This window comes from Leptotrichia hongkongensis, assembly GCF_041538065.1.
Taxonomy (GTDB): Bacteria; Fusobacteriota; Fusobacteriia; order Fusobacteriales; family Leptotrichiaceae; genus Leptotrichia; species Leptotrichia hongkongensis.
The window spans coordinates 1-41,381 of the sequence record NZ_JBGORW010000014.1; the positions used below are offsets into that span (position 1 = coordinate 1).

The 41,381-nt window shown below is 29.0% G+C and carries 45 protein-coding genes; 14 read left to right on the forward strand and 31 right to left on the reverse strand.

The genetic code is table 11. The features are described from left to right. Positions 1-216 precede the first annotated feature (216 nt). From ACEG17_RS09345 to nadR, 7 genes are all read left to right on the forward strand, one after another. Positions 217-621 carry an acetyl-CoA carboxylase biotin carboxyl carrier protein gene (locus tag ACEG17_RS09345; protein ID WP_372583503.1) on the forward strand — a complete coding sequence of 135 codons (405 nt, stop codon included), beginning with the start codon at positions 217-219 and terminating at the stop codon, positions 619-621. Between the two features lie 45 nt (positions 622-666). After that, positions 667-2,022, forward strand: a complete 1,356-nt coding sequence (gene accC / locus ACEG17_RS09350; RefSeq protein ID WP_299573137.1) for an acetyl-CoA carboxylase biotin carboxylase subunit — start codon at positions 667-669, stop codon at positions 2,020-2,022. Between the two features lie 106 nt (positions 2,023-2,128). Then, a complete protein-coding gene (locus tag ACEG17_RS09355; protein ID WP_299573140.1) occupies positions 2,129-2,524 on the forward strand; it encodes an Asp23/Gls24 family envelope stress response protein in 396 nt (131 codons plus the stop codon). Between the two features lie 154 nt (positions 2,525-2,678). After that, a complete protein-coding gene (gene amaP, locus ACEG17_RS09360; RefSeq protein WP_372583504.1) occupies positions 2,679-3,338 on the forward strand; it encodes an alkaline shock response membrane anchor protein AmaP in 660 nt (219 codons plus the stop codon). Next, positions 3,338-3,754 (forward strand): transcription antitermination factor NusB, encoded by a 417-nt coding sequence (gene nusB, locus ACEG17_RS09365; protein ID WP_299575738.1) that lies wholly within the window; start codon positions 3,338-3,340, stop codon positions 3,752-3,754. The genes amaP and nusB overlap by 1 nt, the downstream gene beginning before the upstream one ends. Before the next feature lie 157 nt (positions 3,755-3,911). Next, positions 3,912-5,069 (forward strand): MFS transporter, encoded by a 1,158-nt coding sequence (locus tag ACEG17_RS09370; RefSeq protein ID WP_372583505.1) that lies wholly within the window; start codon positions 3,912-3,914, stop codon positions 5,067-5,069. Between the two features lie 307 nt (positions 5,070-5,376). After that, complete coding sequence (gene nadR, locus ACEG17_RS09375) at positions 5,377-6,489, forward strand: multifunctional transcriptional regulator/nicotinamide-nucleotide adenylyltransferase/ribosylnicotinamide kinase NadR (RefSeq protein ID WP_372583506.1); 1,113 nt, start codon at positions 5,377-5,379, stop codon at positions 6,487-6,489. 189 nt (positions 6,490-6,678) lie between these two features. On the opposite strand, the gene ACEG17_RS09380 is transcribed toward nadR, so the two are convergent. The 13 genes from ACEG17_RS09380 to ACEG17_RS09440 all read right to left on the reverse strand — a co-directional run bounded on the left by ACEG17_RS09380 (position 6,679) and on the right by ACEG17_RS09440 (position 16,560). Continuing rightward, a complete protein-coding gene (locus tag ACEG17_RS09380; RefSeq protein ID WP_372583507.1) occupies positions 6,679-7,176 on the reverse strand; it encodes a ferritin in 498 nt (165 codons plus the stop codon). 27 nt (positions 7,177-7,203) lie between these two features. Next, complete coding sequence (locus tag ACEG17_RS09385; RefSeq protein ID WP_299574671.1) at positions 7,204-7,620, reverse strand: Fur family transcriptional regulator; 417 nt, start codon at positions 7,618-7,620, stop codon at positions 7,204-7,206. 190 nt (positions 7,621-7,810) lie between these two features. Then, positions 7,811-9,592, reverse strand: coding sequence for a sensor histidine kinase (locus ACEG17_RS09390; protein ID WP_372583508.1), 1,782 nt, complete (start codon positions 9,590-9,592; stop codon positions 7,811-7,813). A 1-nt stretch (position 9,593) separates the two neighbouring features. Then, positions 9,594-11,192, reverse strand: a complete 1,599-nt coding sequence (locus ACEG17_RS09395; protein WP_372583509.1) for a subtype B tannase — start codon at positions 11,190-11,192, stop codon at positions 9,594-9,596. 193 nt (positions 11,193-11,385) lie between these two features. Continuing rightward, on the reverse strand, positions 11,386-11,760 hold the full coding sequence (rplQ, locus tag ACEG17_RS09400; RefSeq protein WP_026747746.1) for a 50S ribosomal protein L17: 375 nt from the start codon (positions 11,758-11,760) through the stop codon (positions 11,386-11,388). A 52-nt stretch (positions 11,761-11,812) separates the two neighbouring features. Continuing rightward, on the reverse strand, positions 11,813-12,787 hold the full coding sequence (locus ACEG17_RS09405; RefSeq protein ID WP_299571777.1) for a DNA-directed RNA polymerase subunit alpha: 975 nt from the start codon (positions 12,785-12,787) through the stop codon (positions 11,813-11,815). A 30-nt stretch (positions 12,788-12,817) separates the two neighbouring features. Further along, positions 12,818-13,405, reverse strand: a complete 588-nt coding sequence (rpsD, locus tag ACEG17_RS09410; RefSeq protein WP_006805848.1) for a 30S ribosomal protein S4 — start codon at positions 13,403-13,405, stop codon at positions 12,818-12,820. 28 nt (positions 13,406-13,433) lie between these two features. Then, a complete protein-coding gene (gene rpsK / locus ACEG17_RS09415) occupies positions 13,434-13,823 on the reverse strand; it encodes a 30S ribosomal protein S11 (protein WP_026747748.1) in 390 nt (129 codons plus the stop codon). 30 nt (positions 13,824-13,853) lie between these two features. Next, on the reverse strand, positions 13,854-14,219 hold the full coding sequence (gene rpsM / locus ACEG17_RS09420) for a 30S ribosomal protein S13 (protein WP_021744138.1): 366 nt from the start codon (positions 14,217-14,219) through the stop codon (positions 13,854-13,856). Positions 14,220-14,429: 210 nt separating this feature from the next. Then, positions 14,430-14,543 carry a 50S ribosomal protein L36 gene (gene rpmJ / locus ACEG17_RS09425; RefSeq protein ID WP_015770204.1) on the reverse strand — a complete coding sequence of 38 codons (114 nt, stop codon included), beginning with the start codon at positions 14,541-14,543 and terminating at the stop codon, positions 14,430-14,432. 21 nt (positions 14,544-14,564) lie between these two features. Beyond that, positions 14,565-14,783, reverse strand: coding sequence for a translation initiation factor IF-1 (infA, locus tag ACEG17_RS09430; RefSeq protein ID WP_006805851.1), 219 nt, complete (start codon positions 14,781-14,783; stop codon positions 14,565-14,567). 184 nt (positions 14,784-14,967) lie between these two features. Then, positions 14,968-15,594 carry a class I SAM-dependent methyltransferase gene (locus ACEG17_RS09435; protein ID WP_372583510.1) on the reverse strand — a complete coding sequence of 209 codons (627 nt, stop codon included), beginning with the start codon at positions 15,592-15,594 and terminating at the stop codon, positions 14,968-14,970. 63 nt (positions 15,595-15,657) lie between these two features. Then, positions 15,658-16,560: a hypothetical protein gene (locus ACEG17_RS09440; protein WP_372583511.1), complete on the reverse strand. Its 903-nt coding sequence runs from the start codon at positions 16,558-16,560 to the stop codon at positions 15,658-15,660. A 214-nt stretch (positions 16,561-16,774) separates the two neighbouring features. Here ACEG17_RS09440 and ACEG17_RS09445 point away from each other — a divergent pair, with 214 nt between their 5' ends. Further along, positions 16,775-16,999, forward strand: a complete 225-nt coding sequence (locus tag ACEG17_RS09445; RefSeq protein ID WP_372583512.1) for a heavy-metal-associated domain-containing protein — start codon at positions 16,775-16,777, stop codon at positions 16,997-16,999. Positions 17,000-17,441: 442 nt separating this feature from the next. Here the strand turns inward: ACEG17_RS09445 and ACEG17_RS09450 are convergent, their stop codons facing one another. The 10 genes from ACEG17_RS09450 to ACEG17_RS09495 all read right to left on the reverse strand — a co-directional run bounded on the left by ACEG17_RS09450 (position 17,442) and on the right by ACEG17_RS09495 (position 27,512). Further along, positions 17,442-18,314, reverse strand: coding sequence for a tetratricopeptide repeat protein (locus ACEG17_RS09450; protein WP_372583513.1), 873 nt, complete (start codon positions 18,312-18,314; stop codon positions 17,442-17,444). 57 nt (positions 18,315-18,371) lie between these two features. Continuing rightward, the gene (locus ACEG17_RS09455; protein ID WP_372583514.1) at positions 18,372-19,628 is read right to left on the reverse strand and encodes a glutamate-5-semialdehyde dehydrogenase; all 1,257 of its coding nucleotides are present in this window, start codon (positions 19,626-19,628) and stop codon (positions 18,372-18,374) included. A 30-nt stretch (positions 19,629-19,658) separates the two neighbouring features. Next, entirely contained in the window at positions 19,659-20,246 is a 588-nt protein-coding gene (locus ACEG17_RS09460) for a hypothetical protein (protein ID WP_372583515.1), read from the reverse strand. Between the two features lie 391 nt (positions 20,247-20,637). After that, entirely contained in the window at positions 20,638-21,780 is a 1,143-nt protein-coding gene (gene proB / locus ACEG17_RS09465) for a glutamate 5-kinase (RefSeq protein ID WP_372583516.1), read from the reverse strand. An 89-nt stretch (positions 21,781-21,869) separates the two neighbouring features. Continuing rightward, positions 21,870-22,013 (reverse strand): hypothetical protein, encoded by a 144-nt coding sequence (locus ACEG17_RS09470; RefSeq protein WP_172618799.1) that lies wholly within the window; start codon positions 22,011-22,013, stop codon positions 21,870-21,872. Between the two features lie 104 nt (positions 22,014-22,117). After that, a complete protein-coding gene (locus ACEG17_RS09475) occupies positions 22,118-23,560 on the reverse strand; it encodes an alpha-amylase (RefSeq protein WP_372583517.1) in 1,443 nt (480 codons plus the stop codon). Positions 23,561-23,587: 27 nt separating this feature from the next. Then, positions 23,588-24,343: a 3-deoxy-manno-octulosonate cytidylyltransferase gene (gene kdsB / locus ACEG17_RS09480; RefSeq protein WP_372583518.1), complete on the reverse strand. Its 756-nt coding sequence runs from the start codon at positions 24,341-24,343 to the stop codon at positions 23,588-23,590. Positions 24,344-24,661: 318 nt separating this feature from the next. Continuing rightward, on the reverse strand, positions 24,662-26,119 hold the full coding sequence (locus tag ACEG17_RS09485) for a D-alanyl-D-alanine carboxypeptidase family protein (protein WP_372583519.1): 1,458 nt from the start codon (positions 26,117-26,119) through the stop codon (positions 24,662-24,664). A 30-nt stretch (positions 26,120-26,149) separates the two neighbouring features. Then, positions 26,150-26,803 (reverse strand): endonuclease III, encoded by a 654-nt coding sequence (gene nth, locus ACEG17_RS09490; RefSeq protein WP_372583520.1) that lies wholly within the window; start codon positions 26,801-26,803, stop codon positions 26,150-26,152. A gap of 46 nt (positions 26,804-26,849) precedes the next feature. Continuing rightward, positions 26,850-27,512, reverse strand: coding sequence for a TraX family protein (locus ACEG17_RS09495; RefSeq protein ID WP_372583521.1), 663 nt, complete (start codon positions 27,510-27,512; stop codon positions 26,850-26,852). 459 nt (positions 27,513-27,971) lie between these two features. Here ACEG17_RS09495 and ACEG17_RS09500 point away from each other — a divergent pair, with 459 nt between their 5' ends. Genes ACEG17_RS09500 through ACEG17_RS09510 form a run of 3 tightly spaced genes read left to right on the forward strand, consistent with a single transcriptional unit; the run spans position 27,972 to position 30,973 of the window. Beyond that, the gene (locus tag ACEG17_RS09500) at positions 27,972-29,198 is read left to right on the forward strand and encodes an ABC transporter substrate-binding protein (RefSeq protein WP_372583522.1); all 1,227 of its coding nucleotides are present in this window, start codon (positions 27,972-27,974) and stop codon (positions 29,196-29,198) included. Between the two features lie 30 nt (positions 29,199-29,228). Beyond that, positions 29,229-29,921 carry a GTP-binding protein gene (locus ACEG17_RS09505; RefSeq protein ID WP_006805894.1) on the forward strand — a complete coding sequence of 231 codons (693 nt, stop codon included), beginning with the start codon at positions 29,229-29,231 and terminating at the stop codon, positions 29,919-29,921. Positions 29,922-29,956: 35 nt separating this feature from the next. Continuing rightward, positions 29,957-30,973: an ATP-binding cassette domain-containing protein gene (locus ACEG17_RS09510; RefSeq protein ID WP_372583523.1), complete on the forward strand. Its 1,017-nt coding sequence runs from the start codon at positions 29,957-29,959 to the stop codon at positions 30,971-30,973. Between the two features lie 316 nt (positions 30,974-31,289). On the opposite strand, the gene ACEG17_RS09515 is transcribed toward ACEG17_RS09510, so the two are convergent. The 8 genes from ACEG17_RS09515 to ACEG17_RS09550 form a co-directional block, all read right to left on the reverse strand. Beyond that, on the reverse strand, positions 31,290-31,967 hold the full coding sequence (locus tag ACEG17_RS09515; RefSeq protein WP_372583524.1) for a hypothetical protein: 678 nt from the start codon (positions 31,965-31,967) through the stop codon (positions 31,290-31,292). A gap of 13 nt (positions 31,968-31,980) precedes the next feature. Then, a complete protein-coding gene (locus tag ACEG17_RS09520) occupies positions 31,981-32,265 on the reverse strand; it encodes a hypothetical protein (RefSeq protein ID WP_372583525.1) in 285 nt (94 codons plus the stop codon). Positions 32,266-32,545: 280 nt separating this feature from the next. After that, entirely contained in the window at positions 32,546-33,232 is a 687-nt protein-coding gene (locus ACEG17_RS09525; RefSeq protein ID WP_372583526.1) for a hypothetical protein, read from the reverse strand. Positions 33,233-33,245: 13 nt separating this feature from the next. After that, positions 33,246-33,431, reverse strand: coding sequence for a hypothetical protein (locus tag ACEG17_RS09530; RefSeq protein ID WP_372583527.1), 186 nt, complete (start codon positions 33,429-33,431; stop codon positions 33,246-33,248). A 418-nt stretch (positions 33,432-33,849) separates the two neighbouring features. Beyond that, the gene (locus ACEG17_RS09535) at positions 33,850-34,707 is read right to left on the reverse strand and encodes an MFS transporter (protein WP_372583528.1); all 858 of its coding nucleotides are present in this window, start codon (positions 34,705-34,707) and stop codon (positions 33,850-33,852) included. Between the two features lie 161 nt (positions 34,708-34,868). Continuing rightward, positions 34,869-35,903, reverse strand: coding sequence for a Fic family protein (locus ACEG17_RS09540; RefSeq protein ID WP_372583529.1), 1,035 nt, complete (start codon positions 35,901-35,903; stop codon positions 34,869-34,871). 20 nt (positions 35,904-35,923) lie between these two features. Next, entirely contained in the window at positions 35,924-36,613 is a 690-nt protein-coding gene (locus ACEG17_RS09545; protein WP_026746853.1) for a YoaK family protein, read from the reverse strand. A 68-nt stretch (positions 36,614-36,681) separates the two neighbouring features. Further along, positions 36,682-37,371 (reverse strand): response regulator transcription factor, encoded by a 690-nt coding sequence (locus ACEG17_RS09550; protein WP_372583530.1) that lies wholly within the window; start codon positions 37,369-37,371, stop codon positions 36,682-36,684. Positions 37,372-37,729: 358 nt separating this feature from the next. Here ACEG17_RS09550 and hisS point away from each other — a divergent pair, with 358 nt between their 5' ends. The 3 genes from hisS to ACEG17_RS09565 are packed head-to-tail and all read left to right on the forward strand — an operon-like array spanning position 37,730 to position 41,011. Beyond that, on the forward strand, positions 37,730-38,965 hold the full coding sequence (hisS, locus tag ACEG17_RS09555) for a histidine--tRNA ligase (RefSeq protein WP_372583531.1): 1,236 nt from the start codon (positions 37,730-37,732) through the stop codon (positions 38,963-38,965). Between the two features lie 27 nt (positions 38,966-38,992). Beyond that, on the forward strand, positions 38,993-40,774 hold the full coding sequence (gene aspS, locus ACEG17_RS09560) for an aspartate--tRNA ligase (RefSeq protein WP_372583532.1): 1,782 nt from the start codon (positions 38,993-38,995) through the stop codon (positions 40,772-40,774). 24 nt (positions 40,775-40,798) lie between these two features. Beyond that, a complete protein-coding gene (locus ACEG17_RS09565) occupies positions 40,799-41,011 on the forward strand; it encodes a zinc-ribbon domain-containing protein (protein ID WP_299571055.1) in 213 nt (70 codons plus the stop codon). The last annotated feature ends 370 nt before the right edge of the window (positions 41,012-41,381 follow it).

Consider the following 41,381-nt stretch of genomic DNA (forward strand, 5'->3'; position numbering starts at 1 on the left):
CAAGGAAAATCAGTAGGTTAAAGATACATTAGGGAAGAAATATTTTTTTTAATATATTTTTGTAACAAATGTTTGACATCTATACATAATAAAAACAGAACTAAGAAAAGAAAAAATTGAAAAAATACTTATAATATGATAAAATTATATGTATAATTTTGTGATAAATTTGGCGATTAAAAGTTTGATTTATAAAATAAGATACAAGGAGGGAATATGGAACTTAAAGATATTCAGGAATTGATGAAAGTTCTAAAGAAAGAAGATATAGCAGAACTAAAAGTAAGATATGGAAAAGTAAAACTTACATTAACAAATTCTGAAACTACAAATATCGCAAATAATGTAGCACCTGTAACAGAAAAGGTTGAAAAAGAAACTCTTACAGCTGTATTACCAGCAGAAGAAATTATCAAATCGAGTAATGTTGGAAGAATAAAGCTAGTAAGTTCAAAACCTGGAACTTTAGTAAAAAAAGGACAAGTTCTTGCAAAAATAAATACAATAGGAATTGATAATGATGTAAAATCTAATGTAGATGGTATTCTAAAGGAAGTGCTAGTGGCAGACGGCTCACCAGTTGACTTCGCAAAAGAACTATTTAAAATTGAAATTAATTAAAATTATTTTTATGAAACAGAAATCTTTTAGGAGGATAGAATATTAATGTTTAAAAAAATATTAATAGCAAACAGAGGAGAAATTGCTGTTAGGATAATTAGAGCAGCAAGAGAGTTAGGAATTGCCACAGTTGCAGTTTATTCAGAAGCCGATAAAGATTCACTTCACGTAAAACTTGCTGACGAAGCTGTCTGTATCGGAACTGCCAGTAGTGCAGACTCGTATTTAAAAATACCGAATATTATTTCAGCAGCACAAATTACAGGAAGTGAAGCTATTCACCCAGGATATGGGTTTTTAGCAGAAAATCAAAGATTTGCTGAAATATGTGATAAAAACAACATCGTATTCATTGGTCCAAAACCTGAGCTAATTAGTATGATGGGAGACAAGGCAACAGCAAGGGAAACTGCTATCAAGCACAAAGTTCCAATAACAAAAGGGTCAGATGGAATTGTTCCAAATGTTGAAGAAGCCAAAAAAGTTGCACAATGGATAACTTATCCTGTTATGATAAAAGCAACTGCAGGAGGTGGCGGAAAAGGAATGAGAATCGCCCATGATGAAAAAGAACTTGTAGAAAATTTTATTGCTGCACAAAATGAGGCAAAAGCGGCTTTTGGAAATCCAGATGTTTATATTGAAAAATACGTTGAAGAGCCAAGACACGTTGAAATACAAGTTATTGGAGATAAGTTTGGAAATGTTGTCCATCTTGGAGAAAGAGACTGCTCTATCCAAAGAAGACACCAAAAATTAATAGAAGAATCTCCATCAGCAGGAATTGATGCAAAAACACGTGAAAAAATGGGTAAATTTGCTGCCAAATTAACAAAAGGAATTGGTTACGACAGTGTTGGAACATTGGAATTTCTTGTTGATAAAAACATGAATTTCTATTTTATGGAAATGAATACAAGAATTCAGGTGGAACATACAGTAAGTGAAGAAATCACTGGTGTAGATCTGATAAAAGAACAGATAAGAGTAGCCGCAGGAGAAAAATTAAGTTTTTCTCAAAAAGATATAAATATTAATGGACACGTAATAGAATGCAGAATTAACGCAGAAGATTCTGAAAATGGTTTCCTTCCATCTTCAGGAGTTCTAGAAACATATATTCCATCAGGTGGAATTGGAGTAAGAATCGATTCTCATTCTTATCAGAATTATGAAATCCCGCCTTACTACGATTCAATGATAGCGAAACTTATCGTAAAAGGAAAAAATAGGGAAGAAGCTATTGCAAGAATGAAACGTGCCTTAAAGGAATTTATTATAGAAGGTATTGACACAACTATACCATTTCACTTAAAAGTGCTTGATAATGAAGACTTTAAAAAAGGAACAATCTATACAAACTTTATTGAGACACATTTTAAGGATGCACTTGGTAAATAATTAATAAAAAAACAAACAATAATTTTTGAAATCAATAAAAATCATATTATTAATTAAATAATCTGATTACTATTTGATAAAAAATAAAAAATAGGAGGAATTAGAAATGAACGAATTAGGAAATGTAAATATATCTCAGGAAGTAGTAGCGACTATTGCAGAATCAGTAGTAGCAGAAATTGAAGGAGTACACAGCCTTGTTGGTGGAACTTCTAAAAATGAAATTGTTAAATTTTTCCAAAATGTATCTTCAGGTGGAAAAGGAATTGAAGTAGAAGTTGGAGAAACTGAATGTACATTAGATTTATACATCGTTGCAAAAATGGGATTCAAGTTACCTGCATTAGCTGGAGAAATCCAAACTAAAGTAGTAAAAGCAATTACTGAAATGACAGGATTAAAAGTTCAGGAAGTAAACGTATATATTCAAAAAATTATAAAAGAAGACAAAAAAGAGAATATTCAAGCTCCTGTAACAGAAACTGCAGAAATTGAAGAATAAAAATCATAATAGACTCAAGTATTATTAAATTTAAATATAAATTTTTATTAATAATATTTGAGCATACTCACTCAATTAGGAAAGGAGAAACTGACAAATACACTTCATCTAACTCGCAAAGTTAAAATGCAGTGTATTTTGTCGGTATATATTAATGATTGCAATATTAGGATTTTTAGCAAGACTATCTGTAATACTTGGATTTGTTGGTATTGTATTTTCAAGTATATCAGATATTCTGTTTAGGACTGATTATTTAGGACAACTAGATAGTTTTATAGATTTAAGTAGTTTAAATTTTAAAATCTTAGTTGGACTATTATCAATAATTTATTTAGTAGTATTTTTACTTTCTTATATTAATAAACTTACAAAATATTCTCAAAATAGAAAAGTTAAAAATAAAAATGGAGAAATAGAAGTTTCCATAAAAACAATAAATGAAACATCAAAAGACTTCTTAAATGGACAGGAAATCATTAAAAATTCAAAAGTAAAATCATATCCAAAAGGAAAATCTGTTGTTATTGAAGCTACTGTAGATACTTATAATGTCGATAACTTAAATGAAAAACTTGCAGAAATTCAAAATAAATTATCTGAATATGTTTTTCATTCAACTGGAATTACTGTGAAAAAAAGTAAAGTAAAATTGAAAAAAGTTTTAGGAGAAACAATTGTTGAAAAAAAAATTATTGACTCTCCAACTAATCAAAAAGAAAATATAAAAAAAAATAACAATAACATTATCTCAAAATTAGAAAATCAAACTAATACAGAAAATAAAACTTCTCCATCTGGAAAGGAAAATTAATGACACGAAGAAAAATTAGAGAAGAGATATTTAAACTTCTTTTTGAATATGAACTAATTAACAATGATATCGAAAAGAGAATAAATGATGTAATTACTGAAGAAAACTTAAAAAAAGATGAGGAAATTGATTTTTTAAGAAGTTATGTTACTGACATAATTGCAAACGAAGATATTTTAATTGGAAGGATAAAAGATGTGTTAGAAGGTTGGACTTATGAACGTCTTGGAACAATCGAAAAGGTCTTGCTAAAAATATCTTTTTATGAAATCACTATAAAAAAAATTGGATATGAAATTGCAATTAACGAAGTTTTAGAAATTTCCAAAAAGTATTCCTACAACGATACAAAAGATTTTTTAAATGGAATTTTAGCAAAATTAGTAAGAGATCAAAAAGCACTTGAATCTGTTTAATAAAATAAAAGTATGTTACGATTTGAATAAATAATTTTGTAAAACGAGGTTGTAAAAATTGTTTTTCTATTTTTTGCAACCTTTTTTTATGATAATATGAGTTTTTTTTGTTGAATAACAGAATAAAATGAAAAAATAAAAAATTGAGAGGAGAAAAATGAAAAAATTTAATTTTAATTATGTGATATTAATTTTTTTAGTAGCATTTAATTTAAGGCTTGGAATATCAAGTGTTCCACCAATTCAGACGATAATTCAGGAATCATTGAGATTATCAAATTTTCAAGTGAGTCTTTTGGTGGGAATTCCTGTAGTTTGTATGGGAATATTTGCTTTTTTAGTAAGCAAAGTACAAGCAAAATTTGGTAGACAAAAAAGTATTTTATGGTTATTAATATTGTTGGGAATTAGTACGATTGGAAGATTATTTGTAACAGGATATGTATTTTTGCTAATTACAACATTTTGTATAGGATTTGCAATTGCAATAATTGGACCGTTGTTGTCAGGATTTATAAAAGAGGAATTTTCAGAGTATTCGAGCATTTTAGTTGGAGTTTATTCATTTGCGATGGGAGTTGGTTCTTTAATCGTTTCGAGTTTTACAAAAGCTATAACAATTTCGGTGAATTGGAAATTAGGATTGGGAATTTGGGGAATTTTGACAATAATTGCTGCTGCGATTTGGCAAATATTTTCTCCAAAAGAAGAACATTCAATTATCGAAGAGGAAAATCAGGAAAAAATTGTTTTAAATGATTTTAATATTTGGAAAATGATAATTTTCTTTTCTGTTCAATCAGGCATTTTTTATGGAATATCGACTTGGCTAGTTCCATTTTTAGAGAATAAAAATATTGATAAAAGTCAAGTAATTATGCTATTGACTATATTTGTTGCAGCTCAAATGTTTTTTGGATTTGCGATACCTTTAGTTATGCATAAGATTGGAAGTATTAGAAAATGGACGATTATAAGTTCACTTTGTTTAGTGATTGGGTGTATCATTCCACTTGTAATACCTGTAAATATTTTATCAACAATTGTTTTCATAATGTTAATGTCGATTGGATTGGGAGGATCTTTCCCAATTGCGATGATTTTACCACTAAAATATGCAAAAACTGCAAACGAAGCGAGTGTAGTAACCAGTGTTGTCCAAGCTTTTGGATATATAATTGGTGGAATTATACCAGTATTCTTTGGATATATTGTAGATAGCACAAAAAATTTCAACAATTTATTTGTTCAAATGGCAGTTGGAAGCATAATTTTGTTAATGATTGGAATGAGTAAATTTACTCACAAAAAATAAAAGTGAATTTATTTTAGGGAAGATTAATAATTAATTAATACGATAAATATAATTGAAAACTAGAAAAAAGTAATGTATACTAGAAATTAAATAATTTTGTTTAAATTTGAAAACTGAAATAAATGGAAGTGAAGAAATGATAAAAAAAATAATGATAATAGATGTTTTAGCTTTGGCTATCAATGGGGTGTAGTGAAAAGGAGAAAACAGTCTATAAACAGATTGAGCTAGATACGAAAGATGCTTTGGAAGAATATGCCAGTCTTAATGAAAAAATTAAATTATCAAATTAGGGAGGAAAAAATTAATGAAAAAAATAGGAATAATTATTGGGAAATTTTTCCCACTTCACATCGGACATGTAAACTTTATTCAAAGGGCCAGTGGAATTGTAGACAGATTATATGTTATTATCTCATATTCTGATGATGCAGATGATCTTCTTACTTCTAACTCCCGTTTTGTGAAGGAAATCACACCAAAGGACAGATTACGTTTTGTAAAACAGACATTTAAAAATCAGCCAAATATTTCATCATTTTTATTGGATGAAAATAACTTTTCTCAGCAAGGTGATAACTGGGAAGAATGGGCTATAACCTTAAAAAATGAAATTGAAAAAAGAGAAAAAATGGAAAATGAAAACGAAATAGACTGGAAAAATGATGTGATATTCATTAGCAATCGTGATGAAGACAAAGAATATAACTTAAAACATTTTGGCTCAGAGACCAGATCCATAGACAAAAATTATATTGAATACAATGTCAATTCCAAGCAAATACGTGAAAATCCTAGTAAATATTGGAACTACTTGCCACGTGAAGTAAGAGAGCATCTAATACCCATTATTACAATCTGTGGAGGAGAAAGTAGTGGAAAAAGTGTAATGATAGATAAACTTGCAAATGTTTTTAATACAACTTCCGCTTGGGAATATGGACGTGAATATGTTTTTGAAAAATTGGGTGGAGACGAAGAATCATTACAGTATTCTGACTACGAAAAAATCGTTTTTGGACATCAGTCAAATGTCTTATATGCTGCAAGAAATGCTAATAAATTTGCATTGATTGATACAGATTACATTGCAACACTGGCCTTTTGCCTAACTTATGAAAAACGGGACAATCCAATAGTTCGTGAATTTGTACAAAATTACAGATTTGACTTGACGATTTTACTTGAAAATAATGTTACTTGGGTAAATGATGGCCTTCGTTCAATTGGCGACAATGACAGACGTGAAAAATTCCAAAATTTATTAAAGAAATTATATAAAGAATACAATATTCAATATATTACAGTAAAATCAAATAGCTACGAAAAAAGATACTTGGCTTGTAAACATATTATAAAGGCATATTTAGATGGTGCTGATAATTCACAGCTTCAAGAAATAGCAGATTCTTTTATATAAAAAAATAACCTATTACTAAAATCTATTTTAATACTTAGTAAATAGGTTTTTTATTTCTCAAATTTTTATTTTAAGGTTTTTTAAAAAAAACAGCTAAATACTTTTATTGTGCCCTCCTTAGATCGTGCATACTTAGCCATTTTTGAAAAACCACTTTATATTATATAATTACAAAATTATATATTTTATTTAGTCTCTTTTTCCCATTTCCTTATCTAATAAATATAACGTAGCGTTATTATTATCAACATCAAGTGAAATAATCTTATCAAGGAATTTTTGAGCTTGTTCTTCTTCTTCTTCCTGCTCTTCAGCAAATTCATTCAAGAATACTTCAGCACCATAATCTCCTAGTTCTCTTGCAAGTTTGTGAATATTCTCAATAGAGGCTGTTACAGCTTCTTCATGTGCAAGAGCAGCTTCAAATACTTCTCTTACTGATGTAAAGTCCATTTTAGGTTTATCTAATCCCAAAAATTCAATTTTTCCGTTTCTTTTTAATACATACTCATAAAACTTTTTTGAATGTTCGATTTCCTCTTTTGCTTGATTTCCCATCCAGCTTGCAAAACCTTCTAATGATCTTTCATCAAAGTATGCAGCCATAGCTTGATATTGGTAAGCCGCTGCTAATTCCATGTTTATTTGATTATTTAGTAAAACTTCTAATTCTTTGTTTAATTTCATTTTCTCTCCAATCTATATTTTAAATTTTTAATTATGTTTTTCTAAACATTTTTCACAAGTACCTTTTATGTAAAAATGTATTTCATCAATTTCTACATTTCCCAATTTTGATAAATCAAATTTTGATAAATTTACATCAAAATCAACAATCTCTCCACAAGACTTACATTTGAAATGTCCATGATTATCCGTGACTACATCATATCTTACTTCATTTTCTTCAATAATAATTTCTTGAATGATATTATTACTGACAAATATATTTAATGTATTGTATACTGTAGTTTTTGATAAAGTAGGCATTTCAGGAGATAGATTTTGAAAAATATCGTCAACTGTTGGATGCGTATGATGATCCAATAGATATTGGAATATTTTCATTCTTTGTACTGAAGGTTTTATTCCATTTTTCTTTAAATAGTCACCAACGTTTTCTATATGCATACTTCCCTCCTAATATTGTTTGTTATTTATATTTTAAATTTCAATTGAATAATAAAAATAGATATATCGCTTGAGTAAGACAACTAACTTTTATATTTACTTACTTCTTTGTATCCATTACAATTTTATATCTTTTTCTAAATTTTGTCAATAGATTTATTTATTTTTAGTATCAAAGTTTATTTTTTCACTAGATTTCTGTTATTTTAAAATTTTCATTTATAGGAATTAAAAAAGTAAAGACTGTTTTTATATATGGCTCACTTTCTACCATAATTTCAATATTATGTCGTATTGCAATTTCTTTTGCAATTGCAAGTCCTAGCCCCATTCCATTTTTATTTTCCTCAGTATTTGATTTATGATAACGGTTAAAAATTTCTCCAATATTTTTAGAATCAATTCCTCTTCCACTGTCATATATTTTAAGCTCATATTTATTATTCTCTTTTTTTAGCAAAATATCAACTTCCTGATTTTCATTAGAAAATTTTATTGCATTATCCAATACAATTATTATCATTTGCCGAATCCGCTGATAATCCCCAACAAAAAGATACCTGTCTTCTTCAATTGTATTTTCTACAGAAAAATTTATTTTCACACCTTTTTTAGTTGAAATCTGCTTCATGCTTCTCACAGCATCATTTATAATTTCAAATAAATTTATTGTGCTTTTATCAATAGAAAAATCTGTGTTTTGAAGTTTCGTCAAGTCTATTAAGTCATTAACCAGTCTTTGTAAATGAATACTATCTGATAAAATTTGTTCATTATAATCTTTTAGCTGTTCAGAATCCTTTATAATTCCATCACAAATAGCTTCTATTGAACCACGAATCACTGTAATCGGAGTTCGCAGTTCGTGAGAAATATTTGCAATAAAATTTTGTCTCATTTTTTCAAAACGTTCACTTTCTTTGGAACTTTTATATAATTGAAGTGCTAGTTTATCAATACTTTTTGCAAGATCTCCAATTTCGTCATTCTGATTTACCTGTGTTGTTACTTCATAATTTCCCTTTGCCAATTCTGTTGTTGTATTACGAATCTTATTAAGTGGCTTCGTAAAGCTGATAGAAAGCCAAACAGCACTGATACCCGCAAGAATTAGTGCAGCTAAAATACTAAAAACAAGTGTATAGATACCACTTTTTAATGCTGAAGACATATACTTTACTGGAGAATGAAGCAACACGACTCCTTCAATTGTTTCACCATTTTTTATTGGAACTGCTACTGTAATTGAATTTTCGTTTAAGTAATCATTAAAATTTTCTGTTGTAGTTGCTTCTCCAGAAATAGCTTTTTTAATAGTTGCTTCTGCATTCGGCGGTAATTTCAGATATGAAAACGGTTGTCCCTTTTCGTTTCTTCCCTGTACAATGTTTCCAGTTTTTGCATCCACTATCCAGACTTCTCCCATCGCAATATCCTCAATCATCCGCATACTTCTAAATATTTTAACATTATTGTCCTTCTCATCCACGATTCTATGTCTATGAAAATGTTTTTCATCCGATAATTTTTCAGAGCTTTCTTTTTTATCTGTCTCATTTTTTTCTATTTTCTTTTCAATTTCATCTTTTCTTATATCTTCAATAATATTATTTTCAATTGTTTTTCCATTTATATTTCCTACAATTTTAGGAACTTCCCTATTTGGCTTTAAAAATTTATTTTTATTTCTTTCTGGAGTATCATTTTTTCTTTCTACATCCAAATTTTTATCTACATTTTTTTCATCTCTATTCTCAAACCACATTTTAGACAAAGTTTCTGAAATCTTATAAGCTCTTTCAACCAAATCTTTCTTATGTAAACTAACAGTATTTTGAATATAAATATATCCAAAAATACTCCCAATTACAATAGAAAACAACAAAAGAGACAATCCAAAATATGAAAGTAGCTTTATAAATATTTTGTTTTTAAATTTTATCTCCTTAAATTTTTTATTTCCTATTTTCACACTACCTTCCTTCTGCTACAACCTTATCCATCCAGATAAACAACTCATCTAAATCATAATCTCCAGAATGTGGAGTTGCCCAAGGTGATGCGAAATCAACCTTTTTCCCAAGATTTTCAAGTTTTATAGCAAGTATCGCAGGTATTGCAAGTGAGGTATCCTTATCAATTGCACCGTGTCTTATTCTCCAGTATTTTACTTTCGAATTTGCAATATAGTCCATTGGATTCATCATTTTTATTATTTTTTTATCAGCCATAGTTCCATTCACTGTCGAGTGTTCCAGCGTATATTCCGTAAAATGCTTATTGTTCGTAGTTTCATCTCCAAATTCATTATTTTCTCCTGTTGACAAATCTACATTGTCAAATGCCCCAGGCGTTTTTTGTCTGCCCATATAAGCCACATATTTATCATAATCCAAATCTACAACTTTCCCATTTTTTATTGTTAAAAATTCAAATTCCGATAAATCAATCCCTTTCTTCAAAGCAGTATTTGCAGAATCAATATAATATTGCTTAATCTGATCCTTAAAACTTCCATTCCCATTTTCATCCAATGTTAAAAATTTTCCATTTTTACCTTTTAATTTTAAGCTATTTAAATAGGCAGGAAACATCTTTTTCAAATCATTTGAACGTGAAATTTCATCATCAGTCAACGTACCCTCAGTATATTTTCTTTCCACATTGTAATCTAACATTGAAATCTCTATCTTTTTATACGTTTTTACATCGTTAAACATCCATTCATAAGCTGTATTCGCATTATCCAAGTTAGTTATTGGACAATAAGCTGACACGGCGTAAATATCATCTCTTGCATTTAATGCACCAATTTCCTTTAAATATGGCTCATAATCCCTACTATTCCCCGTTGCACCAAGCAAAGCTGAAACTGCTCCTCCAGCACTTGTCCCATTGGAAATAATTCTATCCGCTCTTCCTGGCATTCTAGTATCATTATATCGTAAATATCTAACAGCCGCCTTCAAATCTACAATTACAGCAGGTGCCTTTCCAGTATACTTCCCATCTTTTTCCAAAGTTCTACCTCTAGCTCCAGGACTTGCCACGATATATCCATTTGATAATGCGACTAGTGAAGCATCCGGCTTTCCGTCTCTTCCATTTCCAGGCATTCCAGCTGCTCCAGGCATATATCCTCCAACAGTATTTGGAAAAAATATTGGTGCACTTTTCGCATTATATTTTCCAACTGACTTATTTTTAAAATATTCTTCTGGAATATAGATATTTATAGTTTGATAAGCAATATCAACTGGTTTTGCAACATAAACTATATTTTCATAAGCACGATAAGTAACTGTTTTACCATTAACAGTAGCTGTCTTGGTCGTATAATTCTTATTTACATCAAAATTTAAATTATAACCATTTTCTGTTTTATTTGTTATCATATCTTCGGTTATTACTTTTTTATTCATAGGTGCTCCCATTTGTGGCTTTTTATCTTCATTCTTATTCACTTCAATATTTTTATGATTTTTACTAGAATCTACTAATCCTTTTTTATTATCAGTAGCCATTGAAAAAGCTGAAACTAATAAACTTAATATAATTAATTTTTTTTTCATAAATTATCCTTCTATTTTTTTATATTTTATCTTTAAAAAAAAATCTTATAATATTTCGTATTAGAGTAATAAAATTATTGTAAATCCTATTTAACAATGAATTTGATACCCTTTCTATAAAATCTTTTTAATAAAAATTACTATAAAAAAAGGACATAAGTATAAAACCTATGCCTTTTAACTATTATAATTATTATACTAATTCAATAATTGCCAATTCAGCTGAATCTCCACGTCTAACAGCAGTTTTAATAATTCTTGTATAACCACCATTTCTTTCAGCATATTTAGGTGCAATTTCATTAAAGATTTTTGCAACTGCTCCTTCATTTCTTAAGAATGCAAAAGCTTGTCTTCTTAAATGTACTCTTCTTGCTGCATCAGTTGAATTATTATATTTTTTCCCTAAAGTAATTGCTTTTTCAGCAAATTTTCTTAATTCTTTAGCACGAGTTACTGTTGTTTCAATTTGCTCATGTTCTACTAAAGAAATTGTCATATTTTTAAGCATAGCTAATCTATGGTCAGTTCTTCTACCTAGTTTTCTATATGATTTATTATGATTCATTTTCCCTCCTCGTTTAAGATTTTATTCTAAATTCTAGTTTAATTTTATATGATTATTCATCATTACTTGTATTATCGTCTAAATCATAACCAAGTTCTTTCATTTTATCGATAATTTCATTTAACGATTTTTTTCCTAAATTTTTAATTTTCAATAATTCGTTATATGTCATTGAAGTTAAGTCTGAAATTGTATTTACTCCTGCTTTTTTCAAGCAATTATAAGAACGTACTGTAAAGTCAAGTTCTTCAATTTTCATATCTTCAATATTATTTTCATTTTCAGCATCAGCTTCTGCCAATTCATCCTCACTATCTCTGTATTTACTCATACTGTTTCCAATATTTGTAAATGGTTCCAAATGCCAAGTTAATAATTCTACTGCATATGATAAAGCATCTTTAATTTCGATACTTCCATCTGTAGCAATTTCCAAAATTAACTTGTCATAATTTGTAACACGTCCAACCATAGTGTCTTCAACACTATAATTTACTCTCTTGATAGGTGTATAAATCGCATCAACTGCCAAATATCCTATTGGCCATCCATCAGTATTAATTTCATCAGAAACTACAAATCCTTCTCCAGAATCAACAAGAAATTCTATGTCAATCTGTTTATCAGTTGTAACAGTCATAATAACCTGCTCAGGATTTATAATTCTTAGCCCAGGTTCTACATGAATATCTGCCGCTGTAATTACAGCTGGTCCTTTTACTGAAAGTGTCATTTTCTTTTCACCTGGCTCATCAGCTTCAACTACTATTTCTTTCACATTTAAAATAATATCTGTAACTGCTTCTTTTACACCTTCTATTGTAGAAAATTCATTCAACACACCTTCAATTTTAATTCCTTTTATTGCAGTTCCTGGAATTGATGATAACAATATTCTTCTAAGTGCATTTCCAATAGTATTTCCATACCCTCTATACAGAGGTTCTAGTGTGTACTTTGCTGTATAATTATCTTCTTTTTCTTCAGTTAATTTTACATTTTTAGCTATTTTTTCAATATTTAACAAGCTAATTCATCTCCTCCGATTAAAATATTATTATCTAGAGTAGAACTCGATAATCATCGCTTCGTCAACTTCAAAGTCAACTGCGTCTCTTCCTGGATTTTCTAACACTTTAGCTGTTAAAGCTCCTTCTTCAAGTGATAACCATCCTGGAACTGTTTTTTGCCCAACAGACTCTTTAATTAAAGCTAATTCTTTAGAATCTTCTTTAACTGTAATTACATCACCTTGTTTTACTCTGTATGATGCAATGTTTACTCTTTTTCCATTAATTAAAATATGTCCATGACTTACGATTTGTCTTGCTTGTCTTCTTGTAGCACCAAATCCTAATCTATAGATTACGTTATCTAATCTTCTTTCAAGATATTGAAGTAAAAGTTCCCCTGTTACTCCTTCTTTTCTTGTTGCTTCTTCATATAATTTATAGAATTGTTTTTCCATTACTCCATAAACGAATTTTACTTTTTGTTTTTCTCTTTGTTGTGTTCCATATTCAGTTAATTTTCTATTTGCATTTGGTCTAATATTTCTATTTGATTTTTTGTTTACCCCTAAAACAATAGGATCTAAACCAAGATTTCTACATCTTTTTAACACAGGCTGTCTATCTCTTGCCATTTATCTTTTTCCTCCTTAGTTTATAAAATTACGGTCTTCTCTTTTTAGGTGGTCTTGCACCATTATGAGGTACTGGAGTTATATCAACTATTCTTGTTACTTCTAATCCAGTAGCCTGTATTGATCTAATAGAAGCTTCTCTTCCAGATCCAGGTCCTTTTATTTTGATTTCAATTTGTTTCATACCATTTTCAATTGCAACTTGAGCTGCTTGTTCAGCTGCGATTTGTGCTGCGAACGGAGTCCCTTTTTTAGTTCCTTTAAATCCAGAAGTTCCTCCTGATTTCCAAATTACTACTTTTCCTTCTGAATCTGTTATAGTAACAACAGTATTATTGAAAGTAGAATGTATATATGCTATTCCATTAGGAATATTTTTTAATTTTTTCTTTTTTGAAGTTGCTGGTTTTTTTGCCACTTACGGTTTCCTCCTTTAACTTAATAGTTATTATTTTTTCTTAGCAATTGCCATTCTAACTGGCCCTTTTCTAGTTCTTGCATTTGTTTTTGTTTTTTGTCCTCTTACAGGTAATCCATTTCTATGTCTTAATCCTCTGTAACTCTTGATATCAAGCAGACGTTTGATGTTAAGTCTAATTTCTTTTCTTAACTCTCCTTCAATTTTGTACTCTTCCACAGCAGCTCTTAATTTTGCTACTTGTTCTTCTGTCAAATCTTTTACTTTAGTATCTCTGTCGATACCAGTTGCTCCTAAAATTTTGTTTGAAGTGCTTCTACCAATTCCAAAAATATAAGTTAAAGAAACTTCTACTCTTTTATTTCTTGGAATATCTACTCCTGCTATTCTAGCCAAATTTTTTCCTCCTCGTTTTGATATTTTTAATCTTCTTCAATATGCCCTCACATATACAATATAAGGAATAAGCTCTACAGCTAAACATACCTTTACAATCTTTATTTAAATATCCATAGTATTTTTGTTTTTTTATCTACAATATATTTTAATAAAAATGTTTTTAGGTTTATTAATCTGTTATTTTTTAAAATAAAAAATATTTTAAAACTATCCTTGTATTTGTTTATGTTTAGGGTTTTCACATATTACTCTTACTTTTCCGTGACGTTTAACAATTTTACATTTGTCACAAATAGGTTTTACTGAAGCTTTTACTTTCACTAAAAACCCTCCTTCCAACTGTTATTTTTTTCTATATACAATTCTACCTCTTGACAAGTCATACGGAGAAACTTCCACCGTAACCTTATCTCCTGGCAAAATTTTTATATAGTTCATTCTCATTTTTCCTGAGATATGTCCTAAAACTTCGTGTCCATTTTCAAGCCTTACTTGAAACATCGCATTTGGTAATGCTTCGATTATTTCACCTTCCAGCTCAAGAACATCCTGTTTTGCCATAAATAATCACCTCGGATCCTTTCTATTATAACAAAAAAATAACTAAATGTCCAGTTTTTTTAACATTTAATTTTTATAAAAATTAAAAAAACAATATACATTTGATTATTTACCTTATCATAATACAGTATTTATCGTATTTTGTCAATTATTTTTTATTTTACAGTTATTTTTATGGATTTTTCTAATTTTTTACACTCCTAAAAATTCTATATCCAGCATTAATTTCCAGAGTTTCACAATTTCCAAAAATTTCTTCCAATTTTTTCTGTGTACTTTTTGCTCCATGTTTTGTCTGAATCACACAATAAAACTGACCATCTTGATTTAAATGCTCAAAACTTTGTTCATAAATTTGAAAAATTGTCTGCTTTCCAGCTCGAATTGGCGGATTAGATAAAATCACATCAAACTTTTCAGAAACATCATCAAATGCAAACGATTTTCTTACTTCAAAATTATCACTTTCCTCTTTTATAACTCCATTTTTCAAAAGATTTTCCCTTGTAAGCTCCAAAGCCCGCTCATTCACATCTGATGAAACAGTTCTAACATTTTCAAAAAAAGACTTTATAACAACTGATACAACTCCGTATCCGCAGCCAATATCCAGTATATCAAACTTTTGATTTTTTTTGTTCATATTTTCTCTTAAAAACACTTTCAGCATGACATCCGTTCCAAAATCTACCTTCGTCTTTGAAAATACCCCATTATCTGTTACAAACTCAAATTTTTTATTTTCTATTTCATATTTTATTATTTTTCTATCCGACTTTACTTCCTGCTTTTCTGAAAAATAATGGCTCATTATCAATTTCCTCCTAACTTTTCTATTTTTTATTCTAATGTTTATTTTATCACTGAATTTCAATTATTCATAATACTCCCCTGCTGTATTATTAAAATCACTTTTACCTTTCAACACTTTTACTATATCCAAAAATAAATCTGTAAACGATGAATCAGTATACTGTACATTTTCTCTTATATATCTTATTTTTGTAACGCCATTTTTAATTTCATATACTCTTATTGGCTTATAATAAGCATATCTATCAGTTATATAAATTCTTGTTGTCTTTTTTTCATCTCCAACCAACTTCAAATAATTTTTAACTTGTTTAACCAGACTGTTTAATCCTTCGCCGTTAACTGAATATCTTACTGAAATATCAATCACCTGATCAATTTCACCAGAAAATTCCTTTACATCAAAATCATCATCATACTGTCTCGGTTTTTTAAATTCTGTAATACTTACCGAATCTATCATAGGTAACTTTTTTATTATTTTTTCCATCTCTTGCTTATCTTTTATCTTGGAAAAATATGAACTATATACAATATTACGCGGTTCCCAGTAATAAATTGTCATAAAATTGACAAACTTTACAGATTGAAAAAATATTAATATCATAAAAAAGATAGATTTCCACTTTCTTCTTTTTATTTCTTGAAAAATTAGTATTGCCATCTGCACGGCTAACAATAAAATCAAATAAGCGATAACAGCTATATTAAATCTTTTATTCAAATCCCTATAACTCGAATATTTTATAAAAAACATTATAAAACCAACAACAAAACTTGTTATGTACTTATTGCCTTCCATTTTTATGCCATCTACGCAAATTAGAAAAAATATTCCTGTAATAATTACCAGCAGATATATTCCTGTAAGTTTTCCTGATTCCCCATTATTCAGCAACATAAAGAGTTTTCCCATTAATAGCAAATATCCCAAATACCAGTATGAAATACTTATTTTATTCATTATGAAATTCTCCCATTTTCTTCATTTTTACTATTATAACATATTTTTTACAGTTACATATCCATTTTTTATCTTACAAATATTTTTTCAAAATCATTGCATATACAAAATTTCTTGCATTCTTATAAATTTTTTTATATAATAAACTTAACACAAAACTATTAATTTAAAATTTTGTGTATAAATAAAAATAAAATTTTATGGAGGTTTTGAAATGATAAAAAAGCTTGTTGAAATAGAAGGGATGCACTGCGAAAACTGTGCTAAAAAAGTAGAAAATGTTTTATACGGACTGCCAGAAGTAGAAAGTGTAGAAGTAAACCTTTCTGATAAAAATGCAAAAGTTACTTTAAATGAAGAAGTTGATGATTTGTTAATAGCAGATGTAATTAATAGTGCTGGGCATTATAAAGTGAAGGATGTTACAGAAATTTCTTAATCTTTTTTATTAACTATTTATTTACAATAAATTAAAAAAATTATTTTAAATTGAGTTGATTTTTTTATTATAACATGTTATAATATTTTGTAAAGTAATAAAAATACGCATAACTATACGCAAATCAAAAGAGAGCTGACCCCCAAAGTAAGCTCTCTTTTTTAGTTATTTCCAAAATTCTTGTATTAAAATTATTACTATTTGTAATAAAATTATAACTAAGATTTTTATTAATAACGTACGCATAACTATAACACCTCCTTTCTCAAGGATTGATAAAATTATAACATTTTTTATTATATTTGTATATTCATTTTTTATTTTTTTAATGAAACCGAAATTTTTTTACAAAAAAAGATGATATTGAATAATTTCACTATTCTTTATCATCTTTTAAATTTTTTAACTAATAATTTATAATATTAAAAATTCTAATTTTCATCTATTTCCCTTCATTTTTACCTTTTAAATTATCATTTGCCTCCATTAAAAGTCCAAGAAATTCAATAGATTTTAATTTATCAAAATTTTCTTTGTACAATTTAGAATTTTTAGTTTCATACAATTCTTGATTTTTATAATACAAAAGTCCTAGTAATTCACCTACAACAGAAGAGTTATCCTGTTTCATATTAATATAGGAATTTTGGAAAAATTCTATTGCCTCTGCTAATTTTTCCTGTTTTACATAGTTATTAATTATTATTTTTTGAGCATCTATTATGAAATTTTTTTTCATATCTTGAGTTATATACCAGTAATCAATTTTTTTTATATTATTATATTTTTCAATTGCTTTTTTCAGATATTCTGTACTTTCAGAATATTTTTTATTATATAACAATTTCAAAGCCCATTGATAGTATCCTTCTGGGTATTCAGGAAATAATGACATTATTTGTTTTACAGTTTCATCAGATTTTTTAGTATCACCTAAATATCCATAAGCAATTGCAAGATTATTATATGGTCTTGGATTCTTTGGATTTAATTTTATTGCTTTTTGATAGTATTCAATTGCTTTTTTTGCATCTTTGTTAAAAGCTCTTTCGTAGGTTCCAATATAAAACATGGCAAGATAATTTTTGTTATCTAGCTGAACAGCTTCTTCAAATGGTTTTTTTGATTTAGAAAAATCTATTCCTTGCATTTTTATTCCCTCAAAAGTTTTTTCAATTGATTTATCGTTTATTTTCAATTCTTTCAGTTCCTGTCGTGTAACTCTCATAATTTCTTCCTGATCTTCAGCTAAAATTACAAAACTTAATACAAGAAAACTTAATAAAATTAAAATCTTTAAATATTTATTATTCACACTATTCTCCTTCTAAATATTTTATCTTTTCTAAACCAAAAATAATATTCAAAAAATTCATTCCCTTATCTGCCCTTCTCCCCTAATCACATATTTCGTCGTAGTCAGCTCTCTTATTCCCATAGGCCCACGAGCGTGCAGTTTTTGCGTGGAAATTCCGATTTCTCCACCAAAGCCGAATTCTCCCCCGTCAGAAAATCTTGTTGAAGCGTTTAAGTAAACGTTGGCTGAATCTACTTCGTTTAGGAATTTTTCAGCATTTTCTATAGATTTTGTCAAGATTGAGTCGGAATGGTGCGTTCCATGATTATTTATATATTCAATTGCTTCATCTATGTTTTTAACTAATTTTAGTGACATTATTAAATCTAAATATTCAGCCCCAAAATCTTCTTCTGTTGCCAATTTTACATCTTTTCTGTTTCCAATAATTTCTAATGCTTCTTTGCTGTACCTTAGCTCTACACCATCTTTTAAAAGCATTTCTGTTAATTCTGGCAAGATTGCTTTTGCAATGTTCTCGTGGATAAGTGTTGTTTCGATGGCATTACATACGCTTGGACGTTGTACTTTGGCATTTTCGATAATTGGTAATGCCTGCTTTATGTCAGCTGTTTCATCTACAAATATATGACAGATTCCTGCACCTGTTTCTATCATTGGAATTGTTGCGTTTTCTATGATAAATCTTTTTAACCCTTTTCCTCCTCTTGGGATAATTACGTCAATATACTTGTCTGCACGAATTAAGTCCATCACAAGTTCCCTTTCTGGCTTTTCTACAAGCTGAACTGTATTTTTGGGCAATCCATGAGCATCTGCAACTCTATTTAATAAATTATTCAAATAAATATTTGAATTCAGGGCATCTTCCGACCCACGTAAAATTATCGCATTTGAAGATTTTATTGCAAGTCCTGCCGCATCTACTGTAACATTTGGACGAGATTCGTAAATCATTCCGATTACTCCAAGTGGAACTCTTTTTTTTACAATATTCATTCCATTTTTATGATTCCATCCTGTAATGACTTCTCCAATTGGATCTGGAAACATAGCCATTTCACGTAAACTTTGAGCCATTCCTTCTATTCTGCTGTCTGTGAGCTCCATTCTATCAAGTAAGGAAAATGCCATTCCATTTTTCTTACCATTTTCCATATCTATTTTGTTTGCAGCCTTTATTTCCTCTTTTTTATTTATCAATTCATCTGCAATTGCAAACAATACATCGTTTTTAGTTTTTGTTCCAATTTTCAAAAGTTCCCTTGAAGCGGCTTTTGCTTTTTTTCCAAGTTCTTCTATATAATTCATATCTCCCTCATTTCTTAATTTATCTAATTTCTAAAAAAGATTTCCAGCTTTTCTATTCCCATCCTTCATCTTTTTTATTTTTCTCGTTCTAAATATAGCTATCATAAACATAACCATAGAAATAGTTAAAAAAATCCAGTAAATTATTAAATATCGCCTAGCCCAGTCAATATTAAAAATATTTGTCATAACTTCCATTAAAATATCAAAAAATTTTTTATCTAGATATTGCCTTTTAAAAATTGATGCTAAGTTTAACACTTCTGACAAATATATTGCCAAATATGAAAAAATATATATAATAACTACACTAAAAATAGTTATTTCTAATTCATCATACAGATTCTTAAACTTATTTTTTTTTACTTTTCTTATTTTTTCTTCTTCATTCGAGTCAGTAATTTCTTTAACTTTTTCTTTTCTTTTTTTACCAAAAAAATTTCCAAATATAACTCCAATTTCTATAATTCCCACACCTAAAAACATCACTACAATATGTCTTATATTATTTTGAGCCGCAAAAAAATAAAGTACAGTTGCAATTATAAAGCCTAAAAATCCACCAAGAAATGTGTATAATTTATTTTCATTTTTATTAAAAATATTTTCGCTCTTCACTTACTTCCTCCTTTCCATTTTTTTATTCATTCGCTCCGAAAATATTAATGATTGCTTCTCATAAATTCGTATTATGAATTAGTGTTTTGTCAGATAAATCCAATATTTTATTCCCATATTTATCTGTTATATTTATTCTTTCAGCTATTGTGCTTATATTGTAGTCATTCAAGTTATAAACTTCGCTATCCAGAGCCAAGGCTTCTAAGGTTAAATAGCCAAAAATTTGCCATTGTAAGTATTTTAAGATAAAATTTGATTCCTACTATTTTTTTGGTTGTTCGTAATTCATAAATCGTTCCTATTTCTCTTTTATTAAATTTTTTGGACGCTTGTGTACTAAACTTTTAAATAAAATTTCTCTCAATCAACAAAATTGAATTTATTATTTTTATTTTTTCATAACTACATTATCAATGTGAATAACAGCATCATCATATTTATAACCCAGTATTTCTTCTATATTTTCACTTTTTACGCCTTTTATAAGGTTAATTTCCTCTGATGAATAATTTGAAATTCCTGTTGCAACAACTTTACCTTCCAAATCTTCTATTTCAATGACTGCCCCTTTATCAAAATTTCCTTCAATAGACTTTATTCCCACAGGCAATAGGCTATTTCCATTTTTTAATGCTGCTTTTGCACCATTATCGATTGTTAATGCACCTTCCTTATTAGGCCCATATGCAAGCCAGTATTTTCGTAAGCTGATTTTTTTATTTTTTTTCACAAAAAGTGTTCCTATATTTTCTTTTTCAACGATTCTAGTTATATTATGAGGATCATCGCCACTAGCAATTACAAGACTTGTCCCAATTTTGGTTACCATTTCTGCAGCAATAATTTTTGTTATCATTCCACCAGTTCCAAATTTTGAGCCTTCTGCTCCTGCCATCTGCTTTATATCTTCATTAATATCCCCAACCATATTAATCAGATTAGCATCATCATATTTTCGTGGATTTTTATTATAAAGTCCGTCAATATCGGATAAAATAATTAATAAATCAGCATCAATTAATCCAGAAACAAGCGCTGACATTGTATCATTATCTCCAACCTTAATTTTCAAAGCATTAGATACAATTGCATCATTTTCATTTATAATCGGAATAATTTTTCTTTTTAGAAAAGCATTACAGACATTTCTCATGTTCAAATATCTTTTTCTGTTCGAAAATTCCTCTTTTGTCAATAAAAGCTGTCCAATTATTTTGTTATGTTCTTTAAATAATGTCTGATAAATTTGCATAAGTGAAACTTGTCCAACTGCTGACAGCATCTGTTTTTCCGCCAAAGTTTTAGGCTTTTCACTTATATTAAGCAGCCCCATTCCAGCTCCAACTGCACCAGAAGTTACAAGTATTACATCATACCCTTTATCCTGTAAATTACTCAGTTCCAGCACAATTCTCTTTATTTTTTCAATATCTAGATGCCCATTTTCAGTTGTAAGTGTAGAAGTTCCAACTTTTACAACTATCCTCTGTATATTTTCCAAGATTTTTTCTCTTGTGTTACTATTTTTCATATTTTTACTATTCTCCTGTTTAACATTTTTATGTGTTTTGAATTTTTAACATAAGGGCATAAAATTCTATGCCCTTAAAGATTACTTAACTATTTTTTCAATTTATTACAAAGATTGGTATTTAAACAAGTGTATCCTCCAGCAACAGCTCCTGCTCCTAATGCTACAGCGGTACAAGAACTCAAGCTCATAACCAATGCAATTACTACTCCTATGATTTTAATTTTTCTCATTTTTTTTACCTCCAATTTTGGTTTTTCTTAAAATAACCTAGAAAGGTTCATATTATTTTAACATTTATTTCTTTACAACCATAGATAATTTCAATATTTTTATCTTAACTTTTACGTATCCATACAGAAATTTTTTCAGGTTCAACTTTAAAATCGACATTTCCTTCCTCATCTATTGTAATGTCTTCATATCCACTACCTGTAACTTCGTGCCAAACTTCTCCTGCCCGTTCTTTTCCAAACTCAATCTGTATTTCTTCTTCCTCTTCAGAATTTGAAAGTACGGCTACACATCCAGTCCATTCATCTCTTCCCGTTCTTTGAATTGCAATTACATTTGGATTATCCAGATAATTTATTTGTTCTCCATAAGCATAAATTCTTCGTATTTCCAGAAGTTTATCAATTATCCATTGATGTGGACTTTTTTTTCTTCCTATTCCATAATAATCGCCATAAAATAGACAAGGATAACCATCTTTTGATAATAATATTATAGCATATGAATGAGGAATAAACCAGTCTTCCACTTGTGATTCTAAAGCACTTCCTTTTTGAGAATCGTGATTATCCACAAATGTTACCGCTGCCATCGGATTTGTTGCAACTATTGTATGTTCAAAAATTTCTCTTAAATCATAATCCTTTTTCTTTTTAGAAGCATCATACATATTAAAGTGAAGCCCAACATCAAATAAATCAGTTTTATAACCAACATTATCCAAATATTCCTTCAATTTTTCCAAGTCATTTCGCCAGTATTCACCAACAGAATAAAATTTTTCTCCGTAAGCTGCTCTTACTTGTGTCAAAAATTCAGCTATAAACTCATCTTTTATGTGTTTTACTGCATCCATCCTGAATCCATCAATTTTTAATTCATTTACAACCCATTTTCCCCAACGGATTACTTCCTCACGCACTTCAGGATGTGAAAAATCAATATCGGCATTCATCAGATAATCATAATTTCCAAGTTCAGAGTCAACTCCTTCATCCCAGTCCTTATTTTCCCCAACAATTTTATAAATTGCAGTTTTACCAGTTTTATTATCAAAATCTACTCCATCGAAAAGATTATAATTCCACTTGAATGCAGAGTATTTATCATTTCTTCCAGGAAAAGTAAATTTTGTCCATCCTTCTATTTCAAAAGGATCCGATATTTCTACAGTCCTGTCTTCTGGATCAACTTCAATTGCCAAAAATTTTTCTGTTTCGTCAGCTCCCCCCTTATGATTCAAAACAGCATCCAAATACACATTTATATTGTATTTATGAAGTTCTTCTATCGCTTCAATCAGTTCCTGCTTTGTCCCATATTTCGTTCTGACAGTTCCTTTCTGGTCAAATTCTCCTAAATCCCATAAATCATAAGCACCATAGCCAACATCATCTTGAGAAATCCCTTTATATGCAGGTGGAATCCACACTCCACTTATTCCGATTTCACTCAGATGTTTGGCATCTTCCTTTAATCTTTGCCAATGTTTTCCATCATTTGGTAATTTCCACTCAAAATACTGTATCATTACTCCATTTTCCATTAAAACATCCTCCTTTTACAATATTTTTCAGCTGTCTAGTTTTATTCCCTTTTTTTCTATAAATTTAACAACTTCCTTCAAATCTTCTTCTGTATCCACACCTATTACATTTGAATCAGTTTCCAAAACTTTTATTTTATATCCATTTTCAATAAACCTCAATTGCTCAAGCGACTCTATCTTTTCCAAAACGCCGTCTTTTAAATTTTTCAGTTCATTTAAAAATTTTGCTGTATAGCCATAAATTCCAATATGTCTAAAATATCTTATATTTTGACTATTATTTTTATCCCGCTCATATGGAATTACTGAACGGCTAAAATAAATGGCATTGTCATTGAAGTCTGTGATTACCTTTACATGATTAGGATTTTCAATTTCCTTTTGAGATTTCATTTCCTGCTTCAATGTAACAATCTCCGATTTTTCATCTCTATAGTTATTTGCCAGAATATTAATCGATTCAATGTCAATTAATGGCTCGTCCCCTTGAATATTTATGATAAAATCGTAATTTTGATATTCATTTTTATTAATAACTTCTATTATTCTGGAAGTTCCATTCTGATGATTTTCAGCTGTCATAACCACATTCCCGCCAAATTTTTTTACCGCCTCAAAAATTCTCTCATCATCAGTAGCCACAACGATCTCATCAATATCAGCATTTTTTGCTCTTTTATAAACCCATTCAATCATAGCATGTCCGCAAATATCCTTGAGTGGCTTTCCCTCAAACCTGCTGGATGCATATCTTGCTGGTATAACTCCCAATATTTTCATAACTATTTTTCTCCTCTTTTTTAAGAATTTTATAAAATAACAATAATCCTCTTTTAAAACAAAACTTATAAACTATACTATTTTATATTAAGCTCTTTTAAAAAATAACAATAAATTTTATATTTATACAAATTAACAGCACAATCTTTTAAAAAACGCTTTAATTCAAGGGTTTTTTATTTTTACTATTAAAATAAAAATAGAATTAAATCTCAAATAAGCTTGAATGTATTTTACCACATTTTCATCTAAATTACATTATATTTATATCAGATAAATAAAAAAAAAGCCATTTAATTTCTAAACAGCTCAATTTTTTTATGCAAGTCCAAGTGTTATAAATCTCAAAATACGTCTAAATAAAGACAACTGCTTATAGTCATTCTGTGCCACAATGTCAACAGTTTCTACAACCTTGTTATCATTTGACAGAACTTCAAGTTTACCTATTACATCTCCTTTAGAAATTCCTTCTTTTTCAGCTGAGACTTGTAAATCTTTTACTTCAAATTTATAATTTGTATTATCAATCTGGTAGACATTTGTTGTTAAAACACCTTTTATTTCTTTTGCTTCAGCATTTTTTACCTTAAACTTTTTATTAATTTCCTGTCCTGCCTTGTAAACTGGTATCATACGTTTTTCCAGCTGTGTAAATTCCTGCTTCTGATCTTCCGTTCTAGCATCGTCACTCTTATTTCCCAATGTGACTGAAATGATTTCAAGATTTCCTATTTTACTTGATACTATCATATTGTATCCAGCTTGTGCATGAAATCCAGTCTTCAGACCGTAAATTCCAAATTGATCCAAAAGATGATTTCTATTATTATAAACAACATCTTCTCCTGCTGAATTTTGCAGCACCAATTCTGATTCCTTCATCCAAGCCCGTAATCTTTCATCTCTTATAGCTCTTTTTCCAAGTAAATACATGTCATAAGCCGTTGAAATATCCATATTCTTTTTTGTCATTGAAGTTGGAAGACCAGCTGGAGTATAATAACGAGTATCATTCATTCCAAGTTCTTTTGCCTTATCATTCATCAATTTTACAAAATTATCAAAGTTCCCTTTTCCTATGTGATATGCTACCAAATATGCAGCATTATTGGCTGAGTATATTATCTCTGCACGAAGTAAATCTTTTAAAGTATAACAATCTCCTGCTTTTGCATTTAGCCAACTTCCACCCATATTTACTATTTCAGGAGTAAAGCAGACTTTATCATCAAGTTTCGCATTTCCTCTATCAATTTGTTCAAGTGCAACTAAAATATTCATCACTTTTGTAAGTGATGCTATCGGATGTTTTTTTCTTGACATTTTATCCTTTAAAACTTTTCCATCTTCAGTTGCAATAAATTTTATTACTTCTCCATAATAGTGAGAAACTCCTTCATGCTCATGTTCTATAGCTTTTACGACTTTTTTCTTCTGAACAGTCTTTTTATTATTTTTTGTTGATTTATTTTCATCAGTTTCTTCATCTTTTTCTTGATCACTATTTCTCTTTGAATTTGAAACGTTTTCATTAAAATATTCGTGCTTTCTTTTTTTGTTATGTCCTAAATGCTTTTCTTTCCCTCTTTTTGTTGCCTGTTCAACCTCATCATACTTGTTATCAGTCGAAACATTTTTTTTTTCTTCCTTAATGACAGGATTACTTTCCTTAGAAACAGTCCCACCATTTTCCTGCTCTCCTTCCGCATAGGCTAAAATTGCAAATAATGCAATTACTCCAAGTATCAAAACTCTTTTTACCCTTTTAACCATTCTTTTCCTTTCTCCATTCATATTATAAAATTATTTATTATTATTTTTCAAGTTATCTAAATTATACTTACAATATTCTCTAATTTCGCATATATCACACTTTGGCTTTCTTGCAATGCACTTATCTCTTCCATGTAAAATCATGTAATGCGAATATACAAACCAGTCTCTTTTGGGAATAAGTTTCATAAGTTCCCTTTCTATGATTTCAGGATTATCATTTTTCACAAATCCTATACGGTTTGACAGCCTTTTAACATGTGTATCAACAACAATTCCTTCCCTAATATTCCACAGCTCCCCAAGGACAACATTTGCAGTTTTTCTTCCAACGCCTGGTAATTCTATTAATTTTTCAAGTTCCTTTGGAATTATATCATTATATTTTTCTAACATCATATCAGCGTTTAACTTTATATTTTTAGCTTTATTTTTATAGAAGCCTGTTGATTTTACATATTTTTCTAATGTCTTCAAGTCCATTTTTCTAATATCTTTCGGCTCTCTTACTACTTTAAAAAGTTCTTTTGTAACAATATTTACACGAGCGTCAGTACATTGAGCCGATAAAATTACTGCTATCATCAGCTGGTAAGGCGTTTCAAACTCTAGTGCAGCCTTTGGGCTGCCAAACTTTTCTTCTAATATTGGGAATATTTTTTTCAATCTTTCCTTTTTTGTCATTTCTCTCTCCAAAAATGTACTAAAATTAATTATTATATTTATTAACTCATATTGAAATTTTCTTTATAATTTCCAAAATAAAAAAATGTATTGGATAAAATAAATAAAAAAAATACTTCATACTTCTTCCTTTTTTTCCATTATACATAAAAATAAATATTAATGAAATCAATGAAAAAAACTGAGTATCAGTTAATCCAAAAACATTTGGAAAAATCTTATTAAAAGTATTTAATATTAGAAAATTCATTAAAATTTTAAATTTATCATTTCTAAAAATATTAAAGTTCATAATAAGTAAAATTCCATAAATCCCATAATCGAACTCATATTTTTGAGAAATAAATAAAATAAATCCAATTATGCTAATTTTAATGAACCACAAAAATTTGGGCTTTATTCTTATACTTTTAAAATTAAAAACATAAATGGCCAATAACCCAAAAAATAAAGTAAAAAATACATTCATTGGATAATTATAACTAAATAAAATCGATGGAAGCTGAATACCCACAGCAAAAATAAACAACCTTAACAGATATTTTTTTAAATTCCGAGTATGTGTATATCCTTCACTAAGTGTAAATGCAAATATTGGAAAAGCAATCCTTCCAACAATATTCAAAATCTCACTTCCTCCAACTATATAATGATAATGATCCAAAAACATTGTTATTATGCCAATTATCTTTAAAATAAATAAACTCAACTTATCTCCTATATCTACATTATTAATTATTCATTAAATTATGTGTCGATTTTTAAAATTCATTTTTTATTCTATTTTTTTATTATTAATAACGTAAATTCTTCAAAAAAATTTATTTTTAACTCTACAAAGTCTTTATTTAAAACAATTTTTAAATTATCTATTACATTTAATCATATCATTTTTTGAATCTAATTTCAAGACTTTTTTTGGAAAATACAAAGTATATTCAAACTTCCTTAATGTCAAGCTGATAAAAAATAAATTACCTTAAATAAATAAATTAAACAGCACTAATTTATTCCATAGTTTTCGTAATGTATATTACACTTTTATATTCTTATTTTATGGTATAATTTTTATAATAATTTTACATTTTTATAATTAGAGCCAAAATTCACTTGCAACTTTTTGAGATTCAGCTCTTTTTAAATAAAAATATTATAATAGGAGATTGAAATGTTTAGTTTAGACGATACACTTTATGAGATTATAGACAAGTATCCTGAAGCTCTTGACTTTTTTATTGCTAATGGGTTTGAGCAATTGAAAAATAAACAGATGCTTGAGGTTATGGGAAAAAATATTAAGTTGAAAATGGCACTTATGTCAAAAAAAATTAATCAGGAACTGTTTGTTGAAAAGCTGGAAACATTTTTGCAAAAAGATGCAGATGTTGATGTTTCACTGGATGAAAGCAAAGCTGATGAAAATAGTGACTTGATAATTGAAGGAGTTCTGCCTTGCCCTATCAGAATACCACTTTTAGAAGGTATAAAAGACTGGGTAAACGAACAGAACGAGAAAAACGATTATACTATTTCATATACCTTAAAATCAGCAAATTTAGGGCTTGACTGGGTTGTAGATAAAGTTAAGACAGGTAATCCTGACAAAGTTTCAGATATATTGCTTTCGGCTGGATTTGAGCTGTTTTTTGATAAGAATTTGATGGGGCAGTATATGGAAAATGGTATTTTTGAAACACACCTTGAAAATATGAATAAAGATTTCTGCAACGAAACTATTGATTTGCGGGATCCTAAAAAGCGTTACGCAATAATGGGAGTCGTGCCAGCAATATTTTTAGTAAACAAGACTTCTTTGGGGGACAGAAAAGTACCAGAAACTTGGGCAGACTTGTTAAATGAAGAATTTGAAGACTCAGTTGCATTGCCAATGGCTGATTTAGACTTGTTTAATGCTCTTCTTGCAAATCTTTACAAAGATTTTGGAATGGATGGGATACATAAATTGGCACGTTCATACAAAAAGAGCTTGCATCCTGCTCAAATGGTAAAAGCCAGAACTCGAACACCAGAAGCCCCTGCTGTCAGCATTATTCCATACTTCTTTTCACAAATGATTGATGGATCAGGAGATTTGGAGGCTGTATGGCCAAAAGATGGAGCTTTGCTAAGCCCAATATTTATGATTACAAAAAAATCTAAGGCAGATAAAATCAAGCCATTTATGGACTTATTTATGTCAAATGAAATTGGAACAATTTTTTCTGCAAATGGAAAATTCCCATCAACAAATCCAAATGTGGATAACCATTTAGAAGAACATCAGAATTTTAAATGGATTGGCTGGGATTATATCTATAGCCATGATATTGGAAAAATTATTCGTGAATGTGAAGATGAATTTAATAATGATGTGCAAAAAAGCCTTGCACAATAAAATTTAAAAAATAAAAAAGGAGAGATAACTATGAATTTAATAATATTTTCAGGCCCACCATCATCAGGAAAAACAAGCGTTATTCTAAAAACAGTAGAGGCCTTAAAATCACAAGGAATGTCAGTTGGAGTAGTAAAATTCGACTGCCTTTACACAGATGATGACAAATTGTACGCAAAAGCAGGAATTCCAGTAAAAAAAGGAATTTCAGGAGCTTTATGTCCAGACCATTTCTTCGTATCAAATATCGAAGAAGTTGTGCAATGGGGAAACAGCCTTGGGCTTTCAATATTAATTACAGAATCAGCAGGACTTTGCAATAGATGTTCGCCATATATCAAGGACATCAAGGGAGTCTGTGTAATTGACAATTTATCAGGAATTAATACGCCTAAAAAGATTGGACCATTATTAAAAGCCGCTGATATTGTGATTATTACCAAAGGAGATATTGTTTCGCAAGCTGAACGTGAAGTTTTTGCCTCACGTGTGAACTCTGTAAATCCAAAAGCTGTAACAATGCACGTTAATGGGCTTACTGGACAGGGAGCGTATGAATTAAGTACACTTCTTTACGAAAAAGAACTGGAAATAGACAGCGTTCAAGGAATGGAACTTAGATTTCCAATGCCATCGGCACTTTGCTCTTACTGCTTAGGAGAAAAGAGAATCGGTGAAAAATACCAGATGGGTAATGTCCGAAAAATGAATTTACAGCAATAAAAAAATAGATAAAAATAACAAAAAAAGGAAAAAATATGAAAAATAACGATTTAATAAATAAATTGACTATTAGTGAACTTAGCAATAAATATCCCTTCGCAGAAAACTTTTTTACTGAAAACCACTTGCCTGTGGAAACTTTTCAGGATAAGACGTTTCACGAGTTCATCGTAACTTTTGCAGAAGATAAAATCGAGGACTTTGCACTGGATGTGGAAAAAATTGAAGAAAGCCTTGTTGACTACATTGAACAGATGAAACTTTTTTTGGGAATGGAAGAGGAAAATTCGATTGATATGCTTACAATTGTCGCTGGGCAAGATAAATCTGGGAATAAAGAGGGATTTGAGCGGCTTGATATTCATAAATCAGAAATTATTTCCATTGTTGGTCCTACAGGCTCTGGAAAATCAAGACTTCTTGCCGACATCGAATGGACTGCCCAGAAAGACACTCCAACACAGCGTCAAATACTTATAAACGGTGAACTTCCAGACAAAAAATGGCGTTATTCCTCAAACAACAAATTAGTCGCACAACTATCGCAAAACATGAATTTCGTTATGGACTTATCAGTAAAGGAATTTCTAGAACTCCACGCTCAAAGCCGAATGATTGAAGATATTGATGAAACTGTGGAAAAAATCATTACCGCTGCAAACAATCTGGCTGGAGAACAATTTGACTTGACTACTGCAATCACAGCCCTAAGTGGTGGACAATCTCGTGCTTTAATGATTGCCGACACAGCTATTTTAAGTTCATCTCCAATTGTCCTAATTGACGAAATCGAAAATGCAGGAATTGACAGGAAAAAAGCCTTGGAATTACTTGTTTCATCTGACAAAATCGTATTAATGGCAACACACGACCCAACATTGGCACTAATAGCAGATAAACGAATTATAATAAAAAATGGTGGAATCAGTAAAATTATTACAACAAGCCCTGAAGAAAAGAAAATTTTGAAAAAACTCGATGAAATGGATGATATTATTCAAAAAATGAGAAGTGATTTAAGAAAAGGGGAAATTTTAAAAAGTGATTTTTAATCAAGAAATTTGTTTTTAAAAATTAATAATAAAAGTAAATTAGGGAGAAATATTCAGAATTTGTTTATTTTCTCCCTTTTTAAATGGAGAATAGAAAGAACTGAAACAACTGGAGAGTTTGAGAAATTGATTAAAAAGTTCATATTACGTGATATTAAACCATAGCGTTTGTTAAATCGTTTTTTTGTACAAAAATGTCCTACCTAATGCAAAATTTTTTTATTATGGGCTAATATGAGCCTATTTCATAAACGAAAAAATAACCGCTGTCTTTTACAACAACGATTATTTTAAAAATTAGCTTTATTTTTTATCACTATTTTTTCAATAATTTCTCCATTTTCCAGGCCAATAGTGATTTATACTCCATTGCCTCAATATGTTTTTCTACACTTTCTTCTCCTTCTTTTAATTTTTCTTCTAATTCATTTACTTCTTTTAATATAACATTATAAAAGTCATAGGCTTTTTCTTCATCTGGAAGTTTATTGTATTCTTCTCTTACTTTATCTATATTCTCCTGTATTTTTGAATATTTTTTAAACTTTGCAAAAGTAGTAGCTCTAAATAAATATTTGTAAATTTCAGTCCAAAAATACTTTCCATCATTTTCTACTACTTCTTCAAAAAAAACATCTAAATCTTCATATTTTTTAAACCAAGGGATTATTTTGTTTTTTATTTCTTCTAAAATACTTTTCATCCCTTTTTCCATCTTTTCTTCTCCGTCCAAATCTACAAATTCTGTTTGACCACCATTTCCTATAGAATTTTTCATTATATAACTATATATCGGTATTATTGCATACTCTACTCTTAATTCATGATAATATCTGAAAAAACCTATATATTCAAATAATCCTAGTTTATTTAATTTAAAAAATCTCCCTGTTCCTTTCTTTTTATATCCGAAATCTTTCATAGGCTTATTAAAAATTTCTTTAAAATATTTCTTATATAGTTCATTATATTCTTTTGTTGATAATTCTTCCATTTCTTCTTCCTTTCTATTTCCATATTGTTATATCTGATTTTTTTATTGTTCCATTAGATTTTTCAATTATTTTCTGGATTATTTTTTGTTCTTGTGAATAAGTGATTCCTTGTCCTCTTGCATTTGAAGCCGGATTCATATTTGCTTTGAACATTGCACTCGCAAGCACTGGGTTGACACTGATTACTCCTGTGTTCTTGATGTCCTTTATCCCTGCATTGTTCCCTTCAATCTCGACAACGTTGTCAAAAGGTCCGCTTACCTGGCTGTTCAGGTTCGGACTTCCATTAACCTGCAAATTTCCGCTAAAGCTTCCGGTTAATTTTGATAGCGAAGCGTTTCCAGCGACCTGCACCGCTCCATTAACTGAGCCTGTCCCCTTTCTTAATTCCTATTGAATTTGAAGAGATCAGCTCCCTGCCAGTCGCCCCGCCATTTTCCAGTTCCTCTCCATTTGCGTCCTCAAACGGGCTTCTTATGATATTTGGAGCATTAATTATTCAGAATGTATGAAAAATGTGAGGAAAATAACCGCTGTCTTTTACAACAACGATTATTTAAAAATTTAGTTTTATTTTTTATTTAACTTTATTTTTTAATAATTTCTCCATTTTCCAGGCCAATAGTGATTTATACTCCATTGCCTCAATATGTTTTTCTACACTTTCTTCTCCTTCTTTTAATTTTTCTTCTAATTCATTTACTTCTTTTAATATAACATTATAAAAGTCATAGGCTTTTTCTTCATCTGGAAGTTTATTGTATTCTTCTCTTACTTTATCTATATTCTCCTGTATTTTTGAATATTTTTTAAACTTTGCAAAAGTAGTAGCTCTAAATAAATATTTGTAAATTTCAGTCCAAAAATACTTTCCATCATTTTCTACTACTTCTTCAAAAAAAACATCTAAATCTTCATATTTTTTAAACCAAGGGATTATTTTGTTTTTTATTTCTTCTAAAATACTTTTCATCCCTTTTTCCATCTTTTCTTCTCCGTCCAAATCTACAAATTCTGTTTGACCACCATTTCCTATAGAATTTTTCATTATATAACTATATATCGGTATTATTGCATACTCTACTCTTAATTCATGATAATATCTGAAAAAACCTATATATTCAAATAATCCTAGTTTATTTAATTTAAAAAATCTCCCTGTTCCTTTCTTTTTATATCCGAAATCTTTCATAGGCTTATTAAAAATTTCTTTAAAATATTTCTTATATAGTTCATTATATTCTTTTGTTGATAATTCTTCCATTTCTTCTTCCTTTCTATTTCCATATTGTTATATCTGATTTTTTTATTGTTCCATTAGATTTTTCAATTATTTTCTGGATTATTTCTTTTTCTTGTATAGAAGTAATCCCCTGACCCCTAGCATCAATTACAATATTTTGTCTTGTTCCAATAGATGATTTTTTTCTTTTTTCATATTGTTCTACTATAGTTTTAGCCATATTAATTTGTTATGCCGTATTTATTTATAAATTCATCTGGAGTTTCATTAAATTTTACATTTCCAAATTTTTCCTTTATTTCTTCCTCAGAAACATTGAATTGAATATCAGTATTGTCTTTTTTTATATAAAAATACCCTGAACATCTTTTTTTCTTTAAATTTTTTTATTCTTTCAACATTATTTATCATTTTCATAACCAGTATTATTTTTATACCCTGATATTATTCTTTGATTGAAGATTGTTGAACAGATTTATTAATTCTAAAAATTAAATACATAACCACAAAAATAACAACTGTAACATTTATCACAAATAAATTAACAACACTAATTTTTCTTAATAATAAGCTGGAAATAAATAACGTTCCGAATGAAAAAATCCTTGAAAAAAATGATTTCATTGAAGTTATTGCACTTATTTTTCTTTTGACAGGATTTTATTAAAGTGAAATTCAAAATAATAGTTAATTATGAAAAAAAATGTGCATAATATTAGGTATATTCCTGTAAATATAAGGTTATTTTTTAAAATTATTATATTTATTGTCAATAAAAATATTAAAATTAGGAGTAAATATAACTTTTTTGCAGTTATCATTAAAATATTCGTATTATATGCGATAATCACAATTATTTGAAACAGTACATACATAACAAAAAAATTCTTTTCGCCAATTCCTTTGTCTAAAAAAAGTTTTTGCCACAACTGAAAATGGCTCTGGATAAAAATTTGTACAATTCCAAAAAATATAAAATAATACTTCATTACTCTTTTTTCTTTCAACTCAGAAATGCACTCGGCTATATGCCTTTTAAAAATTTTAAAGTTTATATTTTCATTTGCTTTTTTATTCTCATCAGAAAAAAATAAGGCTGTTAGAAGCATATTGAAAAATATTAAAACAATGGAAATAAAGTAAATATTTACACCTATCTTAAAATAAAGCAAAAATCCTATTCCTGAACCTAAAATAGAAGAAAAAGTCGAAATTTGCTTTTGATATTTTAAAAATTTTTGCAATCCAGTTTCATTATTTTTCAAACTATTTATTAAAACTACATCAATTGTTCCAGTTTCCAGTGCATTTGCTACCCCATACATTACATATGCCACCGATAACCAAAATAGACTTTTGGAAAAAATAATCAGAGAAAACGTTATGACCAGTGTAACTAATGATAAAATATAAACTTTTTTCCTTGAATATAAATCCGACATTACTCCGCTTGGAATCTCAAAAATAATCATTGAAAGGTTAAAAAAAGACTGCATTAGCACAATCTACGACATTAACAAGCCTTTTTTCAGAAAAAGTACAGTCAAAATAGAATGGGGCATTGTGGAAGCTAAAAATAGTAAAAAGGTGCTAATATAGTAAACTTTGGTATTCTTATCTATAAGATTCATTATTTTTACCACCTTTCCAATCCTTTTTATCTTTTAATAATTTTTTCCGATTTCCTGTATTTCTGATTTTTACTGTTAGGTTTGTCAGGAATTGTTCTTTCAATCAATTTTGCCTCTAAGGCAGGATTTAAATAATTTTTTCTGAAAGTAGGTTTATGCACTAAATTTAATTTTTCCATAATTTCTACTGCTGATAAAACATTATCTCCAAGGACACTAAGTAATTTTTCGACTGGTTTTTTATCCTGGTCGCTATCTTGTACGGTTACTTGGTCGTTATCTTGGTCGGTTATTCTTTCAGAAGTTTTAATTTCTTTTAAACTATCGTTTATAATTTTAAGCATGAACTCTACAAATATTGTACTCTCACCTTCTTTATCAGCTATTGCAAGAGTATCATAATATTCTTTCTGTTCTTTTTTTATCAATTCCTCTATCGGAAGCCAAAAAAATATTTTTTTCCATTTTCCAAGCAGTAAAGTATGCCACATTCTTCCAATACGACCATTTTCATCTGAAAATGGATGAATAAATTCAAATTCATAATGAAAAACAGCACTTTTAATCAATGGGTGTACAGAAGAAGTCTTGTACCATGAAATTAAACTGCTTATATGCTTAGGTACTAAATCTGCTGGCGGAGCAATATGTACAACTTTTCTTCCAGCAAAAATACCAACTCCTTGAGAACGAAATTTACCATTTTCCTTAACCAGCCCATTCATCATCAATCTGTGAGCATTCAATAAATCCTTTACTGAAAATGGATTTAACTTAGTTAATAATTCATACGCTTCATAAGCATTCTTTACTTCTTTTATTTCATTAGGATTTCCTAAAACTCTTTTTCCATCCAATATAGCTGTAACTTGTTCCAGCGAGAGAGAATTATGTTCAATAGCAAGCGAAGAATGAATTGTTTTTATTCTGTTTTCTCTCCTTAAATGCGGATTTGAAATTTTTTCCTGAAAAATAGACATTCTCCCTATTTCTTCACTTATTTCACCTATTAATACTGTCATTTTTTCAGTTATTTGAAAAGGTGGCTTATAATTATTCAATTTTAAATACCTCCTATTTCCTAAATAGTTTCCTTAAACATTATAATAAACACCGCAACTAGTAGAATACAGCAAGCAAGCAACGCTCCTATACCGTATATTTTTACTAAAACTACACAAAGCATTGCCCCAATAAAGAAAAATCCATCTAATCCCAAATATATCCAGAAATTTTGTAAATACGACTTGTTTTCTGTGTTTATATATTTAAATAAGTTCTCCATTCCACTTCGTAAATTCCCAGTGCACATTGTTGTCGCTCCTGCCAGTCCCCTAATTTTTCTAAATCCTTGATATTGAATTGCGGCAATAAACGACATAATCATATTTACAACAATATTCCAATTTCCGCTTGGAATGAATGAAATAAAAAACATTATTATAACTTGGTAAAATATAACAATTTGCTGCCATCTAAAAATTCTATGTTTTTCAAATTTCACTCTAATAAATTCAGTAAATAATATTCCAAATGTGAAAACAAGAATAGGCATAAAATAATTAAAGGCTTTTCCAAAATCTCCCCTTTGTAAATTTATAGCAAGATAAACAACATTTCCTGTCTGTGCATTAGCAAGCACCTTTCCACGCGTAACAAAAGTATATGCGTCCATAAATCCCCCAACCATGCATAGCATCATTCCTAGCCTAAACGTCTCTGGCGGATACTCCTCTCCATTAAAAAAAATCTTTTTAATTCTTTTACCCATAAAAAAAACTTCACTCCTTTTTTATTTTTTGAACTTTACATTTTTTATTCAATGATTTATTAGGAAAGTTAATTTTCTAAAACATCAAATTTATAGCCAACTCCCCAAATTGTCTTAATATTCCATTTCTCATGCTTATAATTGTCAAGTTTTGCACGAAGCCTTTTTATATGCGTATCGACAGTACGGCTTTCTCCAAAATAATCAAATCCCCATATTAAGTCCAATAAATTTTCTCTTGTAAAAACTTTATTCTGATTTGTTGCAAGAGTCCATAAAATCTCAATCTCTTTCTTAGTAAACGAAATTATTTCATCATTTATCTTTACCGTAAAATTATTCAAATCAATCTCAAGATTATCAAATGTGAAAATTTTTGCACTTTCATCATTTTTAGGTGTTATTCTACGTAAAATTGCATTTATTCTTGCAATTATTTCTCCTGGCGAGAAAGGCTTTACTATATAATCATCTGCTCCTATTTCCAGTCCCATTATTTTCTCATAATCTTCTCCACGTGCTGTAATCATTATAATTGGAACATTTGAAAAAGTACGAACTTCTCTGCATACATCAAAACCATCCTTTTTCGGCATCATTACATCCAAAAGTACTATATCAAACTCATTTTCTTCAATTTCCTTTAACGCCGCTTCCCCATCAAATACAGTACTTACAGTAAAATTATTTTTTTTACAGTATTCTGACAGTATCGAAACAATTTGTTTGTTATCATCTGCGATTAGCACCTTATACATATTACCCTCTTTTCTTCCTGCAATTATATATCATAGCAAAACTAGTTTAAAATAATTCTAAAAGTTATGCTATTTAGATTAAGTCAAAAAAATTATTTAATTTATTACTTTAATTTTAAAAATTTAAATAGATAATAAAATTTTATCATAAATCTTTTAAAATACAAATATTAATTTTTAAATTTTCATCCTCCACAAAAATCAAAATTTCATTATAAAAATCAATTTTAAATTTATTCATTTTGATCTAAAAAATAAATTCAAATAAATATTGATAATAACTCACATTTTTTGATATAATATGAGAAGATAAATTTTTAATTGCTAAAACTGTATGTGATGAAAGGACAAATTAAGAATGATTAGTGTTTTAAAAGGAATGAAAGATAGATATTCTGACGATGTAAAAAAATATGACTTAATTGTTGATACAGCAAAAAGTGTATTTGAAAAATATGGATTTGAACGAATTATAACGCCTATTCTGGAAGAAACTGAGCTTTTTAGACGTGGTGTTGGAGATGAAACAGATGTTGTTTCAAAGGAAATGTACGAATTTACAGACAAAGGCAATCGAAACGTTACAATGCGTCCAGAAGGTACTGCTGGAGTTGTACGTGCCTATTTGGAAGCAGGTTTTCACAAGTCTTCCCCAATTGTAAAATGGTTCTACAACGGTCCAATGTATCGTTACGAAGCCCCTCAAAAAGGAAGATTTAGGGAATTTCATCAAATGGGTATCGAAATGTTTGGAGTCCGTTCTGCTTACCTTGATGCAGAAATTATACGAATGGGATGTGAATTTCTTGAAAAACTTGGAATTACTGGACTGACTGTGGAAATAAACAGTCTTGGGAATATTGATTCAAGAAAAAAATACATTGATGATTTAAAAGCATTTATGGAAAAAAGACTAGATAAACTTAGTGACGACTCAAAACGAAGATATAAAACTAATCCTTTAAGAGCATTGGATTCAAAGGATAAAGGTGACCAAGAACAATTTATCAATGCTCCAAAATTATATGATTATCTTGACGAAGAAAGTAAAAATTATTTTGAAGATACAAAGAAATATCTTGAATTAATGAATATTAATTATGTAGTAAATGACAAGTTGGTACGTGGACTTGACTATTACTCAGATACAGTCTTTGAAATAAAATCTGACAAATTAGGTTCGCAGGCAACTGTGCTAGCTGGGGGACGTTACGACAGACTACTTGAAATACTTGGAAATGCAAAAGTGCCAGGAATAGGTTTTGCCGCTGGAATGGAAAGAATTGCAATGCTTATGGATGAAAATTTGATTGCAAAAGAAGAAAATAAGACTTACGTTATTTATTTTGATGAAACAAAAGAATATTTTGTAAAAATAGTAGAAGAACTACGAAAAAATGGAATAAAAGTCAACTTTGACTACAATCCAAAAAGTTTTGGAGCCCAAATGAAAAAAGCAAATAAAGAAAATTCAGAATTTGTAATAATTTTAGGTGAAGATGAACAAAATGAAAATGTAGTTACAATGAAAAAATTTAGTACAGGGGAGCAAGAAAAATATAAATTGGAAGAAATTATTAAACTTTTAAAATAAAAAGAAAAATTGAAAGGAAAAATAAAAATGTACAGAAATTATAAATTAAATGAATTAAGAATAGAAAACATCGGAGAAGAAGTTGTTTTATCTGGATGGGTTTCAAAAGTTAGGGATTTGGGTCATTTCACATTCATTGATTTGCGAGATAGATATGGAATTACTCAAATTTTAGTAAATGAAGAAGTTTCAGGAAAAGAGCTTTTTGAGGAAGCTAGAAAATTAAAAAATGAGTGGGTTATAAAAGTTACTGGAAAAGTAGCTGAAAGAAGCAGCAAAAATAAAAATATTCCTACTGGAGATATTGAAGTTGAAGCAAAAAACATTAAGATTTTGAGCCGTTCTAAACAATTACCGTTTGAAATTGATGAAACAGGAAATCTTAATGAAAATATGCGTCTAACTTACAGATATCTCGATATAAGACGTCCAAAAATGTTAAATAACATTATAAAAAGAAATGATATGCTATTTTCGATTAGAAAATTTATGAATGAAAATGGATTTTTAGATATTGACACTCCCATTCTAGCGAAAGCCACTCCCGAAGGAGCGAGAGATTTTATAGTTCCAAGCCGAATAAACAAAGGCGACTTTTACGCCTTGCCACAATCTCCACAGTTATTTAAGCAAATACTTATGGTATCAGGTGTTGATAAATATTATCAGCTTGCGAAATGTTTTCGAGATGAGGATTTAAGAGCCGACAGACAACCTGAATTTACACAATTGGACTTGGAAATGTCGTTTATTCAGCAAGAAGATATTTTAAATGTGACAGAAGCACTTGCAAAACAAGTATTTAAAGATGTTACAGGCATTGAAATTACTGAAAACTTTGAAAGAATGAGCTATGATGATGCAATGAATTTTTATGGTTCGGATAAGCCTGATTTAAGATTTGACATGAAATTAATTGATTTATCCAAAGAAACACAAAATTCTGGATTCGGAGTATTTGAAAATGCAATAAAAGATGGTGGAAATGTAAAAGCTATCGTTGCTCCAAATGCTGAAAAATTTTCAAGAAAATACATCAAAGATTTAGAAGACTTTGTAAAAACATATTTCAAAGCAAAAGGATTAGCTTATATCAAAATTAATGAAGATGGTGAAATTAATTCTCCGATTGCCAAATTTTTTACCGAAGAAAAACTGCCTGAAATTACTCAAAAATTAGGAATTAAAAATAACGAAATCGCTTTAATTTTAGCTGATAAATATAAAATTGTCCACGATGGACTGGGAGCATTAAGACTAAAACTTGGAGAAGAGCTGGAATTAATCGATAAGGATTCTTTCAAATTCCTATGGGTAATTGACTTCCCAATGTTTGAATGGAGCGAAGAAGAAAATAGATACAAAGCTCAACATCATCCGTTTACTTCAATAAAGCAAGAAGACAGAAAATATCTTGATTCAAATGAGCTTGATAAGATTAAAACAGATTCCTATGATATGGTTTTAAACGGATATGAAATCGGTGGAGGAAGTATCAGAATTCACGAAGAAGAACTACAAGAAAAAGTATTTGAAAAATTAGGTCTTAGTAAAGAAGAGCAGCAAGATAAATTTGGATTCTTTCTGGAAGTACTAAAATACGGTGTACCACCACACGGAGGTCTTGCCTTTGGAATCGACAGATGGCTTATGGCAATGCTAAAAGAAAATTCTATAAAAGAAGTAATCCCATTCCCTAAAACAAATAAAGGACAGGATTTAATGACTGGAGCTCCTGCTGAAATAGAAGAAAATGTACTTGCAGATGATTTAAGACTAAAATTATTAGAAATAAAAAAAGAAGATTAATAATCTGAAAGGAAAAGTAATAAAATGATTATAGTGTACGGAACGAAAAATAAAATAAAGAATCTTGGTGTAGTAGGAAAATATGAATGTTCTCGATGTAACAATATATCAGATTTACAATTTATGAGTTCACAGCAATGGTTTACATTATTTTGGATACCGATATTTCCAATAAGCAAAAAGCAAGAATTCATGCAATGTCCTATTTGCCATCAAAACTATCAAGTCCCTAAATAATAAAAAATAAAGATCTATCTTTTTAAAAAAGCCGAATTCAAATTCGGCTAATTTTTTTACGCAATATATTTATAACAAACGAATACTTTATACAAAATAAACTAAAATATACTCAAACCTATTTTAAATTAAACTGCTAAAATTATATAAATTTAAGGTTTGAGTAAAATAGTCATAGCTTTTAAGTTTGGTTTTAAATAAGTTTTACTATATATCTTTCATAACAGTTAAATTCTATTAAATTTCTTAAAATTTTCAAGAAAAATATTTTCTTAATTTTATTTAATTAAGGTTTAAAAAAATCAGATCTAACCATGAATACGGAAATATTTTAATTGTAACACACGGAACAGTCTTAGAACTATTTTTT

Excerpts from the sequence above, each read along its gene's own strand:
- infA (WP_006805851.1), bottom strand. The coding sequence starts at position 14,783 with ATGGCAAAACAGGATGTTCTTGAGCTGGAAGGTGAAATAATCGAAGCA.
- ACEG17_RS09550 (WP_372583530.1), bottom strand. The coding sequence starts at position 37,371 with ATGTATAAGGTGCTAATCGCAGATGATAACAAACAAATTGTTTCGATA.
- kdsB (WP_372583518.1), bottom strand. The coding sequence starts at position 24,343 with ATGAAAATATTGGGAGTTATACCAGCAAGATATGCATCCAGCAGGTTT.
- ACEG17_RS09380 (WP_372583507.1), bottom strand. The coding sequence starts at position 7,176 with ATGAAATTAAACAAAGAATTAGAAGTTTTACTAAATAATCAAATAAAC.
- amaP (WP_372583504.1), top strand. The coding sequence starts at position 2,679 with ATGATTGCAATATTAGGATTTTTAGCAAGACTATCTGTAATACTTGGA.
- ACEG17_RS09545 (WP_026746853.1), bottom strand. The coding sequence starts at position 36,613 with ATGGGTAAAAGAATTAAAAAGATTTTTTTTAATGGAGAGGAGTATCCG.
- ACEG17_RS09435 (WP_372583510.1), bottom strand. The coding sequence starts at position 15,594 with ATGAGCCATTATTTTTCAGAAAAGCAGGAAGTAAAGTCGGATAGAAAA.
- ACEG17_RS09505 (WP_006805894.1), top strand. The coding sequence starts at position 29,229 with ATGAATTTAATAATATTTTCAGGCCCACCATCATCAGGAAAAACAAGC.
- ACEG17_RS09455 (WP_372583514.1), bottom strand. The coding sequence starts at position 19,628 with ATGAATTATATAGAAGAACTTGGAAAAAAAGCAAAAGCCGCTTCAAGG.
- ACEG17_RS09565 (WP_299571055.1), top strand. The coding sequence starts at position 40,799 with ATGATTATAGTGTACGGAACGAAAAATAAAATAAAGAATCTTGGTGTA.
- nusB (WP_299575738.1), top strand. The coding sequence starts at position 3,338 with ATGACACGAAGAAAAATTAGAGAAGAGATATTTAAACTTCTTTTTGAA.
- nth (WP_372583520.1), bottom strand. The coding sequence starts at position 26,803 with ATGACAAAAAAGGAAAGATTGAAAAAAATATTCCCAATATTAGAAGAA.
- nadR (WP_372583506.1), top strand. The coding sequence starts at position 5,377 with ATGAAAAAAATAGGAATAATTATTGGGAAATTTTTCCCACTTCACATC.
- proB (WP_372583516.1), bottom strand. The coding sequence starts at position 21,780 with ATGAAAAATAGTAACACAAGAGAAAAAATCTTGGAAAATATACAGAGG.
- ACEG17_RS09395 (WP_372583509.1), bottom strand. The coding sequence starts at position 11,192 with ATGAAAAAAAAATTAATTATATTAAGTTTATTAGTTTCAGCTTTTTCA.
- ACEG17_RS09485 (WP_372583519.1), bottom strand. The coding sequence starts at position 26,119 with ATGGTTAAAAGGGTAAAAAGAGTTTTGATACTTGGAGTAATTGCATTA.
- hisS (WP_372583531.1), top strand. The coding sequence starts at position 37,730 with ATGATTAGTGTTTTAAAAGGAATGAAAGATAGATATTCTGACGATGTA.
- ACEG17_RS09445 (WP_372583512.1), top strand. The coding sequence starts at position 16,775 with ATGATAAAAAAGCTTGTTGAAATAGAAGGGATGCACTGCGAAAACTGT.
- ACEG17_RS09440 (WP_372583511.1), bottom strand. The coding sequence starts at position 16,560 with ATGAATAAAATAAGTATTTCATACTGGTATTTGGGATATTTGCTATTA.
- aspS (WP_372583532.1), top strand. The coding sequence starts at position 38,993 with ATGTACAGAAATTATAAATTAAATGAATTAAGAATAGAAAACATCGGA.
- rpsD (WP_006805848.1), bottom strand. The coding sequence starts at position 13,405 with ATGGCAAGAGATAGACAGCCTGTGTTAAAAAGATGTAGAAATCTTGGT.
- ACEG17_RS09535 (WP_372583528.1), bottom strand. The coding sequence starts at position 34,707 with ATGCAGTCTTTTTTTAACCTTTCAATGATTATTTTTGAGATTCCAAGC.
- ACEG17_RS09500 (WP_372583522.1), top strand. The coding sequence starts at position 27,972 with ATGTTTAGTTTAGACGATACACTTTATGAGATTATAGACAAGTATCCT.
- ACEG17_RS09470 (WP_172618799.1), bottom strand. The coding sequence starts at position 22,013 with ATGAGAAAAATTAAAATCATAGGAGTAGTAATTGCATTGGTTATGAGC.
- accC (WP_299573137.1), top strand. The coding sequence starts at position 667 with ATGTTTAAAAAAATATTAATAGCAAACAGAGGAGAAATTGCTGTTAGG.
- rplQ (WP_026747746.1), bottom strand. The coding sequence starts at position 11,760 with ATGAATCATAATAAATCATATAGAAAACTAGGTAGAAGAACTGACCAT.
- ACEG17_RS09530 (WP_372583527.1), bottom strand. The coding sequence starts at position 33,431 with ATGGCTAAAACTATAGTAGAACAATATGAAAAAAGAAAAAAATCATCT.
- ACEG17_RS09355 (WP_299573140.1), top strand. The coding sequence starts at position 2,129 with ATGAACGAATTAGGAAATGTAAATATATCTCAGGAAGTAGTAGCGACT.
- ACEG17_RS09510 (WP_372583523.1), top strand. The coding sequence starts at position 29,957 with ATGAAAAATAACGATTTAATAAATAAATTGACTATTAGTGAACTTAGC.
- ACEG17_RS09515 (WP_372583524.1), bottom strand. The coding sequence starts at position 31,967 with ATGGAAGAATTATCAACAAAAGAATATAATGAACTATATAAGAAATAT.
- ACEG17_RS09525 (WP_372583526.1), bottom strand. The coding sequence starts at position 33,232 with ATGGAAGAATTATCAACAAAAGAATATAATGAACTATATAAGAAATAT.
- ACEG17_RS09475 (WP_372583517.1), bottom strand. The coding sequence starts at position 23,560 with ATGGAAAATGGAGTAATGATACAGTATTTTGAGTGGAAATTACCAAAT.
- ACEG17_RS09345 (WP_372583503.1), top strand. The coding sequence starts at position 217 with ATGGAACTTAAAGATATTCAGGAATTGATGAAAGTTCTAAAGAAAGAA.
- ACEG17_RS09370 (WP_372583505.1), top strand. The coding sequence starts at position 3,912 with ATGAAAAAATTTAATTTTAATTATGTGATATTAATTTTTTTAGTAGCA.
- ACEG17_RS09385 (WP_299574671.1), bottom strand. The coding sequence starts at position 7,620 with ATGCATATAGAAAACGTTGGTGACTATTTAAAGAAAAATGGAATAAAA.